This is a genomic window from Streptomyces sp. NPDC004126 (genome assembly GCF_050275515.1).
GTDB lineage: Bacteria > Actinomycetota > Actinomycetes > Streptomycetales > Streptomycetaceae > Streptomyces.
In genome coordinates this window covers 173,014-229,332 of sequence record NZ_JBNNPF010000005.1, presented here as the reverse complement: position 1 = coordinate 229,332, position 56,319 = coordinate 173,014, and the positions used below count along the sequence as shown (strand labels likewise).

At 72.5% G+C, this 56,319-nt stretch carries 54 protein-coding genes and 2 tRNA genes (2 of these 56 cut by a window edge); 41 read left to right on the top strand and 15 right to left on the bottom strand.

All coding sequences use genetic code 11. The features are described from left to right. Positions 1–95, bottom strand: the 5' portion of a protein-coding gene (locus ACQKM2_RS07580) for an intradiol ring-cleavage dioxygenase (protein WP_427707372.1). The gene continues 583 nt to the left of window position 1, outside the view; only the first 95 of its 678 coding nucleotides appear in the window; the start codon lies at positions 93–95; its stop codon lies beyond the left edge, outside the window. Between the two features lie 252 nt (positions 96–347). Between ACQKM2_RS07580 and ACQKM2_RS07575 the strand changes: the two genes are divergently transcribed. Then, complete coding sequence (locus tag ACQKM2_RS07575; protein WP_427707371.1) at positions 348–563, top strand: hypothetical protein; 216 nt, start codon at positions 348–350, stop codon at positions 561–563. Here ACQKM2_RS07575 and ACQKM2_RS07570 read toward each other — a convergent pair. Together ACQKM2_RS07570 and ACQKM2_RS07565 are read right to left on the bottom strand one after the other, a co-directional pair. Beyond that, on the bottom strand, positions 504–1,130 hold the full coding sequence (locus ACQKM2_RS07570) for a CGNR zinc finger domain-containing protein (RefSeq protein WP_427707370.1): 627 nt from the start codon (positions 1,128–1,130) through the stop codon (positions 504–506). The two genes, ACQKM2_RS07575 and ACQKM2_RS07570, sit on opposite strands and share 60 nt — an antisense overlap. Before the next feature lie 211 nt (positions 1,131–1,341). Then, positions 1,342–1,755: an SsgA family sporulation/cell division regulator gene (locus ACQKM2_RS07565; protein ID WP_030011909.1), complete on the bottom strand. Its 414-nt coding sequence runs from the start codon at positions 1,753–1,755 to the stop codon at positions 1,342–1,344. Between the two features lie 177 nt (positions 1,756–1,932). On the opposite strand from ACQKM2_RS07565, the gene ACQKM2_RS07560 reads away from it, so the two are divergent. Beyond that, a complete protein-coding gene (locus ACQKM2_RS07560; protein WP_427707369.1) occupies positions 1,933–2,373 on the top strand; it encodes a TIGR02611 family protein in 441 nt (146 codons plus the stop codon). Between the two features lie 94 nt (positions 2,374–2,467). Beyond that, a tRNA-Val gene (locus tag ACQKM2_RS07555) sits at positions 2,468–2,539 on the top strand. Between the two features lie 71 nt (positions 2,540–2,610). On the opposite strand, the gene ACQKM2_RS07550 is transcribed toward ACQKM2_RS07555, so the two are convergent. After that, positions 2,611–4,980: an SCO7613 C-terminal domain-containing membrane protein gene (locus tag ACQKM2_RS07550; RefSeq protein ID WP_427707368.1), complete on the bottom strand. Its 2,370-nt coding sequence runs from the start codon at positions 4,978–4,980 to the stop codon at positions 2,611–2,613. Positions 4,981–5,099: 119 nt separating this feature from the next. On the opposite strand from ACQKM2_RS07550, the gene ACQKM2_RS07545 reads away from it, so the two are divergent. Next, positions 5,100–5,573: an SRPBCC family protein gene (locus ACQKM2_RS07545; protein WP_427707367.1), complete on the top strand. Its 474-nt coding sequence runs from the start codon at positions 5,100–5,102 to the stop codon at positions 5,571–5,573. A gap of 38 nt (positions 5,574–5,611) precedes the next feature. Continuing rightward, positions 5,612–5,683: transfer RNA gene (locus tag ACQKM2_RS07540), tRNA-Val, on the top strand. A 77-nt stretch (positions 5,684–5,760) separates the two neighbouring features. Here ACQKM2_RS07540 and ACQKM2_RS07535 read toward each other — a convergent pair. After that, positions 5,761–6,486, bottom strand: a complete 726-nt coding sequence (locus ACQKM2_RS07535; RefSeq protein WP_362474165.1) for a 3'-5' exonuclease — start codon at positions 6,484–6,486, stop codon at positions 5,761–5,763. A gap of 230 nt (positions 6,487–6,716) precedes the next feature. Here ACQKM2_RS07535 and ACQKM2_RS07530 point away from each other — a divergent pair, with 230 nt between their 5' ends. Both ACQKM2_RS07530 and ACQKM2_RS07525 read left to right on the top strand, forming a co-directional pair. Then, on the top strand, positions 6,717–7,295 hold the full coding sequence (locus ACQKM2_RS07530; RefSeq protein ID WP_427707366.1) for a DUF4365 domain-containing protein: 579 nt from the start codon (positions 6,717–6,719) through the stop codon (positions 7,293–7,295). Then, positions 7,295–8,500 carry a hypothetical protein gene (locus tag ACQKM2_RS07525; RefSeq protein ID WP_427707365.1) on the top strand — a complete coding sequence of 402 codons (1,206 nt, stop codon included), beginning with the start codon at positions 7,295–7,297 and terminating at the stop codon, positions 8,498–8,500. Before ACQKM2_RS07530 ends, ACQKM2_RS07525 begins: the two co-directional genes overlap by 1 nt. Here ACQKM2_RS07525 and ACQKM2_RS07520 read toward each other — a convergent pair. After that, positions 8,497–9,207 (bottom strand): hypothetical protein, encoded by a 711-nt coding sequence (locus tag ACQKM2_RS07520; RefSeq protein WP_427707364.1) that lies wholly within the window; start codon positions 9,205–9,207, stop codon positions 8,497–8,499. The genes ACQKM2_RS07525 and ACQKM2_RS07520 overlap by 4 nt on opposite strands. 91 nt (positions 9,208–9,298) lie before the next feature. After that, entirely contained in the window at positions 9,299–9,766 is a 468-nt protein-coding gene (locus ACQKM2_RS07515; RefSeq protein WP_427707363.1) for a GNAT family N-acetyltransferase, read from the bottom strand. 207 nt (positions 9,767–9,973) lie between these two features. Between ACQKM2_RS07515 and thrS the strand changes: the two genes are divergently transcribed. Together thrS and ACQKM2_RS07505 are read left to right on the top strand one after the other, a co-directional pair. Next, entirely contained in the window at positions 9,974–11,950 is a 1,977-nt protein-coding gene (gene thrS, locus ACQKM2_RS07510) for a threonine--tRNA ligase (protein WP_427707362.1), read from the top strand. A 106-nt stretch (positions 11,951–12,056) separates the two neighbouring features. Continuing rightward, a complete protein-coding gene (locus tag ACQKM2_RS07505) occupies positions 12,057–12,617 on the top strand; it encodes an HIT family protein (RefSeq protein WP_427707361.1) in 561 nt (186 codons plus the stop codon). Here the strand turns inward: ACQKM2_RS07505 and ACQKM2_RS07500 are convergent, their stop codons facing one another. From ACQKM2_RS07500 to ACQKM2_RS07490, 3 genes are all read right to left on the bottom strand, one after another. After that, entirely contained in the window at positions 12,618–13,019 is a 402-nt protein-coding gene (locus ACQKM2_RS07500) for a DUF1992 domain-containing protein (RefSeq protein WP_427707360.1), read from the bottom strand. A gap of 42 nt (positions 13,020–13,061) precedes the next feature. After that, positions 13,062–14,744, bottom strand: a complete 1,683-nt coding sequence (locus tag ACQKM2_RS07495; protein WP_427707359.1) for a hypothetical protein — start codon at positions 14,742–14,744, stop codon at positions 13,062–13,064. Positions 14,745–14,980: 236 nt separating this feature from the next. Next, positions 14,981–17,185, bottom strand: a complete 2,205-nt coding sequence (locus ACQKM2_RS07490) for an elongation factor G-like protein EF-G2 (protein ID WP_427707357.1) — start codon at positions 17,183–17,185, stop codon at positions 14,981–14,983. Positions 17,186–17,439: 254 nt separating this feature from the next. Between ACQKM2_RS07490 and pgsA the strand changes: the two genes are divergently transcribed. The 15 genes from pgsA to ACQKM2_RS07415 all read left to right on the top strand — a co-directional run bounded on the left by pgsA (position 17,440) and on the right by ACQKM2_RS07415 (position 32,553). Further along, positions 17,440–18,108 carry a phosphatidylinositol phosphate synthase gene (pgsA, locus tag ACQKM2_RS07485; protein ID WP_427707356.1) on the top strand — a complete coding sequence of 223 codons (669 nt, stop codon included), beginning with the start codon at positions 17,440–17,442 and terminating at the stop codon, positions 18,106–18,108. Next, complete coding sequence (locus ACQKM2_RS07480; protein ID WP_427707355.1) at positions 18,108–19,010, top strand: phosphatidylinositol mannoside acyltransferase; 903 nt, start codon at positions 18,108–18,110, stop codon at positions 19,008–19,010. The genes pgsA and ACQKM2_RS07480 overlap by 1 nt, the downstream gene beginning before the upstream one ends. Then, positions 19,010–20,173 (top strand): glycosyltransferase family 4 protein, encoded by a 1,164-nt coding sequence (locus tag ACQKM2_RS07475; protein ID WP_427707354.1) that lies wholly within the window; start codon positions 19,010–19,012, stop codon positions 20,171–20,173. The genes ACQKM2_RS07480 and ACQKM2_RS07475 overlap by 1 nt, the downstream gene beginning before the upstream one ends. A gap of 28 nt (positions 20,174–20,201) precedes the next feature. Further along, the gene (locus ACQKM2_RS07470; RefSeq protein ID WP_042800642.1) at positions 20,202–20,744 is read left to right on the top strand and encodes a membrane protein; all 543 of its coding nucleotides are present in this window, start codon (positions 20,202–20,204) and stop codon (positions 20,742–20,744) included. 136 nt (positions 20,745–20,880) lie between these two features. Further along, complete coding sequence (gene pdxS, locus ACQKM2_RS07465; RefSeq protein ID WP_427707352.1) at positions 20,881–21,798, top strand: pyridoxal 5'-phosphate synthase lyase subunit PdxS; 918 nt, start codon at positions 20,881–20,883, stop codon at positions 21,796–21,798. An 8-nt stretch (positions 21,799–21,806) separates the two neighbouring features. Next, entirely contained in the window at positions 21,807–22,397 is a 591-nt protein-coding gene (gene pdxT / locus ACQKM2_RS07460; protein WP_427707350.1) for a pyridoxal 5'-phosphate synthase glutaminase subunit PdxT, read from the top strand. A 56-nt stretch (positions 22,398–22,453) separates the two neighbouring features. Then, positions 22,454–23,206, top strand: a complete 753-nt coding sequence (locus ACQKM2_RS07455; protein ID WP_405981588.1) for a YebC/PmpR family DNA-binding transcriptional regulator — start codon at positions 22,454–22,456, stop codon at positions 23,204–23,206. Between the two features lie 124 nt (positions 23,207–23,330). Next, positions 23,331–23,888 carry a crossover junction endodeoxyribonuclease RuvC gene (ruvC, locus tag ACQKM2_RS07450; RefSeq protein ID WP_427707349.1) on the top strand — a complete coding sequence of 186 codons (558 nt, stop codon included), beginning with the start codon at positions 23,331–23,333 and terminating at the stop codon, positions 23,886–23,888. Then, positions 23,885–24,511, top strand: coding sequence for a Holliday junction branch migration protein RuvA (ruvA, locus tag ACQKM2_RS07445; protein ID WP_427707347.1), 627 nt, complete (start codon positions 23,885–23,887; stop codon positions 24,509–24,511). The genes ruvC and ruvA overlap by 4 nt, the downstream gene beginning before the upstream one ends. A 102-nt stretch (positions 24,512–24,613) precedes the next feature. After that, positions 24,614–25,675, top strand: a complete 1,062-nt coding sequence (ruvB, locus tag ACQKM2_RS07440; protein WP_427707346.1) for a Holliday junction branch migration DNA helicase RuvB — start codon at positions 24,614–24,616, stop codon at positions 25,673–25,675. A gap of 164 nt (positions 25,676–25,839) precedes the next feature. Then, a complete protein-coding gene (gene yajC, locus ACQKM2_RS07435; protein ID WP_427707345.1) occupies positions 25,840–26,283 on the top strand; it encodes a preprotein translocase subunit YajC in 444 nt (147 codons plus the stop codon). Between the two features lie 150 nt (positions 26,284–26,433). After that, a complete protein-coding gene (secD, locus tag ACQKM2_RS07430; RefSeq protein WP_427707344.1) occupies positions 26,434–28,245 on the top strand; it encodes a protein translocase subunit SecD in 1,812 nt (603 codons plus the stop codon). A gap of 3 nt (positions 28,246–28,248) precedes the next feature. Further along, positions 28,249–29,304 carry a protein translocase subunit SecF gene (secF, locus tag ACQKM2_RS07425; RefSeq protein ID WP_427707343.1) on the top strand — a complete coding sequence of 352 codons (1,056 nt, stop codon included), beginning with the start codon at positions 28,249–28,251 and terminating at the stop codon, positions 29,302–29,304. After that, a complete protein-coding gene (locus ACQKM2_RS07420; protein WP_362472013.1) occupies positions 29,301–29,858 on the top strand; it encodes an adenine phosphoribosyltransferase in 558 nt (185 codons plus the stop codon). The genes secF and ACQKM2_RS07420 overlap by 4 nt, the downstream gene beginning before the upstream one ends. Before the next feature lie 268 nt (positions 29,859–30,126). Then, positions 30,127–32,553 carry a RelA/SpoT family protein gene (locus ACQKM2_RS07415; RefSeq protein ID WP_427707342.1) on the top strand — a complete coding sequence of 809 codons (2,427 nt, stop codon included), beginning with the start codon at positions 30,127–30,129 and terminating at the stop codon, positions 32,551–32,553. 115 nt (positions 32,554–32,668) lie between these two features. Here ACQKM2_RS07415 and ACQKM2_RS07410 read toward each other — a convergent pair whose 3' ends face one another. From ACQKM2_RS07410 to ACQKM2_RS07400, 3 genes are all read right to left on the bottom strand, one after another. Beyond that, positions 32,669–33,823 carry a glycosyltransferase family 39 protein gene (locus ACQKM2_RS07410; protein ID WP_427707341.1) on the bottom strand — a complete coding sequence of 385 codons (1,155 nt, stop codon included), beginning with the start codon at positions 33,821–33,823 and terminating at the stop codon, positions 32,669–32,671. 322 nt (positions 33,824–34,145) lie between these two features. Continuing rightward, positions 34,146–35,375: a DUF349 domain-containing protein gene (locus tag ACQKM2_RS07405; protein ID WP_427707340.1), complete on the bottom strand. Its 1,230-nt coding sequence runs from the start codon at positions 35,373–35,375 to the stop codon at positions 34,146–34,148. A 188-nt stretch (positions 35,376–35,563) separates the two neighbouring features. Further along, a complete protein-coding gene (locus tag ACQKM2_RS07400; protein ID WP_427707339.1) occupies positions 35,564–36,346 on the bottom strand; it encodes a peptidylprolyl isomerase in 783 nt (260 codons plus the stop codon). A gap of 152 nt (positions 36,347–36,498) precedes the next feature. Here ACQKM2_RS07400 and ACQKM2_RS07395 point away from each other — a divergent pair, with 152 nt between their 5' ends. The 5 genes from ACQKM2_RS07395 (at position 36,499) to ACQKM2_RS07375 (ending at position 41,533) form a co-directional block, all read left to right on the top strand. Next, on the top strand, positions 36,499–37,212 hold the full coding sequence (locus ACQKM2_RS07395) for an MBL fold metallo-hydrolase (RefSeq protein ID WP_427707338.1): 714 nt from the start codon (positions 36,499–36,501) through the stop codon (positions 37,210–37,212). Between the two features lie 10 nt (positions 37,213–37,222). Beyond that, positions 37,223–38,482 carry a histidine--tRNA ligase gene (gene hisS, locus ACQKM2_RS07390; RefSeq protein ID WP_427707337.1) on the top strand — a complete coding sequence of 420 codons (1,260 nt, stop codon included), beginning with the start codon at positions 37,223–37,225 and terminating at the stop codon, positions 38,480–38,482. Between the two features lie 165 nt (positions 38,483–38,647). Further along, positions 38,648–39,262, top strand: a complete 615-nt coding sequence (locus ACQKM2_RS07385; RefSeq protein ID WP_427707336.1) for a vitamin K epoxide reductase family protein — start codon at positions 38,648–38,650, stop codon at positions 39,260–39,262. 50 nt (positions 39,263–39,312) lie between these two features. Further along, complete coding sequence (locus ACQKM2_RS07380) at positions 39,313–40,662, top strand: replication-associated recombination protein A (RefSeq protein WP_427707335.1); 1,350 nt, start codon at positions 39,313–39,315, stop codon at positions 40,660–40,662. A 190-nt stretch (positions 40,663–40,852) separates the two neighbouring features. Further along, a complete protein-coding gene (locus ACQKM2_RS07375; protein ID WP_427707334.1) occupies positions 40,853–41,533 on the top strand; it encodes an HNH endonuclease family protein in 681 nt (226 codons plus the stop codon). On the opposite strand, the gene ACQKM2_RS07370 is transcribed toward ACQKM2_RS07375, so the two are convergent. Then, positions 41,527–42,435, bottom strand: coding sequence for a DUF2470 domain-containing protein (locus tag ACQKM2_RS07370; protein ID WP_427707333.1), 909 nt, complete (start codon positions 42,433–42,435; stop codon positions 41,527–41,529). The two genes, ACQKM2_RS07375 and ACQKM2_RS07370, sit on opposite strands and share 7 nt — an antisense overlap. Before the next feature lie 55 nt (positions 42,436–42,490). Between ACQKM2_RS07370 and rpsD the strand changes: the two genes are divergently transcribed. Beyond that, positions 42,491–43,102, top strand: coding sequence for a 30S ribosomal protein S4 (gene rpsD, locus ACQKM2_RS07365; RefSeq protein WP_365156943.1), 612 nt, complete (start codon positions 42,491–42,493; stop codon positions 43,100–43,102). A gap of 17 nt (positions 43,103–43,119) precedes the next feature. Here the strand turns inward: rpsD and ACQKM2_RS07360 are convergent, their stop codons facing one another. Further along, positions 43,120–45,288: an ATP-binding protein gene (locus ACQKM2_RS07360; protein ID WP_427707332.1), complete on the bottom strand. Its 2,169-nt coding sequence runs from the start codon at positions 45,286–45,288 to the stop codon at positions 43,120–43,122. Between the two features lie 180 nt (positions 45,289–45,468). Between ACQKM2_RS07360 and ACQKM2_RS07355 the strand changes: the two genes are divergently transcribed. The 11 genes from ACQKM2_RS07355 to ACQKM2_RS07305 all read left to right on the top strand — a co-directional run. Then, positions 45,469–45,897, top strand: a complete 429-nt coding sequence (locus ACQKM2_RS07355) for a DUF948 domain-containing protein (RefSeq protein ID WP_427707331.1) — start codon at positions 45,469–45,471, stop codon at positions 45,895–45,897. 8 nt (positions 45,898–45,905) lie between these two features. Next, positions 45,906–46,268, top strand: a complete 363-nt coding sequence (locus ACQKM2_RS07350) for a DUF6167 family protein (protein ID WP_427707330.1) — start codon at positions 45,906–45,908, stop codon at positions 46,266–46,268. Next, positions 46,268–48,937 (top strand): alanine--tRNA ligase, encoded by a 2,670-nt coding sequence (gene alaS, locus ACQKM2_RS07345; RefSeq protein ID WP_427707329.1) that lies wholly within the window; start codon positions 46,268–46,270, stop codon positions 48,935–48,937. Before ACQKM2_RS07350 ends, alaS begins: the two co-directional genes overlap by 1 nt. Positions 48,938–48,939: 2 nt before the next feature. Then, positions 48,940–49,410, top strand: coding sequence for a Holliday junction resolvase RuvX (ruvX, locus tag ACQKM2_RS07340; protein ID WP_030028999.1), 471 nt, complete (start codon positions 48,940–48,942; stop codon positions 49,408–49,410). Positions 49,411–49,538: 128 nt separating this feature from the next. Then, on the top strand, positions 49,539–51,269 hold the full coding sequence (mltG, locus tag ACQKM2_RS07335; protein WP_427707328.1) for an endolytic transglycosylase MltG: 1,731 nt from the start codon (positions 49,539–49,541) through the stop codon (positions 51,267–51,269). 7 nt (positions 51,270–51,276) lie between these two features. Continuing rightward, positions 51,277–52,104: a shikimate dehydrogenase gene (locus ACQKM2_RS07330; RefSeq protein WP_427707327.1), complete on the top strand. Its 828-nt coding sequence runs from the start codon at positions 51,277–51,279 to the stop codon at positions 52,102–52,104. Positions 52,105–52,314: 210 nt separating this feature from the next. After that, positions 52,315–53,499, top strand: a complete 1,185-nt coding sequence (gene aroC / locus ACQKM2_RS07325) for a chorismate synthase (protein WP_401248788.1) — start codon at positions 52,315–52,317, stop codon at positions 53,497–53,499. Then, complete coding sequence (locus ACQKM2_RS07320) at positions 53,496–54,014, top strand: shikimate kinase (protein ID WP_125594200.1); 519 nt, start codon at positions 53,496–53,498, stop codon at positions 54,012–54,014. The genes aroC and ACQKM2_RS07320 overlap by 4 nt, the downstream gene beginning before the upstream one ends. After that, positions 54,011–55,102 (top strand): 3-dehydroquinate synthase, encoded by a 1,092-nt coding sequence (aroB, locus tag ACQKM2_RS07315; protein ID WP_401248782.1) that lies wholly within the window; start codon positions 54,011–54,013, stop codon positions 55,100–55,102. Before ACQKM2_RS07320 ends, aroB begins: the two co-directional genes overlap by 4 nt. Further along, positions 55,099–55,539 (top strand): type II 3-dehydroquinate dehydratase, encoded by a 441-nt coding sequence (aroQ, locus tag ACQKM2_RS07310; protein ID WP_125817773.1) that lies wholly within the window; start codon positions 55,099–55,101, stop codon positions 55,537–55,539. Before aroB ends, aroQ begins: the two co-directional genes overlap by 4 nt. Positions 55,540–55,585: 46 nt before the next feature. Further along, a protein-coding gene (locus ACQKM2_RS07305; RefSeq protein WP_427707326.1) for an AAA family ATPase crosses the window boundary here: on the top strand, positions 55,586–56,319 show its 5' portion. It continues 1 nt past the right edge of the window; only the first 734 of its 735 coding nucleotides appear in the window; the start codon lies at positions 55,586–55,588; only part of the stop codon is in view: it crosses the right edge, with 2 bases visible at positions 56,318–56,319.

Genomic DNA, 56,319 nt, shown 5'->3' with positions numbered 1-56,319 from the left:
CGGGCGCAGGCCGCCGTCAGCGCGGCGATCCCGGCGGATCCGGCGGTCAGCAGGAGGGCCCGCCGGCTGGTCGGGGTAGTGCCCTTGTCGGTCATGCGGAGCCTCTCGCGCGTGCGCCCTGGGCCGTCGCGTGCGGACGGCCGCCCACCGCGCCCACCGTCCCGCACCCCGGCGGCCGGGCCCGCGACCGACACACGGCCGACCGGGTCCTCGTAGCGGAAGCCGGGCCCGTGCGCAGGAGAAACCGCGGGGAAACCACCTGATCTGAGGAGAGACGGCGAACTGCCGCGCCGGTCATGGCGTGTTGGGGGCGGGGCGGGGGTGCCCTGCGCGATCATCGCCCCGACATGCTCGACACATCGCAGGGTGAGCCGACGGCTCCCGTCTCCGAGACCCCCATCGCCCGGGCCGCCGCCGCTCTGGCCCCCGAGGCCTCCCCGCCCGTCGCGGCCGAAGGGCGCGGGTGCCTCTTCGCGCTCTCCCAGCCGCCGCTGATGATCTTCCTAGCGGTGGTCGGGACCCTGCTGCTGCTCGCCGCCCTGCACGACCTCTACCTGCTCTGAGCCCTCGGGCCGGACGTCCGCCTCCTTGCGGCGGGCCCGGTACGCGGCCACGTGCAGCCGGTTCCCGCAGGTCCGGCTGTCGCAGTAGCGGCGCGAGCGGTTCCGGGACAGGTCCACGAAGGCCCGCCGGCAGTCCGGGGCCTCGCACCGGCGCAGCCGCTCCTGCTCCCCGGAGACCACGATGAAGGCCAGCGCCATGCCGCCGTCCGCCGCCAGGTGGTCGCCCACCGAGGCGCCCGGCGCGAAGTAGTGCACGTGCCAGTCGTAGCCGTCGTGGTCGGTGAGCTGCGGGGTGGTGCCGGCCGTGGCGACCAGCTCGTTGATCAGTGCGGCGGCCGCACGGGAGTTCGGTGCCGCGAAGACCTGGGCGAACTTGCCCCGGACCGTCCGCACCCCGGCGAGGTCGCGGGCGCCCAGATCGCCGACGTCGCTGATCGCGTGCTCCTCGACGAAGCCGCGCAGCGCCCTGAGGTCGGAGAGGGCGTCTGGCTGCTCCGGTTCGGCCGCGGTGTTCACCAGCGCGACGACGACGTCGAGCGCGCGACGGGTGTCGTGGGGGATCTGCACGGGGTCGCTCCCTGGGTGCCGGGCCTTGCGGCGGCGGGCCGCTGCCGCCCACTGGGGGCCGACAATAGCGCTTACCGCGGGAAAGGTACCCGAGCACACCGGCGCCGCCCCCGCGGGTGGCTTCCGCGGAGACAGCGCCGGCACTGCCGTATGTGGTTGTCCGTCGCGCACCGTCGCCCCGAGTCGGACGGTGGCGGGCCGGGGGCCTGGCTCAGCTTTCGGCCAGGATGTGGGACAGCTCCTTGTCGAGGTCGAAGTGCCGGTGCTCGGTCCCGGGTGGGACCGCGGCGTCCGTCCGCTTGAGGAACGACTCGAGGGCTCGGGCGGGTGCTTCGAGCAGCGCTTCTCCCTCCGGTGAGCTCAGGGCGATGCAGACGACGCCCTGACCGTGGCTGCGGGACGGCCAGACGCGGACGTCGCCGGTACCGGTGGGCCGGTGGAGGCCCTCGGCGAGGAGGTCGCGGGCGAACACCCATTCGACCGTCTCCTCGGCGCCGGTGTGGAAGGTGGCGTGCACGGCGTAGGGATCGGCCGTGTCATACCGCAGGCCCGCCGGAACAGGCAGTGAGGACTCGCTCGACACAACGAGGCGCAGGTGCAGCTCGCAGCTGACCGTGGTGTTCATAAGCGCCAGGGCCTTTCGCTCAGTGTGCGCTCGGGGATTCGCACGTCGGCGAAATCGACATGCCACCTACGGTGCCGTTGTAAACCCCTCTGACCGTTTTGCGGACCTCTGGGTCCCTCGGACGGCGGATCCAAACCGGCATTCACGTGTGCTTCCGACTCCGGTAGATTCGGCGCCATGAATACGGGGAGTGACCGCGGAACCAACGAATCCGCCCGCAGTGAGCCGACCGCCGAAGAGGCGCCGCAGCACGAGTCGAAGGCGCCCGCCTTCATCAAGGCCAACCGCAGCCTGCACCTGAGCTGGCAGGTCGGCGTCTTCATCGTCGGCCTCGCCGTCATCGGCGCCGGCGTCGCCATGCTCGTCCTGCCCGGCCCCGGCTGGGTCGCGATCTTCGCGGGCCTCGCGATCTGGGCCACCGAGTTCGCCTGGGCCTCCCTCGTCCTGCGCTGGACCAAGCGCAAGGTCACCGAGGCCGCGCAGAAGGCACTCGACCCGAAGGTGCGGCGCCGCAACATCATCCTCACCAGCGTCGGCCTCGCCATCGCCGCTGCGCTGATCGGGTTCTACCTGTGGAAGTACGGCCTCACCCTGCCGTGGAACATCAAGGACCAGTGACCGGCCGGTCCGGTGCCGCTCCGGTGCCGGACGGGTGCCGGTTCGGGGGTGTCACGGAGCACCGCTGACATGCGGTAATGTTTGCGGTGCGTCCGGGCGATTAGCTCAGTGGGAGAGCACTTCGTTCACACCGAAGGGGTCACTGGTTCGAACCCAGTATCGCCCACCCGGAGCAGAGGCCCGGAGACTCGGAAGAGTCTCCGGGCCTCTGTCGTACGCCCGGACCCGCGCCCGCCCTCAGCGCAGCCGCCCGATCGCCGCCCGCAGCCGGCGCGCGTCCCGCAGCCGCTTCTCGTACGTCGCGCCCACCACCAGCAGCAGCAGGCCCGCCAGCGCCGGCGGCAGCCAGCGCGGCAGCACGCCCACCACCTGCACCACGTACGGGGCCAGCTCGTGCAGCGCCACCGCCGCCAGCACCGCACCGCCCAGCAGCAGCGGCGCCCGGAGCCGGCGGTGCGCCCCCGCCAGGGTGAGGGCCAGCGCCGCCGTCCCCAGCAGCAGCGGCCGCTGCCAGTGCGCGTCGCCCCAGGCGGCCACCAGGCTCGGCAGCAGCGCCGCCCCCAGCCCCGCCCCGTACGCGGACCAGGACGAGGCCCCCGGATCCCGGCGGCGGCGCAGCAGCCCCATCACGAGCGCCGGCACCGCCACCGGCAGCGCGTACGCCTCCGGCACCGCCACCCCCCACGCCGCCAGCCGCACCCAGGCCGCCGCCGCGAACAGCACCCCCGCCGCCCAGCCCAGCGCACGCCGCTCCGGCCGCAGCGCCGCCCCCGCGCACACCGCCCCGGCCAGCCCGAGCACCAGCGCCAGCACCGGCCGGTCACCCGCCGCGAGCGCCACGGCCACCGCCAGGGCCCCCGCCCCGGCCGCCGCCGACTCCGCGGCGACCCGCACCGGACCCAGCCGGGCCGCCACCGCCGCCACCAGCGCCGGGACCGCCAGCACCGCCACCGCCCGCCAGGACCAGGGCAGCCCCGCCACCGCACCCAGCGCCACCGCCAGCGCGGCCGCGTACCCGACGGCGCCCACCGCGCAGCCCGCCCGCACCGCCGCCGCGGCGGCCCCCTGGGCGGCTCCCAGGGCGCAGCAGGCGCCCAGCAGCCCGAACACCGCGAAGGTGGCCGCCCGGCCGTCCAGCGCCGCCAGGGACACGCTGAGGGCCCCCACGGCCGCGCACCCCGCGGCCGCCAACGCCACCGCCCGCGCCGGAGCCCGCACCGCCGCCACCCCGGCCGCCGCCACCACCCCGAGCTGCGCCGCGAACACCGCCCAGGCCGGCAGGCCCGGCCCCATCGGGGCCGCGAACAGCGCCGCCCCGCCGCACACCACCGCGGCCGCCACCGCCGGCGGCCGCGGCAGCACCCCGCCCGGCAGCCACAGCGCGCCCGCCGCCAGCAGCAGCACCGCCGCGACCCCCGCACCCGGCCCGCCCTGCTGCGGGGCCGTCGCCGCCCACACCTCGCGCAGCACCGCGGCCCGGGCCACGAGCGCCACCGCCACCGCCGTCAGCCCCGCGAGCGCCCCGAGGGCCGCCACCGCCGCCCCGGCCCGCAGCAGCCCGCGCCGCACCGCCCCCGGGACCGCGCCCGAGCCCGCGCCCGCCCGCACCGCCACCGCCGCCAGCGCGAGCGCCGCCGCCACCCGCGCCGCGACCGCCCACCACGCGGAGCCCGCCCCGGCCGGGACCAGCGCCCCGGCCGCCGCCACCGCCGCCAGGCCCCCGGCCAGGGCGGCCGCCGAAGCCCGCGGCTCGCGCCAGGCCACCGCCACGCCCACCAGGCCACCCGCCGCCAGCAGCAGCGCCGGTCCGGCCGCACCCGGCACCGCGAGCGACCGCGCCAGCCCCAGCGCCAGCGCCGTCCCGCCCAGCACCCCCGAGCACACCCATGCGGGCACCCGTACCGCGCGGCGCACGACCCCCGCCGTCCCCGCCGCCAGGGCCGCGTCCAGCGCCGCCGTCGCCAGCAGCGCCGCCCCGGCCCCCAGCGGGCCCGCCCCCGCCGCGGCCGCCGCCAGCGGCAACGGCAGCTGCGCGGCCCCCACCGCGGCGAGCACCGGCAGCCGCAGCCGGCCCAGGGCCGCCCCGTAACCGGCCCAGCCCCCCGCCAGCACCGCCGACGCCCACGCCGCGTACGCCACCCCGTCGGCACCGGACAGCCCGACCGCGCGCACCGCGTACGCGTCCAGCACCGTCAGCAGCAGCCCCACCCCCGCGACCGCCTCGGCCGTGGACCGCAGCCCGCGCCGCAGCAGCGCGGCGGGCGCCGCCAGCGCCGCCGCCGTCAGCACCGCCAGCACCGCCGAGCGCCCGCCGATCCCCAGGGAGCCCCAGCTGACCAGGGTGAACGCCAGCGCGGCCACCGCCAGCAGCACCGCGCCCAGCGTCAGCAGCACGTTCTGGGCGCTCGGCTTCGCGGCCGCGGCCGCGGGCACGGGCGGCCCGAACGGCGCCGCGGGCCCGAACCGCCCCGACGGCGCCGGCTGCGCCGCCAGGAGCCGCAGCAGCCAGTCCCGGCGGGCCAGCAAGTACCCGCGCCGGGCCTCCAGTCGGGCCAGCTCGCCGTCGATGAGCGCCAGCTCGTGAGCCGGCGGAAGGGGGGAGTCCATAGCCGGAGTGTGGCGCCGGTCACGCCGTCAGGACATGGGCGTGCGTACTCAGATGAACGGTGAGTACCTACTCGGGAGACCGCCCGCGCCGCAGCACCCCGGCGGGCCAGACTGGAACCATGCCGCGCTGGACGCACTACCGCTTCCGCAGCGTGTGGGACCTCGACGCCCCGCCCGCGCTCGTCTACTCCCTGCTCGCCGACCCCGCCCGCTACCCGGACTGGTGGCCCCAGGTCCGCCGGGCCGAGCGGATCGACGGGCGCACCGGGACCGCGCTGATCCGCTCGGTCCTCCCGTACGGGATCCGCGTCACCGTCACCGGCCTGCTCGACGATCCGGCGCGCGGAGTCCTCGAAGCGGCCCTGGGCGGCGACGTCGAGGGCTGGGCGCGCTGGACCGTACGCCCCCGGGGCGCGGCCGGCGCCGGCCGCACGCGGGCGGTCTACGAGCAGGAGGTCGAGGTGCGGGCCGCCCTGCTGCGGAGGTTCGCGCTCGCCGGGCGGCCGCTGTTCCGGCTCAACCACGCGCTGATGATGCGGGCCGGACGGCGCGGCCTGCGGGCCCTGCTGGCCGCCCCGCCGGAAGCGGTTTGATCCGGCCCCGAGGCTCTTGTATTGTTCAGTGCGTTCCCGGGCGATTAGCTCAGCGGGAGAGCACTTCGTTCACACCGAAGGGGTCACTGGTTCGATCCCAGTATCGCCCACCGGGACAGGCCGGTCCGTCTGATGACGGACCGGCCTTCCGCATTTCCCGGGACCCTTCGACCCCGGTGCCGGCCGGTCAGGCGGCCTGCGGCAGTTCCGGGCGCAGCGGCCAGTGCGGATCGACGGCCTCCGGAGTGCCCTGCCGGGCGAACCACGCCTGCAGCCCCCGCGCCTGTGCCGCGTGCCACACCGCCTGGAGCGTGTGCAGCTCCGCCGGGGTCAGCCGCTCCAGCCGCGCCGCGAACCGGCGCCCGACCGCCCGTACGACCTCCAGCGCCGCCTGCGCGTCCACCGAGGCGTCGTGCGCCCCCTCCAGCTCTATCCCGTAGTGCGCGCACAGGTCCGTCAGCGTGCGGCGGCCCTTGCGGTAGCGGTCCAGGTGCTTGTCCAGGACCCGCGGGTCCAGCACCGTCAGCGGCCTGTTGTCCAGGTACCGCGCCAGCGTCGACGCCCGGTGCCGGCGCAACTCCCGGTCCAGCAGCGTCAGGTCGAACGGCGCGTTCATCACCACGACCGGCCGCCCCGCCACCTGCTGCTCGCCCAGCGCCCGCGCTATCTCCTCCACCACCGGCGCCGGCCACCGGCCGTTGCGCTGGAGGTGCTCGTCGGTCAGGCCGTGCACTTCCGTGGCGCCCGGCGGCACCGGGACGCCGGGATTGACCAGCCACCGCGTGGAGCGGACCCGGCCGCCCGCACACTCCTGCACGACGAGCGCGGCGGACACGATCCGGTCCTGCTCGACGTCCACCCCGGTGGTCTCCGTGTCGAAAGCGGCCAGCGGCCCCTCGTACCAGCGTGTCATGGCGAACTCCTCGTCCCCGGTCGGCGGATGGGCCGCACCGGGCACCTCCGCCCCATGACGCGCCGACCCCCGCCGAATCCGTGATACCCGTGCCGTTTGCCCCGTACGCCGTTTGGCGGCAGCCGGGTACGGAGACAACTCCCTCGGGGGGTCGCACGCATGACCGGTCGTCACCCCGCCACTCCCGTTCACCGTTCACGGCAGGGCCCGGAAGGCATGGGGAGCCGGCCATGGCGCTCACACAGCCCGAACCGGGCGGGGTGCTGCACGGACAGGGCGATCCGCCGACCGGACCGCTGCGCGGCACACTCGCCACCACCGCCTGCATGGAGACCCTCCAGGTGGGCTACCTGCACGCCGTAGCGGCCGCGGCAGGCTGCTCGCTCTCCCAGCCCTTCCCCGACAACGGCGTCGACTGGCACGTCAGCCACGGCGCGCCCGAGCACGTCGTCGACGACGAGGTGACCATCAAGGTGCAGCTGAAGGCGACCTACCAGATACCGCCCCGCCCCGCCGGGGCCAGCTTCGGCTTCACCCTGGACAACGAGCACCTGGTGAAGCTGGCGCGGACACCCGTCGCCGTCCACAAGATCCTCGTGGTGATGCTCGTACCGCGGCAGCGGGACCAGTGGCTGAGCGCCGGCCACGACCGGCTCGACCTGCGGCACTGCTGCTACTGGACCAACCTCGCCGGTCACCCCGTGACCGGCCGGCGCCGCACCACCGTACGGATCCCCACCGAGCGGATCTTCGACGACCGGGCGCTGTGCGAGATCATGACCCGGGTCGGGTCGGGAGGGACACCCTGATGGACCGGTACCCCGCGCACCTCGAACCGCTGCCCCGCCCCGGACCCGCGCCCGGCGCCCCCGACCCCGGACAGGTCGACCCGCAGGTCCTCGGCGCGCTGCTGCACCGGCACGGCTGGCTGCGCCGGGGCGGGGCGGCGGGCCGCTACGGGCGCTGGACCCCGCCGGACCGGGCCGGGACCAGCCTGCTCGTCCCCGAGAGCCGGGGCTTCCCCGACTGCGCCGACCTGGTGGAGGAGGCGCTCACCGCGCTGTCCCGCAGCGGGGTGCCGTCCGCGCGGGAGGTGCTCCTCGGGCTGAGCGTGCCCAGCGACGAGGTCCGCTGGGAGCGGGAGGTGCCGCAAGGGCCGTACGGCTTCCAGGGCGAGGCCGCCTGGCCCGCGCAGGAACGGCTGCGCTCGGCCGCCCGCCGGCTGCTGCTGGCCGGGGCCCTCGCCGACCGCGCCCGCGCCGGGTACTACGGCGCCCGCCACCGCGCACAGGCCGAGCGGTTCCTGGACGGCGTGCTGGTGGGGCCCGCCCCGGGCGGGCGCAGGCTCGCCGCGTACGTACCCGTGGCCGGGGGGCGGGGGGCGGTGACGCGGCTGCACCACGCGCTGCACGCGGCCCGGGAGGCAGTGGACTACCAGAGGGCGACCGGCGGCATGGAGGCCTTCGACGCCGCGGTGGCGGCGGGCGTCAGCCGGGAGCTCGCCGAGGCGCTGGTCTCGCTGGTCCGCGGCTCGGAAGGGGCCCGGATCGCACTGGCCTGGGCACCGGCGGCCGGGGTCCCGGCCGGGTGCGCGGCCCGGCCCGAGCCGGTGGAGTTCTCGCCGGGCGACCTGCCCGTGCTGCGCGAGGCCGCAGCCCGCTACACCCGGGCCGAGCCGGCCGTCGCCGTGCGGCTCGCGGGGGCCGTGGTCCGGATGCGGCGCTCGGCGGCGGGCGGCGGGGGGACGGTCCGGCTGCGGGTGCTGTCCGGGGCGGACGTCCCGTACGTACGGGCCGCCCTCGACGAGGAGGGCTACCGGATCGCCGTCCACGCCCACCTCGCCGGAATGCCGGTCCGGGTCAGCGGCCGGCTCTCCCGCCGGGGCGGCTTCCGCAGGCTGGCGCGGGCCTCGGACGTGACGCCGGTCCCGCTCGACGAGATGGAGCGGGACCGGCTGATGAAGTCCCTGGACGCGGCCTACGACCCGGACGACGTGCTCCCGTCGGACGACTAGGGGGCGACCGGTGCCGCGGTGTCCGGGCTCTTGGGGGGCTTGGTGCCCTCCAGGGTGGTCACCGGGTCGCCCCGCTCGACCGTGACCGGGACGCCGCCGGTGATCTTCTCCAGGCGGGCCTTCAGGTCCTTCGACGCGGCGCCCGCCTCGGTGCTGGTCACCACGACCCCGGAGGCGTCCCGGGCCGCCGAGAAGGTGTACAGCGGGAAGGCGGACCGGCCCTGGTCGGCGGCGAGCCGCTGCACGGCCGCCATGAGCGCGCGGTGCGTGTACCGGCTCAGGTACAGGTCGGCGCGGCCCGGGTCGACGGACGGGTCGGCCTTCCGGGCGGCTTCCAGCAGCAGCCGGCCCCGGGCGAGGTCGGTCACGCACAGCGCGACCCGGCCGGCGGGCCGGTCGGTGGTGTGGCTGCCGTACACGTCCGCGAAGGCTCCGTAGCCCTGGGCGCCGACGGCCTGCGACAGGCTCATGGCCTCGGGGGTGTTCGCGGGGGTCCCGTCGATGGTGGTGGGCGGCGCGCCCGGCCCGGAGCGGTCGGCCCCCGGGCAGGCCGGCGCCCCGCCCGCGGACGGCGACGCCGAGGGCGCCGCGGACACCGGTGCGGGCGGCGCCGGCGGCTTGGCCGCGGCGCCGGAACCGGCGGTGCCCCCGCAGCCGGTGAGCAGCGCGGCGGCGATACAGGTGAGCGTGACTGCGGTACGGCGCATGATTCCTCGTTCCCCCTGGGTCCCCTGGTTCCCTGTACTTCGGGCGCCCCTGGGACGTACCCGCCCGCCGACCGGTTCCCCCGCCCGGCGGCTAGCGGCTTCCGGCCAACGTGAAGGAGGCCATCCGCAGGCCCGGTACGGGGGTGAAGTCCGTGCCGCGGGTGAAGCCGAGGCGCTCGTACAGGGCCACCGCCGGGGTGTTGGCCGCGCCCGTCGTGACCTCGACCCGGCGGCCCGGGAAGAGCTCCGCCAGGGCGTGGCGCACCAGCAGCGAGGCGACGCCCCGGCGGAACCAGGCCGGGTCCACGCACAGCCGGTCGACGGACACGCCGTCCCGCGTCTCCTCCCAGGCCAGGAACCCGGCGACCGCGCCCGCCTCCGTCACCGCGCCCAGCCAGCGCAGCGGCCGCGCCCGCATCTCCTCCAGGCCCTCGCCGAGCGCCGGGATGCCGTCGAAGCCGATCAGCTCCGCCTCGACGGCGTAGGCGGCCAGGCCGATCCGGTGCACGGCGGCGGCCGTCGCGTCGTCGGCGAGGTCCAGCGGGCGGGGCTGCGGCATCGCGGGCCGCTCCTTTCGGGGTCGGGCGGGAACGGCCACGCTACCCGCGCGGCGGCGGCGGGGCGGGGCGGTTTCCGCGCCCGCCGGGGGCTCCGCGGCGGGGCTCGGGGGGCGCCCCCGTTAACCGTTTCGCGGCGCGGCCACTCGGCTCGGTACGATTCAGGCGCGCAGCGTTCGCCTGCGCACCCCCTGAGTCAGGAGAGACCGGTGTCAGACGTCCGTGTGATCATCCAACGCGATTCCGAGCGGGACGAGCGCGTGGTGGCCACGGGCACTACGGCGGCGGAGCTCTTCGCCGGCGAGCGCACCATCGTCGCCGCGCGCATCGCCGGCGAGCTGAAGGACCTCTCGTACGAGGTGAAGGACGGCGAGACCGTCGAGCCGGTGGAGATCTCCTCCGAGGACGGCCTCGACATCCTGCGCCACTCGACCGCGCACGTCATGGCGCAGGCCGTGCAGGAGCTGTTCCCCGAGGCCAAGCTCGGCATCGGCCCGCCGGTCCGCGACGGCTTCTACTACGACTTCGACGTCGCCAAGCCCTTCACTCCCGATGACCTCAAGACCATCGAGAAGAAGATGCAGGAGATCCAGAAGCGCGGGCAGAGGTTCGCCCGCCGCGTGGTCTCCGACGAGGCGGCCCGCGAGGAGCTCGCGGACGAGCCGTACAAGCTGGAGCTCATCGGCATCAAGGGCTCCGCGTCCACCGACGACGGTGCGAACGTCGAGGTGGGCGGCGGCGAGCTGACCATCTACGACAACCTCGACGCCAAGACCGGCGAGCTGTGCTGGAAGGACCTCTGCCGCGGTCCCCACCTGCCCACCACCCGCAACATCCCGGCGTTCAAGCTGATGCGCAACGCGGCCGCCTACTGGCGCGGCAGCGAGAAGAACCCGATGCTCCAGCGCATCTACGGCACCGCCTGGCCCTCGAAGGAGGAGCTCAAGGCGCACCTCGACTTCCTCGCCGAGGCCGAGAAGCGCGACCACCGCAAGCTCGGCAACGAGCTCGACCTCTTCTCCATCCCGGACGAGATCGGCTCCGGCCTCGCCGTCTTCCACCCGCGCGGCGGCATCATCCGCCGGGTCATGGAGGACTACTCGCGCCGCCGGCACGAGGAGGAGGGCTACGAGTTCGTCTACTCCCCGCACGCCACCAAGGGCGCCCTCTTCGAGAAGAGCGGCCACCTGGACTGGTACGCGGAGGGCATGTACCCCCCCATGCAGCTCGACGGTGGTACCGACTACTACCTCAAGCCCATGAACTGCCCGATGCACAACCTGATCTTCGACGCGCGCGGCCGCTCCTACCGTGAGCTCCCGCTGCGCCTGTTCGAGTTCGGCACCGTGTACCGGTACGAGAAGTCGGGCGTGGTCCACGGCCTGACCCGGGCCCGGGGCTTCACCCAGGACGACGCGCACATCTACTGCACCCGCGAGCAGATGGCCGAGGAGCTCGACCGCACGCTCACCTTCGTGCTGAACCTGCTGCGCGACTACGGCCTGACCGACTTCTACCTGGAGCTGTCCACCAAGGACCCGGAGAAGTTCGTCGGCTCGGACGAGGTCTGGGAGGAGGCCACCGCGGTCCTCCAGCAGGTCGCCGAGAAGCAGGGCCTCCCGCTGACCCCCGACCCGGGCGGCGCGGCCTTCTACGGCCCGAAGATCTCCGTGCAGGCGCGCGACGCCATCGGCCGCACCTGGCAGATGTCGACCGTGCAGCTGGACTTCAACCTGCCGGAGCGCTTCGACCTGGAGTACACCGGCCCGGACGGCTCCCGCCAGCGCCCGGTCATGATCCACCGCGCGCTGTTCGGCTCCATCGAGCGGTTCTTCGCGGTGCTGCTGGAGCACTACGCGGGCGCCATGCCGCCGTGGCTGGCCCCGGTCCAGGCCGTCGGCATCCCGATCGGCGACGGGCACGTGGAGTACCTGCAGGAGTTCGCCGCCGCGGCGAAGAAGCAGGGCCTGCGGGTCGAGGTGGACGCGTCCTCGGACCGGATGCAGAAGAAGATCCGCAACCACCAGAAGCTCAAGGTCCCGTTCATGATCATCGTCGGTGACGAGGACATGGCCGCGGGCACCGTCTCCTTCCGCTACCGCGACGGTTCGCAGGAGAACGGCATCCCGAAGGACGAGGCGCTGGCGAAGCTGGCCAAGGTCGTCGCCGACCGCGTCCAGGTCTGATCCGGGCCCGACGACGGTCTGATCCAGGCCTGACCGGCCGACGAGCGGGGCCCCCGGAAAGCGATCACTTTCCGGGGGCCCCGCTCGTTCCTCCGGACGAGGTCATATGCTGCATGGCATGACGATTGAGCCGGAGCGGCAGAACGGTGTGGGCACGCACGACGGGTTCCAGCGACTGTGGACCCCCCATCGGATGGCCTACATCCAGGGCGAGAACAAGCCGACCGGCCCGGAAGCCGGGGACGGCTGTCCCTTCTGCGGGATTCCGGAGATGTCCGACACGGACGGCCTGGTCGTGGCTCGGGGCAAGCACGTCTACGCGGTGCTGAACCTCTACCCGTACAACGGCGGCCACCTGATGGTCGTCCCGTACCGCCACGTCGCCGACTACACCGAGCTCGACGGGCCGGAGACGGCGGAGCTGGCGGACCTCACCAAGCGGGCCATGGTCGCGCTGCGCAAGGCCTCCGGGGCGCACGGCTTCAACATCGGCATGAACCAGGGCGCGGCCGCCGGCGCCGGCATCGCCGCGCACCTGCACCAGCACATCGTGCCCCGCTGGGGCGGCGACACGAACTTCATGCCGGTCGTCGGGCACACCAAGGTGCTGCCGCAACTGCTCGCGGACACCCGCCAGATGCTCGCCGACGCCTGGCCGAACGACTGATCAGCCCGTACGGCCCTGGCGCCGCTCCGCCAGGACCGCCTCCACGTCGAACTCGGCGAGGCCGAGCGGCGGGCCCGGCGGGGGCCGGCGCAGGGCCGTGCGGATCTTCTCGTTGACCTCCGCCAGGACCTCCCGGGCCCGGCGCTCCGTCGGGGCCGCCAGGGCCGCCTCCCGAGCGTCCTCGGCCTCCTTGCGCAGGGCCAGCGCCGGCGGCAGCACGGCGAAGCCCTCGCCGTGGAGCTTGCGCCGGATCCACCACATCTCGTCGTACGGGGCGTCCAGCGAGGCCATCGGCTTGCCCCAGCCCGGCAGCCTCTCGAACTCGCCCCGGTCGGCGGCCTCTCTGATCTGCCGGTCCACGAAGGACTCGAAGCTGACACCAGGCGGCTTGCGCTCGGTCATGACGGCTCCTCCCCGGGGCGGGCTGCGACTCCTCCAGCGTACCTACGCGTCGTAGGCGTCCGCCCTGCGCGGGGACGGCTCCTGGACCATGCCGCTCATGATCGAGGAGCGGTTGGTGAAGGCCGCGGTGTCCACGCCGTTCTCCTCCAGCACCTTGAACGTCGCCGTGTGCACCGACCGCAGCACGGGCGCCACGGTGCGCAGGGCGTCGTCCGCCATGAAGCGGTGGCGCCACATGGAGCCCGCCCAGACGTGCCGCAGGCCGAAGGGCTCGGGCAGGACCAGCTTGCCGCCGAAGTACTCCAGCAGCGGCGGGTACCAGGTCAGCGGGGCGCGCGCGGCGAGCCGGACCACCTCCATGGTGTCCACCAGCGGCAGGGGGCGCTCCACGGTCTCCCAGAAGCGGATGGACTTGGGGACCTCGATCACCGGGGCCTTGGACTTGGTGGTGAAGAGGCCGTGCACCGGGCCGAGGGCGTGGGCGGTGACGTCCACGCGCAGGGTCTTGTAGAGGACGGTGACGGTGACCAGCATCGTGATGACGAGCTGGCCGTCCCAGAGCGGGTACTGGATGCCGAGGTAGTGCCGGTTGCCGGCGCTGAACTGCTGCTCGTTGCAGATCCGGGTGATCTCGTGCGGCTTGACCAGGAAGGTGTCGACGTTGTCGCCGCTGGGGCGGGCCACCTCGGCGGCGCCCTCGCCGACGGGGGTGACGATCCAGTGCTGGATGGAGGCGGCCGGGAAGCCGCCGGTGTGCAGGGGGCCGCGCTCCAGCTTGCGCAGCTGCGCGTCGATCGCGCGTATGACGTCCCAGCTGCGGAAGGGGTGGATCTCGTGCCCGTCCGTCTTGGGGTTCAGCTCCTCGGCCATCTGCCAGCTGCCCCAGCGGGTGCCCATGCCGAGGATGCCCTTGGGGCCGGCGTAGAAGACGGAGTTGCTGCGGTCCTCGGCGGTCAGCTTCGCCAGCTGGTGGCGCAGGTCCTCGCGGGCCTTCTCGTCGGGGTTTCCGGGGACCGCCTCGGGGATCTTGGCGGCGACGGGGGCGCCGCCGCCGAGCAGGCCGTCCCAGCGGGAGCGCAGGTCGGCGGCGGTGTTCTCGCAGATCCGGCGGGCCAGGTACCAGCCGAGGACGGGGGCGACGAGCGCGCCGAGCAGGTACAGCTCCAGCAGGCCGCTGCCGGGCTGGCGGTACACCACCCGGTAGAGCAGCACGGCGCCGACGAGGACCACGCCGACGAGCAGGGCGGTGCCGATCCAGGTGCTCTTCCTGCCCTCGCCCTTGGACAGGGTCTTGCGCAGCTGGAAGAGGCCGAGCCAGAGCAGCAGTCCGGGCAGGAACACCACTCCCGCGACCAGCATGATCAGGCGCAGCTTGCGGTCGCGTTCCTTGCGGATGCGGGAGGCGGCCAGGCAGTGCTCGACGACGGTCTGCGGGTCGGCGCCGAAGGACTGGATGAGCGGTTTGCGGCCGGCGCCGAGGGTGCGGGCCTCGACGGCCCGGCAGAACGCCTCTCCGAGGTTGGGTTCGAGGAGGGAGACCTTCGGGGCCTTGACCGAGGCCGGGTGGTTCTCGCTGTTCGCCCCGAGTATGGAGGACAGGGCGGTGTCCTTGCCGCCGTCGCGGTACGCGGCGGAGGCGAGGGCGTTGGTCGCCGCGGTCTGGCCGCCGCCCCCCTGGAGAGGAATCTGTGCTCCGGGCCTGAAGTCGAAACCGTCGTCCGCCACCGCTGCCCCCATCGCCGTGCCACTGTGCTCTTTGCCCGTGGTGCCGTCGTGCTAGTCGTGCTGGTCGTGCTGGTCGTGCTGGTCGTGCCGCCGTTGCCGGCGGAGTGTCGCGCTCTGTCGTGGTCCGTTGTGCTCTCCGTCGCGGCGAAGAGCCTATATGCGTACCCGTCCCCATGGTCATGGGACAGGGAAATACCGCCCACCGCAAGCCGGTTGGGTGGGCGGTACCCGGGGTGCTATGACAACTGGCTTCCCCTCTCCGCCTGTTCGCGCATCTTGTCCGCGAGGTGGGCCGGCATGGGCTCGTGCCGGGCGTACGTGCGGCTGAAGCGGCCCGTGCCGTGGGAGACGGAGCGCAGGTCCACGGCGTAGCGGCCGATCTCGATCTCGGGGATCTCGGCGCGCACCCGGGACCGGCCGGGGCCGGACGGCTCGGTGCCGACGACGCGGCCGCGGCGGCCCGAGAGGTCGCTCATGACCGGGCCCACGTACTCGTCGGGCACCTCGACGTCGAGTTCGGCCACGGGCTCCAGCAGGTGGATCGGGATGTCGGCGGCGGCTTCGCGCAGGGCGAGGGCGCCGGCCGTCTGGAAGGCGGCGTCGGAGGAGTCCACCGAGTGCGCCTTGCCGTCGCGCAGGGTGACGCGTACGTCGACCAGCGGATAGCCGGCCGCGATGCCGCGGGCGGCCTGGGCCCGTACGCCCTTCTCGACGGAGGGGATGAACTGGCGGGGGACGGCGCCGCCGACGACCTTGTCGACGAACTCGATGCCGCTGCCGGGCGGGAGGGGTTCGACCTCGATCTCGCAGATGGCGTACTGGCCGTGGCCGCCGGACTGTTTGACGTGCCGCCCGCGTCCGGCGGCCTTGGCGCCGAAGGTCTCGCGGAGGCTGACCTTGTGGGGGACGGGGTCGACCTGGACCCCGTAGCGGGTCTTGAGCCGTTCCAGGACGAGGTCCTGGTGGGCCTCGCCGAGGCACCACAGGACGAGCTGGTGGGTGTGCGGGTTCTGCTCCAGCCGCAGGGTGGGGTCCTCGGCGACGAGGCGGGCCAGGCCCTGGGAGAGCTTGTCCTCGTCGGCCTTGCTGTGGGCCTCGACGGCGAGGGGGAGCAGCGGCTCGGGCATCGGCCAGGGCTCCATGAGGAGCGGGGCGTCCTTGGCGGAGAGGGTGTCGCCGGTTTCGGCGCGGGTGAGTTTGGCCACGCAGGCGAGGTCGCCGGCGATGCAGGTGCCGAGGGTGCGCTGCTGTTTGCCGAAGGGGGAGGTGAGGGTGCCGATGCGTTCGTCGACATCGTGGTCCTCGTGCCCGCGGTCCTCGAGGCCGTGTCCGGAGACGTGGACGGTCTCCTCGGGGCGCAGGGTGCCGGAGAAGACGCGGACCAGGGAGACGCGCCCGACGTAGGGGTCGGAGGAGGTCTTGACGACCTCGGCCAGCAGCGGCCCGGCCGGGTCGCAGGTGACGTCGGGGCGGGGGGAGCCGTCGGGGGCGGTGACGGCGACGGGGGCGCGTTCGGCGGGGGTCGGGAAGCCGCCGGTGATCAGTTCGAGGAGCTCCACCGTGCCCAGGCCCTGGCGGGCGCCGTCGGCGGCGGGGGCGGCCATCAGGACGGGGTGGAAGGTGCCCCGGGCGACGGCCCGCTCCAGGTCGTCGATCAGCGTCTTGACGTCGATGTCCTCACCGCCGAGGTAGCGGTCCATGAGGGTCTCGTCCTCGCTCTCGGCGATGATCCCCTCGATGAGGCGGGAGCGGGCGTCGTCGATGAGGGCGAGCTCGGCGGGGTCCGGGTCGCGTTCGGCGCGCTCGCCGGAGGCGTAGTCGTACACGCGCCGGGAGAGCAGGCCCAGCAGGCCGTTGACGGGGGCGTGGCCGTCGGGTCCGGCCGGTCCGTGCAGCGGGAGGTAGAGCGGGATGACGGCGTCCGGGTCGTCGGCGCCGAAGATCTCTCCGCAGACGGCGGTCATCTGCGAGTAATCGGCGCGGGCTGCCTCCAAATGGGTGACGACGATGGCGCGCGGCATGCCGACGGCCTCGCATTCGTCCCAGACCATCCGGGTGGCTCCGTCGATCCCGTCGGAGGCGGAGACGACGAAGAGGGCCGCGTCCGCGGCGCGCAGACCGGCCCTGAGTTCCCCGACGAAGTCGGCGTATCCGGGGGTGTCCAGGATGTTGATCTTGATTCCGGCCCATTCGACGGGGACCAGGGACAGCTGCACGGAGCGCTGGCGGCGGTGCTCGATCTCGTCGTAGTCCGAGACCGTGCCCCCGTCCTCGACCCGTCCGGCCCGGTTCACGGCCCCCGCGGTGAGGGCCAGGGCTTCGACCAGCGTGGTCTTTCCGGCGCCGCTGTGGCCGACCAGCACGACGTTCCGTACGGAATCGGGGCGGTCGGCCGTCAGTGCCCTGCCGGCGGCTCCGGCTTGGTGTGATGTGGCTCCCATGCTTCTCGTGCCTCCTGGTGTCGCGGTGAGGAGGGTGATCGGGGTCCTTCGAGCTTTGCACTGCCGTCACACTGCGTCCATACGTGGTACCGGCCACGGTCGGCTGCGCGGCGGGAGGGTGACGGGAGGCCGCGGCGGGCAGGGAGCCGGAGCGAACCGGTGGGTGCGAGGCGCTGCGGGCGCGGGGCGCTGGCTACGATGGGCCAGCCGGAGGCCGTGGTGGCCCCTCGGCCCAGCGACCCTCTGGGAAGGCCATGCTGAACAAGTACGCGCGTGCGTTCTTCACGCGTGTTCTCACGCCGTTCGCCGCATTTCTCCTGCGCCGGGGGGTGAGCCCGGACGCCGTCACCCTCATCGGCACCGCCGGAGTGGTGGCCGGAGCGCTGGTCTTCTTCCCCCGGGGCGAGCTCTTCTGGGGAACGATCACCATCACCCTCTTCGTCTTCTCCGACCTGGTGGACGGCAACATGGCCCGCCAAGCCGGCAGCTCCAGCCGGTGGGGGGCGTTCCTCGACTCCACGCTCGACCGGGTGGCCGACGCGGCGATCTTCGGCGGCCTCGCGCTCTGGTACGCGGGTCTGGGCGACGACAACGTGCTGTGCGCGGTGGCGATCTTCTGCCTGGCCAGCGGGCAGGTGGTCTCGTACACGAAGGCCCGCGGCGAGGCGATCGGGCTGCCGGTCGCCGTCAACGGGCTCGTCGAGCGCGCCGAGCGCCTGGTGATCTCCCTGGTCGCGGCCGGCCTGTCCGGCCTGCAGACCTTCGGGGTCCCCTCGTGGATCGGAGTGCTGCTGCCGGTCGCGCTGTGGGTCGTGGCGGCGGGCTCGCTGGTCACGCTGATCCAGCGGGTGGTCACCGTACGCCGCGAGGCGGCCGAGGCCGACGCGGCGGCCGCCGCCGGTGCAGAAGGCGGGGCGCTCTGATGGGCAAGGCGCAGGACAAGCTGGTCGACGGGCTGTACGGGCTCGGCTGGGCGGGCGTGAAGAAGCTGCCCGAGCCGGCGGCGGTGGCCCTCGGCCGCAAGATCGCGGACGTGGCGTGGAAGCGGCGCGGCAAGAGCGTGCTGCGGCTGGAGTCCAACCTGGCCCGGGTGGTGCCCGACGCGACCCCCGAGCGGCTGCGCGAGCTGTCGCACGCGGGCATGCGTTCGTACATGCGCTACTGGATGGAGTCCTTCCGGCTGCCGGCCATGGACCCGACGCGCTTCGGCGAGGACGTCCAGCTGAAGGACGACCACATCCTGCGCGAGGCGATCGCCTCCGGCCGCGGGGTCATCGCCGCCCTGCCCCACCTGGCCAACTGGGACCTCGCCGGCGCGTGGGTCACCGGCCACCTCGGCGTCCCCTTCACCACCGTCGCCGAGCGGCTCAAGCCCGAGTCCCTCTACGACCGCTTCGTGGCCTACCGCGAGAGCCTGGGCATGGAGGTCCTGCCGCACAACGGCGGCGCCTCCTTCGGCACCCTGGCCCGCCGGCTGCGCTCCGGCGGGCTGATCTGCCTGGTCGCCGACCGGGACCTGTCGGCCTCCGGGGTCGAGGTGGACTTCTTCGGCTCCCGGGCCCGGATGCCCGCGGGTCCCGCGCTGCTGGCGCAGCAGACCGGGGCGGTACTGCTGCCGGTCACCCTGTACTACGGCGACACCCCGAAGATGTACGGCCGCTTCCACCCCGAGGTGGAGGTGCCCGAGCAGGGCACGCGGACCGAGAAGACCGCCGTCATGACCCAGGCGGTGGCGGACGCCTTCGCGTCGGGCATCGCGGAGCACCCGGAGGACTGGCACATGCTGCAGCGGCTGTGGCTCGACGACCTGGAGGAGCGCCCGTAGTGAAGATCGGCATCGTGTGCCCGTACTCGTGGGACGTGCCGGGCGGCGTCCAGTTCCACATCCGCGACCTGGCCGAGCACCTGATCCGCCAGGGCCACGCGGTGTCGGTGCTGGCCCCGGCGGACGACGAGACCCCGCTGCCCCCCTACGTGGTCTCGGCGGGCCGGGCGGTGCCGGTGCCCTACAACGGGTCGGTCGCCCGGCTGAACTTCGGCTTCCTCTCCGCCGCCCGGGTACGCCGCTGGCTGCACGAGGGCGTCTTCGACGTCATCCACATCCACGAGCCGGCCTCGCCCTCGCTGGGCCTGCTGTCCTGCTGGGCGGCGCAGGGCCCGATCGTGGCGACGTTCCACACCTCCAACCCGCGCTCGCGCGCGATGATCGCCGCGTACCCGATCCTCCAGCCGGCGCTGGAGAAGATCAGTGCCCGGATCGCGGTGAGCGAGTACGCCCGCCGCACCCTCGTCGAACACCTGGGCGGGGACGCCGTGGTCATCCCCAACGGCGTCGACGTCGACTTCTTCGCCAAGGCCGACCCCAACCCCGAATGGTCCGGTCAGACCCTCGGCTTCATCGGCCGCATCGACGAACCCCGCAAGGGCCTCCCGGTGCTGATGGCCGCCTTCCCCGCCATCGCCGAGGCCTGCCCGGACGTCCGCCTGCTCGTGGCCGGCCGCGGCGACGAGGAGGAGGCCGTGGCCTCCCTCCCGGAACACCTGCGCTCCCGGGTGGAGTTCCTCGGCATGGTCTCCGACGAGGACAAGGCCCGCCTGCTGCGCAGCGTGGACGTCTACGTCGCCCCCAACACCGGCGGCGAGAGCTTCGGCATCATCCTCGTCGAGGCCCTGTCGGCGGGCGCGGCCGTCCTGGCCTCGGACCTCGACGCCTTCGCCCAGGTCCTGGACCAGGGCGCGGCGGGCGAACTCTTCGCCAACGAGGACGCCGCCTCCCTGGCCGCGGCGGCGACCGCCCTCCTCCACGACCCGGCCCGCCGCGCGGAACTGAGCACCCGCGGCTCGGCCCACGTACGCCGCTTCGACTGGTCGACGGTGGGCGCGGACATCCTGGCGGTCTACGAAACGGTCACCACCGGAGCGGCAGCCGTCGCCACCGACGAACGCGTCCCCCTCCGCACCCGCCTGGGCTTCACGCGGGACACGTAGGGGCCCGTAGCGGGTAGTGTCGCCGCCCGTGATCGAAAACCTTGTCTGGATCGCGGTGGCGCTCGCCGTCGTCGGGGTCTACCTCAGCTGGACCGCCGGGCGGCTGGACCGGTTGCACACGCGGATGGACGCCGCCCGGGCCGCACTCGACGCGCAGCTCGTGCGGCGGGCTTCCGTGGTGCTGGAGGTGGCCACCTCCGGGGCGCTCGACCCCGCGTCCTCGCTCGTGCTGTACGAGGCCGCGCACGCCGCGCGGCAGGCCGAGGAGGAGTACCGGGAGGTCGCCGAGAGCGAGCTCAGCCAGGCGTTGCGGGCGGTGTTCGCCGACGCGGACCAGGTGGAGGTGCTCAAGGCCGCCCCGGGCGGGGTGGAGGCGGCCGAGGAGCTGGCCGCGGCGGTGCGCCGGGTGCCGATGGCGCGGCGGTTCCTCAACGACGCCGTACGGGCCGCCCGCGCGCTGCGGCGCCACCGGAAGGTCCGATGGTTCAGACTGGCGGGACACGCGCCGTTCCCGTTGGCCTTCGAAATGGACGATGAGCCTCCGGTGGACCTCGCGGACCGCCCCGCCTGAGGTTCATAGGGCCGCGGGGGACAAATGAAAGAGCCACCGGCTCCACATTGGCCCTTGTAGTGGACTGGTCGGTGGGGTTGTCTCAGCCCAGTAAGACCCGTCTTTCCTTCGCGTTCGTTTCGAGTGAGGTCAACCCGTGAGCACGCTTCCCACCTCTTCCCAGTCCGCCGACTCGGCGATCGGCACCTCCCGCGTCAAGCGCGGCATGGCCGAGCAGCTCAAGGGCGGCGTGATCATGGACGTGGTCAACGCCGAGCAGGCGAAGATCGCCGAGGACGCCGGCGCCGTGGCCGTCATGGCCCTGGAGCGGGTCCCCGCGGACATCCGCAAGGACGGCGGCGTGGCCCGCATGTCCGACCCGAACATGATCGAAGAGATCATCGAGGCCGTCTCCATCCCGGTCATGGCCAAGTCCCGCATCGGCCACTTCGTCGAGGCCCAGGTCCTCCAGTCCCTCGGCGTCGACTACATCGACGAGTCCGAGGTCCTGACCCCGGCCGACGAGATCAACCACTCCGACAAGTGGGCCTTCACCACCCCCTTCGTCTGTGGCGCCACCAACCTGGGCGAGGCCCTGCGCCGCATCGCCGAGGGCGCGGCCATGATCCGCTCGAAGGGCGAGGCCGGCACCGGCAACGTCGTCGAGGCCGTCCGCCACCTGCGCCAGATCAAGAACGAGATCGCCCAGCTGCGCGGCTACGACAACAACGAGCTGTACGCCGCCGCCAAGGAGCTGCGCGCCCCGTACGAGCTCGTCAAGGAGGTCGCCGAGCTCGGCAAGCTCCCCGTCGTGCTGTTCTCCGCCGGTGGTGTCGCCACCCCGGCCGACGCGGCCCTGATGCGCCAGCTCGGTGCCGAGGGTGTCTTCGTCGGCTCCGGCATCTTCAAGTCCGGCGACCCGGCCAAGCGCGCCGCCGCCATCGTGAAGGCCACCACCTTCTTCGACGACCCGAAGGTCATCGCGGACGCGTCCCGCAACCTGGGCGAGGCCATGGTCGGCATCAACTGCGACACCCTCCCCGAGGCCGAGCGCTACGCCAACCGCGGCTGGTAGTCACTGCCATGACCACCCCCGTAATTGGTGTCCTGGCCCTCCAGGGCGACGTACGGGAGCACCTGATCGCCCTGGCCGCGGCTGACGCCGTGGCCAGGCCGGTCCGGCGCCCCGAGGAGCTCGCCGAGGTCGACGCGCTGGTGATCCCCGGCGGCGAGTCCACGACCATGTCGAAGCTCGCCGTGCTGTTCGGCATGCTGGAGCCGCTGCGCGAGCGCGTGCGCGCCGGCATGCCCGTCTACGGCACCTGCGCCGGCATGATCATGCTCGCCGACAAGCTGCTCGACGGCCGTGAGGACCAGGAGACGCTCGGCGGCATCGACATGATCGTGCGCCGCAACGCCTTCGGCCGCCAGAACGAGTCCTTCGAGGCGCAGATCGACTTCGCGGGCATAGACGGCGGCCCCGTCGAGGGCGTCTTCATCCGCGCCCCGTGGGTCGAGTCGGTCGGCGCCAGCGTCGAGGTGCTCGCGACGTACGACGGCCACACGGTCGCCGTGCGCCAGGGCAACGTCCTGGCGACCTCGTTCCACCCCGAGCTGACCGGCGACGACCGCGTGCACGCGTACTTCGTCGACATGGTGCGCGCGGGGCTGTGACAGGCTCCCGGTAGGATCGGGGCGAACACTGTTGGTTACGCGAAGGAGACAGGCGGATGTCCGGCCACTCTAAATGGGCTACGACGAAGCACAAGAAGGCCGTGATCGATGCCAAGCGCGGCAAGCTCTTCGCGAAGCTGATCAAGAACATCGAGGTCGCGGCCCGTATGGGCGGCGCCGACATCGAGGGCAACCCGACGCTCTTCGACGCCGTTCAGAAGGCCAAGAAGCAGTCGGTCCCGAACAAGAACATCGACTCCGCGGTCAAGCGCGGCGGCGGCCTCGAGGCCGGCGGCGCCGACTACGAGACGATCATGTACGAAGGCTACGGCCCCAACGGCGTCGCGGTGCTCATCGAGTGCCTCACCGACAACCGCAACCGTGCCGCCTCCGACGTCCGCGTCGCCATGACCCGCAACGGCGGCTCCATGGCCGACCCGGGCTCGGTCTCGTACCTGTTCAACCGCAAGGGCGTCATCCTGCTGCCCAAGGCGGAGCTCTCCGAGGACGACGTCCTGGACGCGGTCCTGGAAGCCGGCGCCGAAGAGGTCAACGACAACGGCGAGACCTGGGAGATCATCAGCGAGGCCACCGACCTGGTCGCGGTCCGCACCGCGCTCCAGGAAGCCGGCATCGACTACGACTCCGCCGACTCGTCCTTCGTCCCGACCATGCAGGTCGAGCTCGACGAAGAGGGCGCGCGCAAGATCTTCAAGCTGATCGACGCGCTGGAGGACAGCGACGACGTGCAGAACGTCTTCGCCAACTTCGACGTCTCGGACGAGGTCATGGAGAAGGTCGACGCCTGACCGGCGCCGCACCACCTCCCGCGCTGCCTCCGGCGGGCCGACAGGACACACCCTGTCGGCCCGCCGTCGCATTGTCGGTGCGGGCGGATAGCCTGCACGGACAGGTGTCGGAAGAGGGGGCGGAGTGCGCGTACTGGGTGTGGACCCGGGGCTGACCAGGTGTGGTGTCGGCGTGGTCGAGGGAGTCGCGGGGCGGCCCCTGACCATGATCGGCGTCGGGGTCGTGCGGACGCCCGCCGACGCCGAGCTGGGGCAGCGGCTCGTCGCGATCGAGGCGGGCATCGAAGAATGGCTGGATGCGCACCGTCCCGAGTTCGTCGCCGTGGAGCGGGTCTTCAGCCAGCACAACGTGCGCACCGTGATGGGAACCGCCCAGGCCAGCGCCGTCGCCATGCTGTGCGCCGCGCGCCGCGGGATACCGGTCGCCCTGCACACCCCGAGCGAGGTCAAGGCCGCCGTCACCGGCAGCGGCCGTGCCGACAAGGCGCAGGTCGGCGCGATGGTGACCCGGCTGCTGCGGCTCGCCGAACCGCCGAAGCCGGCCGACGCCGCCGACGCGCTCGCCCTCGCCATCTGCCACATCTGGCGGGCCCCCGCCCAGAACCGCCTCCAGCAGGCGGTCGCCGCCCAGCAGGCCTCCGCCTCCGCCTCCGCCTCAGCCTTGAAAGGCCGTACCCGATGATCGCCTTCGTCAGCGGCCAGGTCGCCGCGCTCACCCCCACCCTCGCCGTGATCGAGGTCGGGGGAGTGGGGATGGCGGTGCAGTGCACCCCGAACACCATCGCGGGCCTCCGCGTGGGCGAGCAGGCGCGGCTGGCCACCTCGCTGGTCGTGCGGGAGGACTCGCTGACCCTGTACGGCTTCGCGGACGACGACGAACGCCAGGTCTTCGAGCTGCTCCAGACCGCGAGCGGGGTCGGCCCCCGGGTGGCCCAGGCGATGCTCGGGGTGCACACCCCGGACGCGCTGCGGGTGGCGTTCGCCGCGGGTGACGCGAAGGCGCTGACGGCGGTGCCGGGGATCGGGCCGAAGGGGGCGCAGAAGCTGCTGCTGGAGCTGAAGGGGAAGCTGGGCGCGCCGGGCGTGGCGGTGGGGGCGCAGCGGGCGCCTGCCGCGGCGGGGCCGGCGCCGTGGACGGAGCAGCTCACGGCCGCGCTGATCGGGCTGGGGTACGCGTCGCGGGACGCGGAGGAGGCGGTGTCGGCGGTGACGCCGCAGGCCGAGGCGGCCATTGCCTCCGGCGGTTCCGCGCCCGTTCCGCAGCTGCTGCGGGCCGCGCTCCAGTCCCTGAACCGCGCCCGCTGACGGGGCTCCCGCTGCGCGGGGCCGGTCCCCCGCGCAGCGGCACACGCGCAGCCCCCGCACCCGGCTGACCACCGCAACGACGTAGAAGGCAGACTGAACACCGTGAACTGGGACGACGAGAGCGACGACCGGATCGTGGCGGCCGCCGCCGACGGGGAGGACACCGCCGTCGAGGCGGCGCTGCGCCCGAAGGACCTCGGCGAGTTCGTCGGCCAGGAGAAGGTCCGCCAGCAGCTGGACCTCGTGCTGAAGGCCGCCCGCCAGCGCGGCGCCACCGCCGACCACGTCCTGCTGTCCGGCGCGCCCGGCCTCGGCAAGACCACCCTCTCCATGATCATCGCCGCCGAGATGGGCGCGCCCATCCGGATCACCTCCGGCCCCGCCATCCAGCACGCCGGGGACCTCGCCGCGATCCTGTCCTCCCTCCAGGAGGGGGAGGTCCTCTTCCTCGACGAGATCCACCGCATGTCCCGGCCCGCCGAGGAGATGCTGTACATGGCCATGGAGGACTTCCGCGTCGACGTGATCGTCGGAAAGGGCCCCGGCGCCACCGCCATCCCGCTGGAGCTGCCGCCCTTCACCCTCGTCGGCGCGACGACCCGGGCCGGCCTGCTGCCCCCGCCGCTGCGGGACCGCTTCGGCTTCACCGGGCACATGGAGTTCTACGCCCCCGCCGAGCTGGAACGCGTCGTCCGCCGCTCCGCCGGCCTGCTCGACGTCGAGATCGACACCGCCGGGGCCGCCGAGATCGCCGGCCGCTCCCGCGGCACCCCCCGCATCGCCAACCGGCTGCTGCGCCGCGTCCGCGACTACGCGCAGGTGAAGGCCGACGGGGTGATCACCCGCGAGGTGGCCGCCACCGCCCTCCAGGTGTACGAGGTGGACGCGCGCGGGCTCGACCGGCTGGACCGGGCCGTGCTGGAGGCGCTGCTGAAGCTGTTCGGGGGCGGGCCCGTCGGGCTGTCGACCCTCGCCGTCGCCGTGGGGGAGGAGCGGGAGACCGTCGAGGAGGTCGCCGAGCCGTTCCTCGTCAGGGAAGGGCTGCTCGCGCGCACCCCGCGCGGCCGGATCGCGACCCCCGCCGCATGGGCCCACCTGGGGCTCGTCCCGCCGCAGCAGGGCGGCGGCGGATCAAGCGGACAACAGGGCCTGTTCGGGGCCTGACGGCGCGGAGGTTCGACCGGTCAGGAACTGCGGTGCCATGCTGGGCGTTGTTCCATCGGTGCGGACTCGCCTAGACTCCGCCGATGCCGACCCTTCGGGTCGGCGTGCCCACCCCCGTAGAAATGGCCGCTCCCTGGCGCGGCCGTGCGAAGGATCCTCGTCCCGTGAACAACATCAGCTTCTTGCTCCCGTTCATCGTGCTCATCGGGGCGATGTTCCTGATGACCCGGTCCGCCAAGAAGAAGCAGGCCCAGGCCGCTTCGATGCGCGACCAGATGACGACCGGCACCGGCGTGCGCACCATCGGCGGCATGTACGCCACGGTCAAGGAGATCGGCGAGGACACCGTCACCCTTGAGGTGGCCCCCGGTGTCCACGCGGTCTACGCGAAGAACGCCATCGGCGCCGTGCTGGAGGACGCCGAGTACAACCGGATCGTCCACGGCTTCTCCGAGACCCCGGAGGGTGACGCGCCCGTCGTCCCCGACGACGCCTCCTCGCTGACCGAGGGCGACGCCCCCAAGCTCGACCTGGGCAAGAAGGACGAGCCCAAGGGCGACGACGAGCCGAAGGACGGCAAGACCGACGGCGAGCCCGGCGCCAAGTAGCGGCCGGCAGGGGCCGCGGTGGTGTCCGACCGGCATCCGCCGCGGTTCCCGCAGTGAACTTCTGCGGGGGGCAGGGGTCCCCACCACACATTTCGTGGCCGTCCGCGCGCTGACCCGGCGCGGGACGGTTGGACAGGGAGAAACGACAAGGTGGCAGCACCGAAGAAGGGCCGGCGGCCCACGGGGGCTCAGGGGAGGCCGGGGCGCGCCCTGGCCTTCATCCTGATCGCGATGGTGGCGCTCACCGCGGGGATGTTCCTCACGAAGCAGACGACGCCGCGTCTGGGCATCGATCTCGCGGGCGGTACGAGCATCACGCTCAAGGCCAAGAGCGAGCCCGGCAAGCCGAACGCCGTCAACGAGACCAACATGAACACGGCGGTCGGCATCATCGAGCGCCGCGTCAACGGTCTCGGCGTCTCGGAGGCCGAGGTCCAGACGCAGGGCCGCGACCACATCATCGTGAACATCCCCAAGGGGTCGAACGAGCAGCAGGCCCGCGAGCAGGTCGGTACCACCGCCCAGCTGTACTTCCGCCCCGTGCTGGCCTTCGCCGACGGCGCCCCCGCCGCTCCGGAGCCGAAGCCGAGCTCGTCCGCGAGCTCGTCCCCGAGCCCCTCCGCGAGCGGTTCCGGCGCGCCCAAGGCCGAGGGATCCAAGCCCTCCGCCGCGGCCACCCCGTCGTCCAGCGCCACTTCCCAGGGCCGTGTGCTCAGCGAGGCCCTCAAGGCCCCGGGCACCCCCACTCCCTCGCCCTCGGCGAGCGAGTCGAAGAAGGCAGACGACAGCAAGGCCACGCCCTCCGCCTCGGCCCCGGCCCCCGTGCCGACCCCGTCGGCCGACCCGGCCGTCGCGAACCTGCAGGCGAAGTTCGCCGCGCTGGACTGCACCAAGGAAGACCAGCGCGCCGCCGCGGGCCAGGGCGTCAAGCCCGAGGACCCGATGGTCGCCTGTGGCCAGCGCGGCAACGCCTGGGGCAAGTGGGTCCTCGGTCCGGCCCAGGTCAACGGCCAGGACGTGAAGGACGCCAAGGGCGTCATCGACCAGCAGCGCGGTCAGTGGATCGTCACCATGCAGTTCACCGACAAGGGCGCCGACAAGTTCGCCAAGATCACCGGTGAGCTCGCCACCAAGCAGGCCCCGCAGAACCAGTTCGCGATCGTGCTCGACGGGTCGGTCATCTCCGACCCGTCCGTCAGCCAGGCGCTGACCGGCGGCAACGCCGAGATCTCCGGCGGCTTCACCCAGCAGTCCGCGCAGGACCTGGGCAACATGCTCTCGTACGGCGCCCTGCCGCTGTCCTTCCAGGAGGACAGCGTCACCACCGTCACCGCCGCGCTGGGCGGCGAGCAGCTGAAGGCCGGCCTCATCGCCGGCGCCATCGGCCTCGCGCTCGTCGTGATCTACCTGCTGGTGTACTACCGCGGTCTGGCCTTCATCGCCATCGTCAGCCTCCTGGTCTCCGCGATCCTCACGTACACGATCATGGCTCTGCTGGGCAAGGGCATCGGCTTCGCCCTGAACCTCCCCGCCGTCTGCGGCGCGATCGTCGCGATCGGCATCACGGCCGACTCGTTCATCGTGTACTTCGAGCGCATCCGCGACGAGATCCGCGAGGGCCGCACCCTGCGTCCGGCCGTCGAGCGCGCCTGGCCGCGTGCCCGCCGCACCATCCTGGTGTCCGACTTCGTGTCGTTCCTCGCCGCCGCGGTGCTCTTCATCGTCACCGTCGGCAAGGTCCAGGGCTTCGCCTTCACGCTGGGTCTGACCACCCTCCTCGACGTGGTCGTGGTGTTCCTCTTCACCAAGCCGGTCATGACCCTGCTGGCCCGGACGAAGTTCTTCTCCAGCGGACACCCGTGGTCCGGGCTGGACCCGCAGCGGCTGGGCGCCAAGCCGCCGCTGCGCCGGTCCCGCCGCGGCGCGCCCGTCCCCGCCCCCGTCGACGCAAAGGAGGCGTGAGAGATGTCGAAGCTGGGAGATCTCGGCGCCAAGCTGTACCGCGGTGAGGTCGGCTACGACTTCGTCGGCAAGCGCTTCATCTGGTACGGCGTTTCCATCCTGATCACCATCACGGCGATCGTGGCCCTGGCCGTACAGGGCCTCAACATGGGCATCGAGTTCAAGGGCGGCGCCGTCTTCACCACTCCGAAGACGGCCGTCTCCGTCGCCAAGGCGACGGAGAGCGCGGAGAAGGCCTCGGGGCACGACGCGATCGTCCAGGAGCTCGGCACCGGCGGCCTGCGCATCCAGATCTCCGGTCTGGACACCGACTCCGCCGCCTCCGTGAAGAAGCAGCTCGGCACCGACCTCAAGGTCGACGCCAACCAGATCAACGCCGACCTGGTCGGCCCGAGCTGGGGCGAGCAGATCGCCAACAAGGCCTGGACCGGCCTCGGCGTCTTCATGGTCCTCGTGGTGATCTACCTCGCCATCGCCTTCGAATGGCGGATGGCCGTCGCCGCGCTGATCGCGCTGATCCACGACCTCACCATCACCGTCGGCGTGTACGCGCTGGTCGGCTTCGAGGTCACCCCGGGCACCGTGATCGGTCTGCTGACCATCCTCGGCTACTCCCTCTACGACACCGTCGTCGTCTTCGACGGTCTGAAGGAGGGGTCGAAGGACATCACCAAGCAGACCCGCTACACCTTCAGCGAGATCGCCAACCGCAGCATCAACGGCACGCTGGTCCGCTCGATCAACACCACCGTCGTCGCGCTGCTCCCCGTCGCCGGCCTGCTGTTCATCGGCGGCGGCGTGCTCGGCGCGGGCATGCTCAACGACATCTCGCTGTCGCTGTTCGTCGGCCTCGCGGCCGGTGCGTACTCCTCGATCTTCATCGCGACCCCGCTGGTCGTGGACCTGAAGGAGCGCGAGCCGGCGATGAAGGCGCTGACCAAGCGGGTCCTCGCCAAGCGTGCCACCGCGGCCGCCAAGGGCGAGGACGCCGACGGCGCCGACGCGGACGACGCCCCGCAGGTCGTGTCCCAGGGCGGCCAGGGGAGGCGGCGCCGGTGACCGCGCCCTCCTCCACGCCCGAACTCCGCGAGCTGCTGCTCGGCCGGATCAAGGACGTCCCGGACTACCCGAAGCCCGGAGTGGTGTTCAAGGACATCACCCCGCTGCTCGCCGACCCGAAGGCCTTCGCGGCGCTGACGGAGGCGCTGGTGGAGCTGGCCGTCCGGTACGGCGCCACCAAGATCGTCGGCCTGGAGGCGCGCGGGTTCATCCTCGCCGCCCCGGTCGCGGTCCAGGCGGGCATCGGCTTCATCCCCGTACGCAAGGCCGGGAAGCTGCCGGGCGCCACGCTCGCGCAGTCGTACGAGCTGGAGTACGGCACCGCCGAGATCGAGGTCCACGCGGAGGACCTGTCGGCCGGTGACAAGGTCATGGTCATCGACGACGTCCTCGCGACCGGCGGCACCGCCGAGGCCTCGCTGGAGCTGATCCGGCGGGCCGGTGCCGAGGTGGCCGGGGTGGCCGTCCTGATGGAGCTGTCCTTCCTCCCGGGCCGGGAGAAGCTGGCTCCCGCGCTGGCGGGTGCGCCGCTGGACGCGCTGATCGTGGTCTGACGTCAGCTCTGCCGATGCGGCGGGTGCCCGGGTCGTCCCGGGTACCCGCCGTCGTCGTGTGCGGCGCCGCTTCCCGGAGCTCCGCCCCGGACCCCCCGGCAGCCGCGGCCGGATACAGGCGGGCCTGAGCGGGCCTCGGGCCGCGTCCCGGGGAGTGACCGCGGAGAACGGGGCGGCGCAACCCTCGCTACCATGGGTTATCCGGACCTGACCGGGGCCCCGGACACTCCCCCAGACTCCGTCCGGGGGGACCCCCAGAGGAGCGCTCTTGCCAGACGAGGTCCAGCCGCCACTCTCCGCCGCACAGCCCGACCCGAAGGCCGACCCGGCCGCTGCGGCCGCAGCCACGCCCCCGCCGGCCCCGCCGGTCAAGCCCGTTCCGGCCAGGCCCGCCGGGTCCTCCAACCGCGTGCGCGCCCGGCTGGCGCGCCTCGGCGTGCAGCGTTCCAACCCGTACAACCCGGTACTGGAACCCCTGCTCCGTATAGTCCGCAGCAACGACCCGAAGATCGAGACGGCCACGCTGCGCCAGATCGAGCAGGCCTACCAGGTGGCCGAACGGTGGCACCGCGGCCAGAAGCGCAAGAGCGGCGACCCGTACATCACCCACCCGCTCGCGGTGACCACCATCCTCGCCGAGCTCGGCATGGACCCGGCCACCCTCATGGCCGGCCTGCTCCACGACACCGTCGAGGACACCGAGTACGGCCTGGAGCAGCTCCGCCGCGACTTCGGCGACGCCGTGGCCCTCCTCGTCGACGGCGTCACCAAGCTCGACCGGGTCAAGTTCGGCGAGGCCGCCCAGGCCGAGACCGTCCGCAAGATGGTCGTCGCCATGGCCAAGGACCCGCGCGTCCTGGTCATCAAGCTCGCCGACCGCCTCCACAACATGCGCACCATGCGCTACCTCAAGCGGGAGAAGCAGGAGAAGAAGGCCCGCGAGACCCTCGAGATCTACGCGCCGCTGGCCCACCGCCTCGGCATGAACACGATCAAGTGGGAACTGGAGGACCTCGCCTTCGCGATCCTCTACCCCAAGATGTACGACGAGATCGTGCGGCTCGTCGCCGAGCGGGCGCCCAAGCGCGACGAGTACCTCGCCGTCGTCACGGACGAGGTGATGGTCGACCTGCGCGCGGCCCGGATCAAGGCCACCGTCACGGGCAGACCCAAGCACTACTACAGCGTCTACCAGAAGATGATCGTCCGCGGCCGTGACTTCGCGGAGATCTACGACCTGGTGGGCATCCGCGTCCTCGTGGACACCGTCCGGGACTGCTACGCGGCCCTCGGCACGGTGCACGCGCGCTGGAACCCGGTCCCCGGCCGGTTCAAGGACTACATCGCGATGCCCAAGTTCAACATGTACCAGTCGCTGCACACGACGGTCATCGGGCCCAGCGGCAAGCCGGTCGAACTCCAGATCCGCACCTTTGACATGCACCGCCGCGCCGAGTACGGCATCGCCGCGCACTGGAAGTACAAGCAGCAGACCGTCGCCGGCGCCTCCAAGGTCCGCACCGACGTCCCGCAGGCCGCCAAGGGCAGCGCCGGCCAGGACACCGTCAACGACATGGCCTGGCTGCGCCAGCTGCTCGACTGGCAGAAGGAGACGGAGGACCCGGGCGAGTTCCTCGACTCGCTGCGCTTCGACCTCTCCCGCAACGAGGTCTTCGTCTTCACCCCCAAGGGCGACGTCATCGCGCTGCCCGCCGGCGCGACCTCCGTGGACTTCGCGTACGCGGTCCACACCGAGGTCGGACACCGCACCATAGGGGCGCGGGTCAACGGGCGGCTCGTACCGCTCGAATCGACCCTGGACAACGGCGACCTGGTCGAGGTGTTCACCTCCAAGGCCGAGGGCGCGGGCCCGTCCCGCGACTGGCTCGGCTTCGTCAAGTCCCCGCGGGCCCGCAACAAGATCCGCGCGTGGTTCTCCAAGGAGCGCCGCGACGAGGCCATCGAGCACGGCAAGGACGCCATCGCGCGGGCCATGCGCAAGCAGAACCTGCCGATCCAGCGCATCCTGACGGGCGACTCCCTCGTCACCCTGGCGCACGAGATGCGCTACCCGGACATCTCCTCCCTGTACGCGGCGATCGGCGAGGGCCACGTGGCCGCGCAGGGCGTCGTGCAGAAGCTGGTGCAGGCCCTCGGCGGCGAGGAGGCCGCCAACGAGGACATCGAGGAGAGCGTCCCGCCGTCGCGCGCCCGCACCAAGCGGCGCGGCAACGCCGACCCGGGCGTGGTCGTCAAGGGCGTCGAGGACGTGTGGGTGAAGCTGGCCCGCTGCTGCACCCCGGTGCCGGGCGACCCGATCATCGGCTTCGTCACCCGCGGCAGTGGCGTATCGGTTCACCGGGCCGACTGCGTCAACGTCGACTCCCTCTCCCAGCAGCCCGAGCGGATGCTGGAGGTGGAGTGGGCGCCGACCCAGTCCTCCGTCTTCCTGGTGGCCATCCAGGTCGAGGCGCTGGACCGGTCCCGGCTGCTGTCGGACGTCACCCGCGTCCTGTCGGACCAGCACGTGAACATCCTCTCGGCGGCCGTGCAGACCTCCCGCGACCGGGTGGCGACCTCCCGGTTCACCTTCGAGATGGGCGACCCCAAGCACCTGGGGCACGTCCTGAAGGCCGTACGCGGTGTCGAGGGCGTCTACGACGTGTACCGCGTCACCTCGGCCCGCAGGCCGTAGCGGAACAGGACGAGGAAGAGGAACAGGAACCGGAACCCGAAGCGGAAGCCGGAAATACCAGTGGGCGCCACCCCCGAGGGGGCGGCGCCCACTGGCGTCACGGGTGGCCGGCCGATCAGGGGTTGGCCCACCAGACGAAGTTGAGGTTGCCGCCGAAGAGCGCGGACACCACCGTGGCCGCCCCGACCACCCACAGCACCGTGCTCCGCCGGGCCCTCGCCAGGGCCAGCGCGAAGGGGAACAGCAGCGGGAAGGCGGGCAGGATGAAGCGCATCTTCGAGTAGTAGAAGCCCGCGCCGCCCAGCGCGACCACCAAGATCATGGCCGTGTAGATCCACACGACCGCCGGGGGCCGCCGCTTGCGCGTGATCATGACGAACAGCACCACGGCCGTGACCACCGTCAGCGACACCACGACGTGGTTGAGGGTGAGGTGCGTGTCGGTAAAGGTCTTCGTCAGCGACCGGAGCATGTCGATGCCGCCGTCGTACTTCGAACCCCAGCGGTCCTGGAGCTCGAAGTAGCCGTCCCAGCGGCCGAAGTGCAGGCCCACGTAGCCCACGTAGCCGAACCAGCCCAGCGGGGCGATCAGCGAGGCCGTGAGGATCCGCCCCACGGGCGGACGCTGCACGCGCCGCCGGCGGCGCCACTGCACCATCTCCCAGACGCCCGCCAGCACCACGGCCGCGACGATCGCCGACCCCGAGGGGCGGGTGGCGCCGGCGAGGAAGGCGAGCACGCCGGCCGTCAGCCAGGACTTGGTGAGCACCGCGTACATCGCCCACGCCGACAGGGCGATGAACACCGGCTCGGTGTACGCCATCGACTGGACCAGCGCCGCCGGCACGATCGCGAACAGCGCGCAGGTGAAGAGGGCGACCCGGCGCCCGTAGATCTTGTCGGTGACGGCGAAGATGCCCCACGCGGCGATCACCGACGCGAACAGCGCCACCCCGATCGCCGCCCAGTTCACGGGCAGGTGCGTGACGTTCACCGTCCACCGCACCATCAGCGGGTAGACGGGGAAGAACGCCATCTGGCAGCCCGGCCCCACCGGGCCGCAGGACGCGGGCATCTCCGTCGTCAGGCCGTGCTCGGCCATGTGGAGGTAGAAGTCGGAGTCCCAGCGCCCGCCCAGGACCTCCAGCGGACCCACGCCCTCGCGGCGGGCCCAGACGGCCATCACGGCGAGCCCGACGGCCCGCAGCCCGATGTGGATCAGCAGCGCCTTGCGGGCGCGCTGCAGACTGGCGAGTACACGCCGCCCCACCCCCCGGCGCCCCGGTGCCCTCTTGCCGGCGGCGTGCCGCGCGACGGTACGGGTCTCTGGGACATCGGCGCGTATGTGGGTATGCGTCACTTTCGATCCTGGTCCTCGCCCGGCTGGAGGTCCGCCGAGGCGGCACCGTACAACGGTACACATGATCGAGGGGCCACAGACCCGCAGGCTGCGTCGACCTGATAACGGAGCGCCACGCGGAACGGGCCGGGCGCGGACCCCGGGCGCCCGGAACGACGGACGGGCACCACCCGGCCGAAAACCACCGGTGGTGCCCGTCCGGCCGACAGCCGGGTGACGGGAGCGAGCGGCGTCAGCCGCCGAACTCCTCCAGGCCCTTCAGCGCCTGGTCCAGCAGGGCCTGGCGGCCCTCCAGCTCACGGGCCAGCTTGTCCGCCTTCGCGTTGTTGCCGGCCGCCCGCGCCGCGTCGATCTGCTCACGCAGCTTGTCGACGGCCGCCTGCAGCTGACCCGTCAGACCGGCCGCACGGGCCCGCGCCTCCGGGTTCGTACGGCGCCACTCGCCCTCCTCGGCCTCCTGGATGGCCCGCTCCACGGCGTGCATCCGGCCCTCGACCTTGGGACGGGCGTCGCGCGGCACGTGGCCGATGCCCTCCCAGCGCTCGTTGATGGAGCGGAACGCGGCCCGAGCCGCCTTCAGGTCCGTCACCGGGACGAGCTTCTCCGCCTCGACGGCCAGCTCCTCCTTCAGCTTCAGGTTCTCGACCTGCTCGGCGTCGCGCTCCGCGAAGACCTCGCCGCGCGCCGCGAAGAACACGTCCTGGGCGCCGCGGAAACGGTTCCACAGGTCGTCCTCGGCCTCGCGCTGCGCCCGGCCCGCCGCCTTCCAGTTGTCCATCAGCTCGCGGTAGCGGGCGGCCGTCGGACCCCAGTCCGTCGACTTCGACAGCGACTCGGCCTCCGCGACCAGCTTCTCCTTGGCCTTGCGGGCGTCCTCGCGCTGCGCGTCCAGCGCGGCGAAGTGGGCCTTGCGGCGCTTGGAGAAGGCGGAGCGGGCGTGCGAGAAGCGGTGCCACAGCTCGTCGTCCGACTTCCGGTCGAGCCGGGGCAGACCCTTCCAGATGTCCACCAGCGCGCGCAGCCGCTCACCGGCGCTGCGCCACTGGTCGCTCTGCGCCAGCTGCTCCGCCTCGGTGACCAGGGCGTCCTTGGCCGTACGGGCCTCGTCCGCCTGCTTGGCCTTCTGGACCTTGCGCTCCTCGCGCCGCGAGTCCACCGTCGCCACCAGCTTGTCGAGCCGGACGCGCAGCGCCTCCAGGTCGCCCACGGCGTGGTGCTCGTCCACCTGGGTACGCAGGTGCTCGATCGCCGTCTGGGCGTCCTTGGCGGACAGATCGGTGGTCCGAACCCGCCGTTCGAGGAGGCCGATCTCGACCACCAAGCCCTCGTACTTGCGCTCGAAGTAGGCCAGGGCCTCCTCAGGGGTGCCCGCCTGCCACGAGCCGACGACCTGCTCGCCCTCGGAAGTACGCACGTACACGGTGCCGGTCTCGTCGACTCGGCCCCACGGGTCGCTGCTCACAGCGCCTCCTCCACCTGATGCCCGCCGGGGGTGGACCCCCGGGCATCGTCCACAGTTTCCTGGGGCGGGCAGCGCCCGCCCTGCACAACGCCAACATAGGCGACCGCCGGGCCGGCTGTCCGCATCCCGCACGACGGAATATCGACGTACGGGCGGCGGGCCGCCGGGCCGGCGGTCGCGCCGCCCCGTCAGTTCTTGGTGACGGTGCCCTTCTCGATGGTCACCGGGACCTTGGGGGCCCCGTCCTGGGCACCGTCGGAGGTCCCGGCCTTGGCCACTTCCTCCAGCACCTTCAGACCGGCCGCGTCGATCTTTCCGAAGGGCGTGTAGGACGGGGCGAGCGGGCTGTCCTTGTAGACGAGGAAGAACTGGCTGCCGCCGGTGCCGGGGCGGCCGGTGTTGGCCATCGCGACCGTGCCGGCCGGGTAGACCACCTGCCCCTGCTCGTTGGGCTTGCCCAGGGAGTCCAGGTTCTCGTCCGGGACGTTGTAGCCGGGACCGCCCATGCCGGTGCCCTCCGGGTCGCCGCACTGGAGGACGAAGATCCCTCCGGTGACCAGGCGGTGGCACTTGGTCTTGTCGAAGAAGCCCTTGTCGGCGAGCGACTTGAACGAGTTCACCGTCTGCGGGGTCTTCGCCGCGTCCATCTCGAACTTCACGTCGCCCGCGCTGGTCTTCAGGTCGAAGGTGTACTTCGCCTTGTCGTCGATCGCCATGGCGGGCGAGGGCGACTTCTTCGGCGTCGGCGCCGACGGGGACGCCGAGGGGTCGGCCGCCGCGTCCTTCGTGTCCCCGCTGTCGAACACACCGCCCACGACGAGGCCGACCAGCGTGGCGATCACCACGGCCGAGGCCGCGCCGATGACCGCCAGGCGCTGCCGCGACTTGCGCCGGGCCTCCGCGCGGCGCTTCTGCTGGCGCTCGTACTTCTCCCTGGCGAGCTGTCGCCGACGCTGATCGCTCGTGACCACCGGGTCGTCTCCTTGTACGTCTCTGGTACCGCTGTCCGGGCTGGGTTAGGCCGTACCGTATATGGGTTCGCTGTGTGATGAGGGGCGCCGGTAGGCTCTGAGCAGCAGATTCCGATCCGCTGCCTCCCACCGGACGACGATTGAGGACGAACGTGCTGATTGCCGGATTCCCCGCAGGGGCCTGGGGCACCAACTGCTACCTGGTCGCCCCCGCCGCCGGTGAGGAGTGCGTCATCATCGACCCGGGCCACCAGGCGGCCCAGGGCGTCGAGGAGACCTTGCGCAAGCACCGTCTCAAGCCCGTCGCCGTCGTCCTCACCCACGGCCACATCGATCATGTGGCCTCGGTGGTCCCGGTGTGCGGAGCACACGACGTACCGGCCTGGATCCACCCCGAGGACCGCTTCATGATGAGCGACCCGGAGAAGGCGCTCGGCCGTTCCATCGGCATGCCGCTCATGGGAGAGCTGACGGTGGGCGAGCCGGACGACGTCCGCGAGCTCACCGACGGCGCCGCCCTGAAGCTGGCCGGAATGGAGTTCTCGGTGGCGCACGCGCCCGGGCATACCAAGGGGTCGGTGACCTTCCGGATGCCCGAGCAGGCGGACGTCCCGCCCGTCTTCTTCTCGGGCGACCTGCTGTTCGCCGGCTCCATCGGACGCACCGACCTGCCCGGCGGCTCCCACGCCGAGATCCTCCGGTCGCTGGCCCGCGTGTGCCTGCCGCTGGACGACTCGACCGTGGTGCTGTCCGGCCACGGTCCCCAGACCACCATCGGCCGCGAGCGCGCGACCAACCCGTACCTGCGGGAAGTCGCCGCCGGGCTCGGAGCGGACCCGACGGCCGCTCCACGACGAGGAATGTGACGAGAGTTTCGTGAGTACCTTCCAGGCCCCCAAGGGCACGTACGATCTGCTGCCGCCCCGCTCCGCCACCTTCCTGGCGGTACGCGAGGCGATCTCCGGACCGCTGAGGAATTCCGGCTACGGGTACGTCGAGACGCCCGGCTTCGAGAACGTCGAGCTGTTCTCCCGCGGTGTCGGCGAGTCGACCGACATCGTCAGCAAGGAGATGTACACCCTCACCACCAAGGGCGGCGACAAGCTGGCCCTGCGTCCCGAGGGCACCGCGTCCGTGCTGCGCGCGGCGCTCCAGGGCAACCTGCACAAGGCGGGCCTGCTCCCCGTCAAGCTCTGGTACTCCGGTTCGTACTACCGCTACGAGCGGGCCCAGGCGGGCCGCTACCGCCACTTCTCGCAGGTCGGGGCCGAGGCCATCGGTGCCGAGGACCCGGCCCTCGATGCCGAGCTGATCATCCTCGCGGACCAGGCGTACCGCTCGCTGGGGCTGCGCAACTTCCGCATCCTGCTGAACTCGCTCGGCGACAAGGAGTGCCGCCCGGTGTACCGGGAGGCACTGCAGTCCTTCCTGCGCGGGCTCGACCTCGACGAGGACACCGTCCGCCGCGCCGAGATCAACCCGCTGCGCGTCCTCGACGACAAGCGGGAGTCCGTCCAGAAGCAGCTGGTCGGCGCCCCGATGCTGCGCGACTACCTGTGCGACGCGTGCAAGGCGTACCACGAGGAGGTCCGGGCGCTGATCACGGCCGCCGGGGTCGCCTTCGAGGACGACGAGAAGCTGGTGCGCGGCCTCGACTACTACACCCGCACCACCTTCGAGTTCGTCCACGACGGCCTGGGCTCGCAGTCCGCGGTCGGCGGCGGCGGCCGCTACGACGGCCTGTCCGAGATGATCGGCGGACCGGCCCTGCCGTCGGTCGGCTGGGCGCTCGGCGTGGACCGCACCGTCCTGGCGCTCGAAGCGGAGGGCGTGGAACTGGACATCCCGGCGTCCGCAGCGGTGTTCGCGATCGCGCTCGGCGAGTCCAAGCCGGCCGTCTTCGGTCTGGTGACCGAACTGCGCCGGGCCGGGGTCGCGGCCGACATGTCCTACGGTGGAAAGGGCCTCAAGGGCGCCATGAAGGACGCCAACCGCAGCGGTGCGCGCTTCGCGATCGTAGTGGGCGAGCGCGACCTCGCCGAGGGCGTGGTCCAGCTGAAGGACATGGAGTCCGGCGAGCAGGCCGCGGTGGCCGTCGCCGACGTGGTCGCCGAGGTCAGGGCCCGTCTGGCCTGACGTCCGAGCCGTCCGCCGGAGGGCGGGGCGGGGGAGTCCTCCCCGGCCCCGCCCCCCGGCGTTTTCGGGCCGTCCTTATCTCCGGCGAACGGATGGCGCACAGCCCCGTACGGCACAATGGCCCCTGCTTGATGACCTTGCGGAAGCGGAGCGGGCGGGATCGGGATGACGACAACAGGCGCAGGCGCGGACACCGCTCCGCGGACCTTCGGCGGGAGCCGGGCGCTGGCCCTGCTGCTGGTCATCACCGGAGCGGCGGGCCTGCTGGCCGCCTGGGTGATCACCATCGACAAGTTCAAGCTGCTGGAGGACCCGAACTTCGTCCCGGGCTGCTCCCTGAACCCGGTCGTCTCCTGCGGCAACATCATGAAGAGCGAGCAGGCGGCCGTCTTCGGCTTCCCCAACCCGATGCTCGGCCTGGTCGCCTACGGCATCGTGATCTGCGTCGGCATGAGCCTGCTGGCCGGAGCCCGGTTCGCCCGCTGGTACTGGCTGACCCTGAACGCCGGCACCCTCTTCGGCGTCGGGTTCTGCGCCTGGCTGACGTACCAGTCCCTGTACAACATCAACTCGCTCTGCCTGTGGTGCAGCCTGGCCTGGGTCGCCACCATCCTCATGTTCTGGTACGTCACCTCGCACAACGTGCGCCAGGGCCTGCTGCCCGCCCCCGGCTGGCTGCGCGGCTTCATGGACGAGTTCACCTGGGTGCTGCCCGTCCTGCACATCGGGATCATCGGCATGCTGATCCTGACCCGCTGGTGGGACTTCTGGACCTCCTGAGGCCCGCCGGGACCCGACGCGCTGTCAGTGGCCTCGCATAGGCTTCCGGTGTGGAACCAGATCTTTTCACCGCCGCAGCCGAAGACCGCCGGGAGAAGGACCCCGCGAGTTCCCCGCTCGCCGTCCGCATGCGCCCGCGCAACCTGGACGAGGTCGTCGGCCAGCAGCACCTGCTGAAGCCGGGCTCGCCGCTGCGCCGGCTGGTGGGGGAGGGCGCCGGGGGACCGGCCGGAGCCTCCTCGGTGATCCTCTGGGGACCGCCCGGCATCGGCAAGACCACCCTCGCGTACGTGGTCAGCCAGGCCACCCGGAAGCGGTTCGTCGAGCTCTCCGCGATCACCGCGGGCGTCAAGGAGGTCCGGGCCGTCATCGAGGGCGCCAAGCGCGCCGCCGGCGGCTACGGCAAGGAGACCGTCCTCTTCCTCGACGAGATCCACCGCTTCAGCAAGGCCCAGCAGGACTCGCTGCTGCCCGCCGTGGAGAACCGCTGGGTCACCCTGATCGCGGCGACCACGGAGAACCCGTACTTCTCGATCATCTCCCCGCTGCTGTCGCGCTCGCTCCTCCTCACGCTGGAACCGCTGACCGACGAGGACCTGAGCGCCCTGATGCGGCGCGCCCTCACGGAGGAGCGGGGCCTGGGCGGGGCGGTCACCCTGCCCGCCGACGCCGAGGCGCACCTGCTGCGCATCGCCGGCGGAGACGCCCGCCGCGCGCTGACCGCGCTGGAGGCGGGGGCCGGCTCGGCCATCGCCAAGGGCGAGGAGGAGATCACCCTCCAGACCCTGGAGGAGGCCGTCGACCGGGCGGCGGTCCGCTACGACAAGGACGGCGACCAGCACTACGACGTGGCCAGCGCCCTGATCAAGTCGATCCGGGGCTCGGACGTGGACGCCGCGCTGCACTACCTGGCCCGGATGATCGAGGCCGGCGAGGACCCCCGGTTCATCGCGCGGCGCCTGATGATCTCCGCGAGCGAGGACATCGGCCTGGCGGACCCGACGGCCCTGCCGCTGGCCGTGGCGGCCGCCCAGGCGGTGGCGATGATCGGCTTCCCGGAGGCCGCGCTGACCCTGTCGCACGCGACCATCGCGCTGGCGCTGGCCCCGAAGTCGAACACCGCCACGACCGCGATCGGCGCGGCGCTGGCCGACGTCCGCGCGGGGCTCGCGGGCGCGGTGCCGGCGCACCTGCGGGACGGGCACTACAAGGGCGCGGCGAAGCTGGGGCACGCGGTGGGGTACGTCTACCCGCACGACGTGCCGGGCGCGATCGCCGCGCAGCAGTACGCGCCGGACGAGATCCACGGGAAGCGGTACTACGAGCCGACGCGGTACGGGGCGGAGGCGCGGTACGCGGACGTGGTGGACAAGGTCCGCGAGCGGCTGCGCGGAGCCTGAGCCCTGGCCGGGCGGGGTGCGGGGGCCTGCGGCGCTGCTCCCCGCCCCGCCCTTCCTCCGTTCCCCGGGGCTCCGCCCCGGACCCCGCGCCTCAATCGCCGGCGAGGCTGATTTTTCAGCCTCCCCGGCGGTTGAGCGGCGGCGGCCGTGTCGGACGGCAGGGCATCGGGGCGGGGCCTAGGCTCCGGGCATGGGTCGCCGCGCTCTGGTCATCGTCGCCGCCGCGCTGCTCGCCGCCGGGTGCCAGAACGCGGGGCCGGTGTACCGCCCGGTACCGCTGACGGGGGCGGGGTTCCCCCCGGACGCGGCGACGGCGAAGGCACAGCTGGCCGGGCTGCCGGTGGCGTGGGGCAAGAACTGGGAGAGCTACCGGCGCGAGGAGTTCGGCCGGTACTGGTCGGACGGGACCGACGCCGTCGGCGGGCGCAACGGCTGCGACACCCGGGACGACGTGCTGCGCAGGGACCTCTCCGAGCTGCGCGAGGGGGACCGCAACCCCTGCGTGGTGGTCTCCGGGGTGCTGCACGACCCGTACACCGGCAAGGAGCTGCCGTACTCCTACCGGCGGGCCTCGCAGATCCAGACCGACCACGTCGTCGCGCTGGGCGCGGCCTGGCGGGCGGGCGCGTACGCCTGGACGCCGCAGCGCAGGCTGGAGTACGCCAACGACCTCGACGTGCTGCTCGCCGTGGACAAGCAGACCAACCAGGACAAGGGCAGTCGGACGGCCGACAAGTGGCGGCCGCCGCGGCAGGCCTACTGGTGCGAGTACGGGCGCCGCTACACCGGCATCAAGGCCAAGTACCGGCTGTCCGTGACGCCGCCCGAGAAGCTCGCGCTCCAGGAGCTGCTGGCCGCGTGCCCTCAGTGAGCGGCGGCGGCGAACAGGGTGTGCATGGCGCGGCGCAGGCCGCAGACGTCCGCCACCGGCTCCGGGAAGTCGAAGCGGGCGTCGAAGGAGGGGGCGGGCCGGCCGGGGCCCGCGGTGAAGCGCACGCGCAGCCCGAGCCGGTCCAGGGCCAGCGGGACGGCGGTCAGTCCGGCCGCCTCCCGGGAGCCGAGCAGTCCGCACAGGTCGGCGACGCGCTCGGCGTGGGCGGAGGCGAGGTGCTGGAGCAGCTCCGTCTCGTGGGCGGCGAGCGGGTCCGGCTCTGCCCCCGCCAGCTCGTCGGGGTCCACCTGCTCGGCGCCCCAGAGGTCGTCCAGCGCGATCTCGCCGACCTCCAGGCGCAGCATCATCCAGGCAGGGCGCCCGGTGTGCGGGGGGTCCTGCGACTCGGCCAGGCCCAGCAGCTCGCCGACCGGGTGCCGGTCCGCGAGCAGCGCCGCGCAGACCGCGCGGTCGTGGCCGCGGACCGGGGTCAGCCACCCGGCGAGGCGGGCGCGGGCTCGGATACGATGGGGCACGGACACCGGCGCCACATCCGTGATCTCGATCACGGCGGGGAGGTCGTCGTCCTGGGCGTGAGCGGCAGCCCTGGCAGCCGCGGATTCCCCTGATACCAGGAGGATCACGTCCCCGTCCGGGGTGACGGTCCGCGCGGCCGGCACCCCTGTCCACCACTCCGCCTGGTCAGGAGCACCCGGCAGCGTGAGGGATACTGAGGCGTTGGACTCTACGAGGGTTCGTACGCGTTCGGCTCCGGTGAGCTGCCGAACGCCTTCCCTGGGACGCGGCTGACCTTGCTTATCGTCGGCGCAAGCGGATTCTGTTTCGTCTGAATCCGAACTGCGGCGCGCACTGGGCAGGGGGATCCCATGTGGTCGAGACATTACGTCCTCCTCGCTAAGGTAAGCCTCACCTAACTTACATGGAGGTAGGTTCCCCGTGAACCAGAAGCGACCCAAGGTCAAGAAGTCTCGCGCTCTCGGCATCGCCCTGACGCCGAAGGCCGTCAAGTACTTCGAGGCCCGCCCCTACCCGCCGGGCGAGCACGGCCGTGGCCGCAAGCAGAACTCGGACTACAAGGTCCGTCTGCTCGAGAAGCAGCGTCTGCGCGCGCAGTACGACATCTCCGAGCGCCAGATGGCCCGCGCGTACGACCGCGCGAAGAAGGCCGAGGGCAAGACGGGCGAGGCGCTGGTCGTCGAGCTCGAGCGTCGTCTGGACGCCCTGGTCCTGCGTGCCGGCGTCGCCCGCACCATCTACCAGGCCCGCCAGATGGTCGTCCACGGCCACATCGAGGTCAACGGTGGCAAGGTCGACAAGCCGTCGTTCCGCGTGCGTCCCGACGACGTCATCACGGTCCGCGAGCGCAGCCGCGAGAAGCACCCCTTCCAGGTTGCCCGCGAGGGTGGCTACGCCGGTGAGGGCGAGACCCCGCGTTACCTGCAGGTCAACCTGAAGGCCCTGGCCTTCCGCCTCGACCGCGACCCGAACCGCAAGGAGATCCCGGTCATCTGCGACGAGCAGCTCGTCGTCGAGTACTACGCCCGCTGATCCAGCGGCCGTAGCCCTCACAGGCTGGTATCGGCCCGCCGTCCCCTCCGGGGGGCGGCGGGCCTTCGCGTTGCCGGGCGCGGGCCGGGAACCCACTGCGCGCGCCGCACCAGAGCCTCCACCGTCAGCTGCCGCCCCTCGGCCGCGTGCGCCGCGTACCGCTCCGGGCCCAGCAGCTCCCCGGCCCGCTCCTGGCACGCCAGCCGGGGCGCGTTGAAGTACCCCGACCCGAACAGCCGCAGCCCCACCCCGTCCCACATCGGCTCCGCCGCGCCCTGGAGCACCGCCGCCTCGGCCGCCGCCCCCTCGGTGACGGTGACCAGCGCCAGCAGCTCCACCGCCAGCACCAGCCCGACCAGGTCCCGGAACACGTGGTTCACCGTCACGCACTCGGTGAGCAGCCGCCGGGCCCGCGCCGGTTCCCCCGCGTCCAGGGCCGCGTACGCCAGCACGTACAGGGCGTACGCCTTCGTCCAGCGCTCCCCGCGCTCCAGGCAGATGTCCCGGACCTCCTCGCACAGCGAGACGGCGCCCGCCAGATCGCCCTGGAAGGCCAGCGCCATCGCCAGCTCCACCTGGCACATCAGCACGTTGCTGTTCAGCTCCCCGGTCTCCCGGTAGCGCCCCAGCGCCTCGCCCAACAGCTCGGCGGCCCGGACCATCTCGTCCGAGACCAGCGCCAGACACCCCAGCCGGTGCACCGCGTACGCGGCCGCCACCCGGTTCCCCGTCCGCTCCGCGCCGTCCCGGCACTCGTGCAGCGCCCCCGTCGAGGCCACCGCGTCACCCTGGAGCGCCGCCACGTACCCCAGCACCCACAGCGCCTTCAGCCGCGAGCCCTCGTACTCCTCGGCCTCCCCGCCCTCCCCGGCCTGCTCGGCGGCCGGCTCCAGACTGCGGGCCAGCCAGTGCCGGCCCTCGGTGAGCCGGCCGCAGCCCGCCCAGTAGAACCACAGGGTGCCCGCCAGGTACTGCCCCAGGTGCTGCTCCCCGGGCTCCTCCAGGCAGCACTCCAGGGCGAGGCGCAGGTTCGCCAGCTCCGCCTCCACCAGCGCGGCCACCTCCTGCTGGCGCGGGCTGAACCAGTCCAGCTCGCACCACGTGGCCAGCCCGACGTACCAGTCCCGGTGCCGCCGCCGCAGCCGCCCGGCGTCACCCAGGGACTCCAGCCACCCCGCCCCGTACAGCCGTACGGTCTCCAGCATCCGGTAGCGCACCCCCGCCGGCGTCTCCTCCCGGGCCAGCACCGACTGCGCCAGCAGCTCCCCGACCAGGTCCAGCACCCCGTCCGCCGGCAGGTCGGGGCCCCCGCAGACGTACTCGGCGGCGTCCAGGTCGAACCGCCCGGCGAACACCGACAGCCGGGCCCACAGCAGCCGCTGCTCCGGGGTGCACAGCTCGTGGCTCCAGCCGATCGCCGTCCGCAGCGTCCGGTGCCGGGGCAGCGCCCCGCGCGCACCGCCGGTCAGCAGTGCGAACCGGTCCTCCAGCCGCGCCAGCACCTGCTCCGGGGACAGCATCCGCAGCCGGGCCGCGGCCAGCTCCAGGGCCAGCGGGATCCCGTCGAGCCGGGCGCACAGCTCGGTCAGCGCGGGCCGGTTCGCCGCCGTCACCGCGAAGGCCGGGTCGGCGGCCCCGGCCCGTTCGGCCAGCAGGGCCAGGGCCTCGGCCGGGGCGGGCGGGGCCAGCGGGAACAGCGCCTCCCCGTCCAGGCCGAGCGGGCACCGGCCGGCCGCGAGCACCCGCAGGCCGGGGGAGCGGAGCAGCAGCTCGCGCAGCAGGCCGGCCGTGTCGTCGGCCAGCTGCTCGTACCCGTCGAGGACCAGCAGGAGCCGGCGTCCGGCCAGGTGCTCGGCCAGCACCGTGCGGGGCGGGCGGACGGTGTGGTCCGTGAGCCGGAGCGCCTCGGCCAGGGTGAACTCCAGCAGCGCGGGATCGCGTACGCAGGACAGCTCGGCCAGCCAGACGCCGTCGCGGTGGCGGTCCTGGCGCTCCTCGGCGGCCGCCCGGGCCGCGGCCAGCGCCAGCCGGGACTTCCCCACCCCGCCCACCCCGGTCACGGTGACCAGCCGGGAGGACTCCAGGAGCCGCGCCACCCCGGCGAGTTCGGCACCCCGCCCGACGAAGGAACTCAGCTCCGAGGGAAGATTGCCCGACGGCGCACGTCGGGTGGGTCGCTGTCGCATGGGACACGGAGAGTACTGTTCCGGACGCGCCGCGTACAAGGCGGGTCCGCGGGGGCGTGCACCGGACCCGGAATTCCGGTACTGCGGCGGATCTCCGGCGCGATAGGGTCGGAGGGAGACTTTTCTCCGCAGTAGATCCGTAGTGAAACCGTAGGCAAGCAGATCAGGGAGCGGTGCAACGTGTCCGGTGGAGAGGTGGCCGGCATCCTCGTGGCCGTTTTCTGGGCCATCCTGGTGTCCTTCCTCGCCGTGGTGCTGGTACGGCTCGCGCAGGTGCTCCGCGCGACGACCAAGCTCGTGGCCGACGTCACCGAGCAGGCCGTCCCGCTGCTGGCGGACGCCTCCACGACCGTCCGCTCCGCGCGCACCCAGCTCGACCGGGTCGACGCCATCGCGAGCGACGTCCAGGAGGTCACCTCCAACGCCTCCGCCCTGTCCTCCACCGTGGCCTCCACCTTCGGCGGCCCCCTGGTCAAGGTCGCGGCCTTCGGCTACGGCGTGCGCAAGGCGCTGGGCCGCACCGAGGACGTCCCGCAGAAGACCACCCGGCGAACCGTGATCGTCGGCCGTACGGTGCCGCCCGCCCGGCGCCGGAAGCAGAAGGGCTGAGACCGCCGATGTTCCGCCGAGCCTTCTGGTTCACCGCAGGCGCCGCCGCCGGTGTGTGGGCCACCACCAAGGTCAACCGCCAGCTGAAGAAGCTGACCCCCGAGAGCCTCGCCGCCCAGGCCGCCGACAAGGCCGTGGAAGCCGGGCACCGCCTCAAGGATTTCGCCCTCGACGTCAAGGCGGGAATGTCGCAGCGCGAGGACGAGCTGAACGACGCACTGGGATTGCACCAGGATCCCGACCGGCCCGACAACGTCACCGCCCTTCCCGGGCCGCGGCGGCTGCGGGCCATCGAGTACCACCAGAACGACAAGACCACCCACCGTTCGAATCGCTCGGCGGTTACGTACAACCGGAATGAGGACCACTGATGGAGTCGGCTGAAATCCGCCGCCGCTGGCTGAGCTTCTTCGAGGAGCGCGGTCACACCGTTGTCCCTTCGGCGTCGCTCATCGCGGACGACCCGACTCTGCTGCTGGTCAACGCGGGTATGGTCCCGTTCAAGCCGTACTTCCTCGGCGAGACCAAGCCCCCGGCCCCCCGCGCCACCAGCGTGCAGAAGTGCGTCCGTACGCCGGACATCGAAGAGGTCGGCAAGACCACCCGCCACGGCACGTTCTTCCAGATGTGCGGCAACTTCTCCTTCGGGGACTACTTCAAGGAAGGCGCCATCAAGTACGCCTGGGAGCTGCTGACCAGCTCCGTGGCGGACGGCGGCTACGGCCTTGAGCCCGAGAAGCTCTGGATCACCGTCTACCTCGACGACGACGAGGCCGAGACGATCTGGCGCGACAAGATCGGCGTCCCGCAGGAGCGCATCCAGCGCCTGGGCAAGAAGGACAACTTCTGGTCCATGGGCGTCCCGGGCCCCTGCGGCCCCTGCTCCGAGATCAACTACGACCGCGGCCCCGAGTTCGGCGTCGAGGGCGGCCCGGCCGTCAACGACGAGCGCTACGTGGAGATCTGGAACCTGGTCTTCATGCAGTACGAGCGCGGCGCCGGCGACGGGAAGGAAGACTTCCCGATCCTCGGCGACCTGCCGTCGAAGAACATCGACACCGGCCTCGGCCTCGAACGCCTCGCGATGATCCTGCAGGGCGTGCAGAACATGTACGAGACCGACACCCTGCGCGTGGTCATGGACAAGGCCACCGAGCTGACCGGCGTCCAGTACGGCGCCGCCCAGGGCACCGACGTCTCGATGCGCGTGGTCGCCGACCACATGCGCACCTCCGTCATGCTCATCGGCGACGGCGTCACCCCCGGCAACGAGGGCCGCGGCTACGTGCTGCGCCGCATCATGCGCCGCGCCATCCGCAACATGCGCCTCATGGGCGCCACCGGCCCGGTCGTGCAGGACCTGATCGACGTCGTGATCGACACGATGGGGCAGCAGTACCCCGAGCTGGTCACCGACCGCAAGCGCATCGAGACCGTCGCCCTCGCCGAAGAGGCCGCCTTCCTGAAGGCCGTCAAGGGCGGCACCAACATCCTCGACACCGCCGTGACCGAGACCAAGGCCGCCGGCGGCACGGTCCTCGCCGGCGACAAGGCGTTCCTGCTCCACGACACCTGGGGCTTCCCGATCGACCTCACCCTCGAGATGGCCGCCGAGCAGGGCCTGACCGTGGACGAGTCCGGCTTCCGCCGCCTGATGCAGGAGCAGCGCGACCGCGCCAAGGCCGACGCCAAGGCCAAGAAGACCGGCCACGCCGACATGTCGGCCTACCGGGAGATCGCGGACGGCTCCGGCGCCACCGAGTTCACCGGCTACTCGACCACCCAGGGCGAGTCCACCATCGTCGGCCTGCTGGTCAACGGCGTCTCCGCGCCCGCCGCCTCCGAGGGCGACGAGGTCGAGGTCGTCCTCGACCGCACCCCCTTCTACGCCGAGGGCGGCGGCCAGCTCGCCGACCAGGGCCGCATCAAGCTCGACACCGGTGCCGTCATCGAGGTCCGCGACGTCCAGCAGCCGGTACCCGGCGTCTCCGTGCACAAGGGCTCCGTCCAGGTCGGCGAGGTGACGGTGGGCGCCTCCGCGTACGCCGCCATCGACGTCAAGCGCCGCCGGGCCATCGCCCGCGCCCACTCGGCCACCCACCTGACCCACCAGGCGCTGCGCGACGCCCTCGGCCCCACGGCCGCCCAGGCCGGCTCCGAGAACAGCCCCGGCCGCTTCCGCTTCGACTTCGGCTCGCCGAACGCCGTTCCGGGCTCGGTCCTGACCGACGTCGAGCAGAAGATCAACGACGTGCTCTCCCGCGAGCTCGACGTCACCGCCGAGATCATGAGCATCGACGAGGCGAAGAAGCAGGGCGCCATCGCCGAGTTCGGCGAGAAGTACGGCGAGCGGGTCCGCGTCGTCACCATCGGCGACTTCTCCAAGGAGCTGTGCGGCGGCACGCACGTCGGCAACACCTCCCAGCTGGGTCTGGTGAAGCTGCTCGGCGAGTCCTCCATCGGCTCCGGCGTACGCCGTGTCGAGGCCCTGGTCGGCGTGGACGCGTACAACTTCCTCGCCAAGGAGCACACGGTCGTAGCCCAGCTCCAGGAGCTCGTCAAGGGCCGTCCGGAGGAGCTGCCGGAGAAGATCGCCACCATGCTCGGCAAGCTGAAGGACGCCGAGAAGGAGATCGAGAAGTTCCGCGCGGAGAAGGTCCTCCAGGCCGCCGCCGGTCTCGCCTCGAACGCCCAGGACATCCGCGGCGTCGCCCTCGTCGTCGGCCAGGTGCCGGACGGCACGGGCGCCGACGACCTGCGCAAGCTGGTCCTCGACGTCCGCGGCCGCATCCAGGGCGACCGCCCGGCCGTCGTCGCGCTGTTCACCGTGGCGAACGACCGTCCGCTGACCGTCATCGCCACCAACGAGGCGGCCCGCGAGCGCGGCCTCAAGGCCGGTGACCTGGTCCGCACCGCCGCCAAGACCCTCGGCGGCGGCGGTGGCGGCAAGCCGGACGTGGCCCAGGGCGGCGGCCAGAACCCGGGCGCCGTGCCCGAGGCCATCGCCGCCGTCGAGCGCCTCGTGGCAGAGACGGCCTGACGATGACTCTGCGCCGCGGCCGCCGACTGGCCATCGATGTCGGAGACGCCCGGATCGGGGTCGCGTCCTGCGACCCCGACGGGGTGCTCGCCACGCCGGTGGAGACCGTCCCGGGCCGGGACATCCCCTTCGCCCACCGGCGGCTGCGGCAGCTCGTCGAGGAGTACGAGCCCCTCGAAGTCGTGGTCGGCCTCCCCCGCTCGCTCAGCGGGCGGGAGGGGCCGGCCGCGGCCAAGGTGCGCGCATTCGCGAACGAACTGGCCAAGGGGATCAAGCCGGTGACGGTCCGGCTGGTGGACGAGCGGATGACCACGGTCACCGCCGCCCAGGGCCTGCGGGCCTCCGGCCGGAACGCCAAGAAGGGCAGGTCGGTCATCGACCAGGCGGCCGCTGTGGTTATCCTCCAGAACGCTCTTGAGACCGAACGGGTATCAGGTAATCCGCCCGGTGAGTGCGTCGAAGTGGTTGTCTGATCGCGATACGGTAACGTTCCGCGCGATGAGACGGCATTCGAACAGCCGTCGCTCACCACCAAAGAGGCGGAACCGGGTGCCGCGGCCGAAAGAAGCCGCGGCCTTCGTCTCGCGGCTCTAGGGGACCGATGACTGACTATGGCCGGGGCCACGGCTCCGAACCGTGGAACCCCCAGGACCCCCTCTACGGGGACCAGGGGTGGACCGCGCACCAGACGCAGCAGGCGCAGGTGCCCTACGGCGGGGACCTTCAGCAGCAGTACCCGCAGGAGTCGCAGTACCAGCAGCAGTTCGCGGGGCAGTATCCGCAGCAGTACGACGAGCAGGCCTACGCGCAGCAGCTCCAGTACCAGCAGATGGCCCAGCAGCAGATGGCCCAGCAGATGGCCGCCCAGCCGATGGCCCCTCAGCCCGTGGCCCCGCAGCCCGTCTACGACGGGAGCAACGGCCAGGGCTGGGACACCGGCCAGGGCCAGTACGCGGCCGCGGCCGTACAGGTCGACCCGTACGCCGGCGCCGACCCGTACGCGCAGCAGACCGTCGGGGCCTACCCCGGCGAGGCCCCCGACCTGTACACGACGGCCGAGGCCTACCCGCCGCCGCAGCCGCCCGGCCTGCGCCACCTGGAACCGGAACCGGTGGAGGAGCCGCTGGAGGAGGAGCCCGAGGAGGCGCTCCTGCCCGCCGGCGGCGGCTCCGACGACGGCGACGAGCCGCGCGGGCGCCGGTCCGGAGGCCGCACCAAGGGCGGCAAGGGCGGCAAACAGAAGAAACGCGGCGGCACCGCGTGCCTGGTCGCCGCCGTCGTGATCATCGGCGTCGTCGGCGGTGGCGGCTACTACGGCTACAACTACCTCCACGACCGGTTCGCCCCGGCCGAGGACTTCGCGGGCGAGGGCACCGAGGAGATCGTCGAGGTCGAGATCCCCAAGGACGCCGGCCTCGGCCAGATGGGCCGCATCCTCAAGCAGGCCGGCGTGGTCGCCAGCGCGCAGGCGTTCGTCGACGCGGCCAAGGCCAAGCCCGGGGGGCAGTCGATCCAGCCGGGCGTCTACCCGCTGAAGAAGAAGATGTCGGCGGCCGCCGCCGTCGCGGTGATGATCGACCCCACCAAGCTGAACGTCATCACCATCGGCGAGGGCTGGCGCAACACCAAGATCTACGAGGCGATCGACAAGAAGCTCGGCAAGCCGGAGGGCACCACGAAGGACATCGCCCTGCGCGAGTCCAAGAACCTCGGCCTGCCGGCCTGGGCCGGCAACAACCCCAAGATCATCGACCCGCTCGAAGGCTTCCTGCTCCCCGCGCGCTACGACCTGAAGAAGGAGAGCACGCCCGAGTCGCTGCTGCGCCAGATGGTCAAGAACGCGGCCGACAAGTACGCGGAGATGGGCGTCGAGGCCAAGGCCAAGGAACTGAACCTGGAGAACCCGCTCCAGGTCATCACCGTCGCCAGCCTCGTCAATGCCGAGGGCAAGAACCACGACGACTTCCGCAAGATGTCCGAGGTGGTCTACAACCGCCTCAAGAAGACCAACGACGTCACGAACCAGAAGATCGAGTTCGACTCGACGTACAACTACGTCAAGAACCAGAGCGAGATCAACTTCAACCTCAAGGAAGCCCAGAAGTTCGACAACCCCTACAACACGCACTTCGTGAGGGGGCTGCCGCCCGGCCCGATCGGGAACCCGGGCACGGACGCCGTGAGCGCTACGCTCAACCCCGACCACGGCGGCTGGATGTTCTTCGTGTCGGTCGACGGCAACAAGACGACCTTCACCAAGACCTACGACGAGCACCTGAAGCTCGTCGCGGAGTTCCAGGAGCGCCAGGCGCAGAAGAAGAACGGCGGGTAGGCAAGACATGTCACGGATACGGGCCGCGGTGCTGGGTTCGCCCATCGAGCACTCCCTCTCACCGGTGCTGCACCGCGCCGCGTACCGGGAGCTCGGCCTCGACGACTGGTCCTACGACCGGTTCGAGATCGACGAGGCCGCCCTGCCCGGGTTCGTGGCGGACCTCGGCCCCGAGTGGGCCGGGCTGTCGCTGACCATGCCGCTCAAGCGCGCGGTCATCCCGCTGCTCGACGGGATCAGCGACACCGCCGCCTCGGTGGAGGCCGTCAACACGGTGGTGTTCACCGAGGACGGCCGCCGCCTCGGCGACAACACCGACGTCCCGGGTCTGATCGCCGCCCTGCACGAGCGCGGCGTCGAGAAGGTGCCCGCCGCCGCGATCCTCGGGGCGGGGGCCACCGCCTCCTCGGCGCTCGCCGCCCTCGCCCGGATCTGCACCGGCGAGGTGACCGCGTACGTCCGCTCGGCCGCCCGCGCCGACGAGATGCGCCAGTGGGGCGAGCGGCTCGGCGTGGACGTCCGCACGGCCGACTGGTCGGACGCGGCCCGCGCGCTCCAGGCGCCGCTGGTCATCGCCACCACCCCGGCCGGCGCCACGGACGAGCTCGCCGCAGCCGTCCCCGACGCGCCCGGCACCCTCTTCGACGTCCTCTACGACCCCTGGCCCACCGCCCTGGCCGCCGCGTGGTCCGGGCGCGGCGGCACCCTCCTCGGCGGCCTCGACCTGCTCGTCCACCAGGCCGTGCTCCAGGTCGAGCAGATGACCGGCCGCACCCCAGGCCCCCTGGCCGCCATGCGGGCCGCCGGCGAGGCGGCCCTGCGCGCCCGCCACTGACGCCCGCCACTGACGCCCCGCAGAACGCCCGCGCGTAGGGAGCCGATAGCCGCGCGGGGCACGATCGCGCACGTCCGGGCCCTCCGGTCGTCCGTCAGCTGGACCGAGATCCGCAGGACGGCACGGACGTGGGAGGATTCGGGTACGGCCGTCCGGTCCGCGCAGCCGGACGGGTCGCCGCAGTGCCAGGCGCGAGCATGAGGAGCATCGTTGAGCAGGTTGCGTTGGCTGACCGCAGGAGAGTCGCACGGACCGGCACTGGTCGCGACGCTGGAGGGTCTTCCCGCCGGCGTCCCGGTCACCACCGAGCTGGTGGCCGACCACCTGGCGAGGCGCCGGCTCGGCTATGGCCGCGGTGCCCGCATGAAGTTCGAGCAGGACGAGATCACCTTCCTCGGCGGCGTCCGCCACGGGCTGTCCCAGGGCTCCCCGGTCGCGATCATGGTCGGCAACACCGAGTGGCCCAAGTGGGAGACGGTCATGTCGGCCGACCCGGTCGACCCCTCGCTGCTCAAGGAGACCGGCCGCAACGCGCCGCTGACCCGTCCCCGCCCCGGCCACGCCGACCTCGCGGGCATGCAGAAGTACGGCTTCGACGAGGCCCGGCCGATCCTGGAGCGCGCCAGCGCCCGTGAGACCGCCGCCCGCGTCGCCCTCGGCGCCGTCGCCCGCTCCTTCATCAAGGAGGTCGCGGGCATCGAGATCGTCTCGCACGTGGTGGAGCTGGCCGCGGCCAAGGCCCCCTACGGCGTCTACCCGACCCCCGCCGACGTCGAGAAGCTCGACGCCGACCCGGTCCGCTGCCTCGACGCCGACGCGTCGAAGGCGATGGTCGCGGAGATCGACCAGGCCCACAAGGACGGCGACACCCTCGGCGGCGTCGTCGAGGTCCTCGCGTACGGCGTGCCCGTCGGCCTCGGCTCCCACGTCCACTGGGACCGCCGCCTCGACGCCCGCCTCGCCGCGGCGCTCATGGGCATCCAGGCCATCAAGGGCGTCGAGGTCGGCGACGGCTTCGAGCTGGCCCGCGTGCCCGGCTCCCAGGCGCACGACGAGATCGTCTCCACCCCCGAGGGCATCAAGCGCACCTCCGGCCGCTCCGGCGGTACCGAGGGCGGCCTGACCACCGGCGAGCTGCTGCGCGTCCGCGCCGCGATGAAGCCCATCGCGACCGTGCCGCGCGCCCTGGCCACCGTCGACGTCGCCACCGGCGAGGCCACCGTGGCCCACCACCAGCGCTCCGACGTCTGCGCCGTGCCCGCCGCGGGCATCGTCGCCGAGGCCATGGTCGCGCTGGTCCTGGCCGACGCAGTGGTCGAGAAGTTCGGCGGCGACTCGGTCGCCGAGACCCGCCGCAACGTGCAGTCCTACCTCGACAACCTGCAGATCCGGTGACGGGCGGCCCCCTGGTCGTACTCGTCGGACCCATGGGTTCCGGCAAGTCCACGGTGGGCGGCGTGCTCGCCCGCCGGCTCGGGGTCCCCTACCGGGACACCGACGCGGACATCGTCGCGGCCCAGGGCCGGGAGATCTCCGACATCTTCGTCGACGAGGGCGAGCCGTACTTCCGTGAGCTGGAGCGCGCGGCCGTCGCGGCCGCCGTCGCCGAGCACACCGGAGTCCTCGCCCTCGGCGGCGGGGCCGTCCTCGACGAGGGCACCCGCGCCCTGCTGGCCGGGCTGCCCGTCGCCTACCTGTCGATGGACGTCGAGGAGGCCGTGCGCCGGGTCGGGCTCGGCGCCGCCCGCCCGCTGCTCGCCGTCAACCCGCGCCGCCAGTGGCGCGAGCTGATGGACGCCAGGCGCCACCTGTACACCGAAGTCGCGCGCGTCGTCGTGGCCACCGACGACCGCACCCCCGAAGAGGTCGCCCAGGCGGTCCTCGACGCTCTGGAGTTGAAGGACGTATGACAGACCAGGTGACGCGGATCAACGTCGGCGCCAGCGCCGGACACGACGCGTACGACGTGCTGGTCGGCCGGCAGCTGCTCGGCGAGCTCGGCACTCTGATCGGTACGAAGGCCCAGCGGGTCGCCGTGATCCACCCCGAGGCGCTGGCCGAGACCGGCGAGGCGCTGCGCGCGGACCTGGCGGACCAGGGCTACGAGGCGATCGCCATCCAGGTGCCGAACGCCGAGGAGGCCAAGACCGTCGAGGTGGCCGCCTACTGCTGGAAGGCGCTCGGCCAGTCCAACTTCACCCGCACCGACGTCATCGTCGGCGTGGGCGGCGGCGCCACCACCGACCTCGCGGGCTTCGTCGCGGCCAGCTGGCTGCGCGGGGTGCGCTGGATCGCCGTCCCGACCACCGTGCTGGCCATGGTGGACGCGGCCGTCGGCGGCAAGACCGGCATCAACACCGCCGAGGGCAAGAACCTCGTCGGCGCCTTCCACCCGCCGGCCGGGGTGCTCTGCGACCTCGCCGCGCTGGAGTCGCTGCCGGTCAACGACTACGTCAGCGGCCTCGCCGAGATCATCAAGGCCGGTTTCATCTCCGACCCGGTGATCCTCGACCTGATCGAGGAGGACCCGGCGGCGGCCCGCACGCCCGCCGGCCCGCACACCGCCGAGCTGATCGTCCGCTCCATCCAGGTCAAGGCCGACGTGGTCTCCAGCGACCTCAAGGAGTCGGGCCTGCGGGAGATCCTCAACTACGGCCACACCCTCGCGCACGCCATCGAGAAGAACGAGCGCTACAAGTGGCGGCACGGCGCGGCGGTCTCCGTCGGCATGGTCTTCGCGGCCGAGCTCGGCCGGCTGGCCGGGCGGCTCGACGACGCCACCGCCGACCGCCACAAGGCCGTGCTGGCCTCGGTGGGCCTCCCGCTGACCTACCGCGGCGACCAGTGGACCAAGCTGCTCCAGACCATGCAGGTCGACAAGAAGTCCCGCGGCAACCTGCTGCGCTTCATCGTCCTGGACGGCCTGGCCAAGCCCACCGTGCTGGAGGGCCCGGACCCGGCGCACCTGGTCGCCGCGTACGGCGAGGTCTCCGCGTGAGCCGCCCGGTGCTGGTCCTGAACGGCCCGAACCTGGGCCGGCTCGGGTCCCGCGAGCCCGACGTGTACGGGGCCACCTCGTACGCGGGCCTCGTGGAGAGCTGCACCGCCCTGGGCGCCGAGCTCGGCTTCGACGTGGAGGTCCGCGAGACCAACGACGAGGGCGAGCTCGTGCGCTGGCTGCACGAGGCGGCGGACGGCAAGATCCCGGTCGTCATCAACCCGGGCGCCTTCACGCACTACTCGTACGCCATGCGGGACGCGGCCGCGCAGCGCACCGCGCCGCTGATCGAGGTGCACATCTCCAACCCGTACGCCCGGGAGGAGTTCCGGCACACCTCGGTCATCGCGGCCGTGGCGACCGGCACCGTCGCGGGCTTCGGGCTCGGCTCCTACCGCCTGGCGCTGCGTGCGCTGGCGGAAGAGGTCACGGCCTGAGATAACGTTCTCGCATCAGTCGCCTGAACGAGACGGAGTGGCGCGGATGCAGCACGGAGTGGGGGGCTGGGGGCCGCCGGGACAGCACCCGGCGGTTCCCCCGCAGCCGCCGATACCCCCTGCGCAGGGCTGGCCGGTGGCACCGGTCCCCGACGCGACGGGCCACATCCCGCTGCCTCCCGCCGCGGCCGCGGCGCCCGTGCCGCCCCCGCCCGGTACCGGAGGGGCGGTGCTCGCCGTACTGCTCATCGGCCCGGCCGGCGCGGGCAAGACCACCGTGGCCCGGCACTGGGCGGCCAGCCGGCCGGTGCCGACCGCGCACATCAGCCTGGACGACGTACGCGAATGGGTCTGCTCCGGCTTCGCGGACCCGCAGGCCGGCTGGAACGAGCACTCCGAGGCCCAGTACCGCCTGGCCCGCCGCACCTGCGGCTTCGCGGCCCGCAACTTCCTGGCGAACGGGATCTCCTGCATCCTCGACGACGCCGTCTTCCCGGACCGGCCCGTGGTGGGCCTCGGCGGCTGGAAGCGCCACGTGGGGCCCGCCCTGCTGCCGGTCGTGCTGCTGCCCGGCCTGGACGTGGTCCTCGACCGCAACGCGGCCCGCTCCGGCAACCGCCGGCTCTCCGACGAGGAGGTCGCCCGCATCCACGGCCGGATGGCGGGCTGGTACGGCTCCGGGCTGCCGATCATCGACAACACCGCACTCGACGTCGAGGGCACCGCGCGGGCCCTGGACGAGGTCCTCGCACGGGCGCTGACGAGCCCGCCCCGCTGGTA

Bases quoted from the DNA above. Each gene is read 5' to 3' on its own strand.
- ACQKM2_RS07575 (WP_427707371.1), top strand. From the start codon at position 348: ATGCTCGACACATCGCAGGGTGAGCCGACGGCTCCCGTCTCCGAGACC.
- ACQKM2_RS07565 (WP_030011909.1), bottom strand. From the start codon at position 1,755: ATGAACACCACGGTCAGCTGCGAGCTGCACCTGCGCCTCGTTGTGTCG.
- ACQKM2_RS07560 (WP_427707369.1), top strand. From the start codon at position 1,933: ATGAATACGGGGAGTGACCGCGGAACCAACGAATCCGCCCGCAGTGAG.
- ACQKM2_RS07550 (WP_427707368.1), bottom strand. From the start codon at position 4,980: ATGGACTCCCCCCTTCCGCCGGCTCACGAGCTGGCGCTCATCGACGGC.
- ACQKM2_RS07545 (WP_427707367.1), top strand. From the start codon at position 5,100: ATGCCGCGCTGGACGCACTACCGCTTCCGCAGCGTGTGGGACCTCGAC.
- ACQKM2_RS07535 (WP_362474165.1), bottom strand. From the start codon at position 6,486: ATGACACGCTGGTACGAGGGGCCGCTGGCCGCTTTCGACACGGAGACC.
- ACQKM2_RS07530 (WP_427707366.1), top strand. From the start codon at position 6,717: ATGGCGCTCACACAGCCCGAACCGGGCGGGGTGCTGCACGGACAGGGC.
- ACQKM2_RS07525 (WP_427707365.1), top strand. From the start codon at position 7,295: ATGGACCGGTACCCCGCGCACCTCGAACCGCTGCCCCGCCCCGGACCC.
- ACQKM2_RS07520 (WP_427707364.1), bottom strand. From the start codon at position 9,207: ATGCGCCGTACCGCAGTCACGCTCACCTGTATCGCCGCCGCGCTGCTC.
- ACQKM2_RS07515 (WP_427707363.1), bottom strand. From the start codon at position 9,766: ATGCCGCAGCCCCGCCCGCTGGACCTCGCCGACGACGCGACGGCCGCC.
- ACQKM2_RS07505 (WP_427707361.1), top strand. From the start codon at position 12,057: ATGCTGCATGGCATGACGATTGAGCCGGAGCGGCAGAACGGTGTGGGC.
- ACQKM2_RS07500 (WP_427707360.1), bottom strand. From the start codon at position 13,019: ATGACCGAGCGCAAGCCGCCTGGTGTCAGCTTCGAGTCCTTCGTGGAC.
- ACQKM2_RS07490 (WP_427707357.1), bottom strand. From the start codon at position 17,185: ATGGGAGCCACATCACACCAAGCCGGAGCCGCCGGCAGGGCACTGACG.
- pgsA (WP_427707356.1), top strand. From the start codon at position 17,440: ATGCTGAACAAGTACGCGCGTGCGTTCTTCACGCGTGTTCTCACGCCG.
- ACQKM2_RS07480 (WP_427707355.1), top strand. From the start codon at position 18,108: ATGGGCAAGGCGCAGGACAAGCTGGTCGACGGGCTGTACGGGCTCGGC.
- pdxT (WP_427707350.1), top strand. From the start codon at position 21,807: ATGACCACCCCCGTAATTGGTGTCCTGGCCCTCCAGGGCGACGTACGG.
- ACQKM2_RS07455 (WP_405981588.1), top strand. From the start codon at position 22,454: ATGTCCGGCCACTCTAAATGGGCTACGACGAAGCACAAGAAGGCCGTG.
- ruvA (WP_427707347.1), top strand. From the start codon at position 23,885: ATGATCGCCTTCGTCAGCGGCCAGGTCGCCGCGCTCACCCCCACCCTC.
- secF (WP_427707343.1), top strand. From the start codon at position 28,249: ATGTCGAAGCTGGGAGATCTCGGCGCCAAGCTGTACCGCGGTGAGGTC.
- ACQKM2_RS07385 (WP_427707336.1), top strand. From the start codon at position 38,648: ATGACGACAACAGGCGCAGGCGCGGACACCGCTCCGCGGACCTTCGGC.
- ACQKM2_RS07375 (WP_427707334.1), top strand. From the start codon at position 40,853: ATGGGTCGCCGCGCTCTGGTCATCGTCGCCGCCGCGCTGCTCGCCGCC.
- ACQKM2_RS07370 (WP_427707333.1), bottom strand. From the start codon at position 42,435: ATGTCTCGACCACATGGGATCCCCCTGCCCAGTGCGCGCCGCAGTTCG.
- ACQKM2_RS07360 (WP_427707332.1), bottom strand. From the start codon at position 45,288: ATGCGACAGCGACCCACCCGACGTGCGCCGTCGGGCAATCTTCCCTCG.
- ACQKM2_RS07350 (WP_427707330.1), top strand. From the start codon at position 45,906: ATGTTCCGCCGAGCCTTCTGGTTCACCGCAGGCGCCGCCGCCGGTGTG.
- alaS (WP_427707329.1), top strand. From the start codon at position 46,268: ATGGAGTCGGCTGAAATCCGCCGCCGCTGGCTGAGCTTCTTCGAGGAG.
- ruvX (WP_030028999.1), top strand. From the start codon at position 48,940: ATGACTCTGCGCCGCGGCCGCCGACTGGCCATCGATGTCGGAGACGCC.
- mltG (WP_427707328.1), top strand. From the start codon at position 49,539: ATGACTGACTATGGCCGGGGCCACGGCTCCGAACCGTGGAACCCCCAG.
- ACQKM2_RS07330 (WP_427707327.1), top strand. From the start codon at position 51,277: ATGTCACGGATACGGGCCGCGGTGCTGGGTTCGCCCATCGAGCACTCC.
- aroB (WP_401248782.1), top strand. From the start codon at position 54,011: ATGACAGACCAGGTGACGCGGATCAACGTCGGCGCCAGCGCCGGACAC.